This is a genomic window from Dehalobacter sp. DCA (assembly GCF_000305775.1).
Classification (GTDB): domain Bacteria; phylum Bacillota; class Desulfitobacteriia; order Desulfitobacteriales; family Syntrophobotulaceae; genus Dehalobacter; species Dehalobacter alkaniphilus.
This window is the reverse complement of sequence record NC_018866.1, coordinates 459894-517564: the sequence shown is the minus strand read 5'-3', so window position 1 is coordinate 517564 and position 57671 is coordinate 459894. Positions and strand designations below refer to the sequence as shown.

The 57671-nt window shown below is 43.8% G+C and carries 60 protein-coding genes and 1 riboswitch (2 of these 61 cut by a window edge); of the genes, 15 read left to right on the top strand and 45 right to left on the bottom strand.

Translation table 11 applies throughout. From position 1 onward, the window contains the following. Nucleotides 1-4: the end of an asparagine synthase (glutamine-hydrolyzing) gene (gene asnB, locus DHBDCA_RS02555; RefSeq protein WP_015042593.1), read on the top strand. It extends 1838 nt beyond the left edge of the window; the window shows 4 of its 1842 coding nt (coding positions 1839-1842); its start codon lies off the left edge, out of view; it ends in the stop codon at nt 2-4. A gap of 293 nt (nt 5-297) precedes the next feature. On the opposite strand, the gene DHBDCA_RS02550 is transcribed toward asnB, so the two are convergent. Continuing rightward, nucleotides 298-807 carry a hypothetical protein gene (locus tag DHBDCA_RS02550; RefSeq protein ID WP_015042592.1) on the bottom strand — a complete coding sequence of 170 codons (510 nt, stop codon included), beginning with the start codon at nt 805-807 and terminating at the stop codon, nt 298-300. Then, complete coding sequence (locus tag DHBDCA_RS02545) at nt 807-1913, bottom strand: ParM/StbA family protein (protein WP_015042591.1); 1107 nt, start codon at nt 1911-1913, stop codon at nt 807-809. The genes DHBDCA_RS02550 and DHBDCA_RS02545 overlap by 1 nt, the downstream gene beginning before the upstream one ends. Before the next feature lie 226 nt (nt 1914-2139). Between DHBDCA_RS02545 and DHBDCA_RS02540 the strand changes: the two genes are divergently transcribed. From DHBDCA_RS02540 to DHBDCA_RS02530, 3 genes are read left to right on the top strand one after another with little or no spacing between them, the layout of a single operon-like run. Further along, nucleotides 2140-2823: a DUF421 domain-containing protein gene (locus DHBDCA_RS02540; RefSeq protein WP_015042590.1), complete on the top strand. Its 684-nt coding sequence runs from the start codon at nt 2140-2142 to the stop codon at nt 2821-2823. 39 nt (nt 2824-2862) lie between these two features. Further along, nucleotides 2863-3243, top strand: a complete 381-nt coding sequence (locus DHBDCA_RS02535) for a DUF4363 family protein (protein WP_015042589.1) — start codon at nt 2863-2865, stop codon at nt 3241-3243. Between the two features lie 44 nt (nt 3244-3287). Then, complete coding sequence (locus DHBDCA_RS02530; protein WP_015042588.1) at nt 3288-4103, top strand: YihY/virulence factor BrkB family protein; 816 nt, start codon at nt 3288-3290, stop codon at nt 4101-4103. On the opposite strand, the gene DHBDCA_RS02525 is transcribed toward DHBDCA_RS02530, so the two are convergent. From DHBDCA_RS02525 to DHBDCA_RS02500, 6 genes are all read right to left on the bottom strand, one after another. Further along, nucleotides 4096-5349, bottom strand: a complete 1254-nt coding sequence (locus tag DHBDCA_RS02525; protein ID WP_015042587.1) for a diaminopimelate decarboxylase family protein — start codon at nt 5347-5349, stop codon at nt 4096-4098. The genes DHBDCA_RS02530 and DHBDCA_RS02525 overlap by 8 nt on opposite strands. A 166-nt stretch (nt 5350-5515) precedes the next feature. Then, nucleotides 5516-5686: riboswitch (Lysine riboswitch) on the bottom strand. 80 nt (nt 5687-5766) lie between these two features. Beyond that, a complete protein-coding gene (gene scpB / locus DHBDCA_RS02520; RefSeq protein WP_034378088.1) occupies nt 5767-6300 on the bottom strand; it encodes an SMC-Scp complex subunit ScpB in 534 nt (177 codons plus the stop codon). Beyond that, a complete protein-coding gene (locus tag DHBDCA_RS02515; RefSeq protein ID WP_015042584.1) occupies nt 6300-7076 on the bottom strand; it encodes a segregation and condensation protein A in 777 nt (258 codons plus the stop codon). The genes scpB and DHBDCA_RS02515 overlap by 1 nt, the downstream gene beginning before the upstream one ends. Further along, entirely contained in the window at nt 7076-8050 is a 975-nt protein-coding gene (gene trpS, locus DHBDCA_RS02510) for a tryptophan--tRNA ligase (protein WP_015042583.1), read from the bottom strand. The genes DHBDCA_RS02515 and trpS overlap by 1 nt, the downstream gene beginning before the upstream one ends. Nucleotides 8051-8094: 44 nt before the next feature. After that, nucleotides 8095-10698: a CBS domain-containing protein gene (locus DHBDCA_RS02505; RefSeq protein ID WP_015042582.1), complete on the bottom strand. Its 2604-nt coding sequence runs from the start codon at nt 10696-10698 to the stop codon at nt 8095-8097. A gap of 29 nt (nt 10699-10727) precedes the next feature. After that, nucleotides 10728-11075 carry a hypothetical protein gene (locus DHBDCA_RS02500; RefSeq protein ID WP_015042581.1) on the bottom strand — a complete coding sequence of 116 codons (348 nt, stop codon included), beginning with the start codon at nt 11073-11075 and terminating at the stop codon, nt 10728-10730. Between the two features lie 259 nt (nt 11076-11334). Here DHBDCA_RS02500 and DHBDCA_RS02495 point away from each other — a divergent pair, with 259 nt between their 5' ends. Further along, complete coding sequence (locus tag DHBDCA_RS02495; RefSeq protein ID WP_015042580.1) at nt 11335-12615, top strand: ArsB/NhaD family transporter; 1281 nt, start codon at nt 11335-11337, stop codon at nt 12613-12615. A 364-nt stretch (nt 12616-12979) separates the two neighbouring features. Here DHBDCA_RS02495 and DHBDCA_RS02490 read toward each other — a convergent pair whose 3' ends face one another. The 6 genes from DHBDCA_RS02490 to DHBDCA_RS15170 all read right to left on the bottom strand — a co-directional run bounded on the left by DHBDCA_RS02490 (nt 12980) and on the right by DHBDCA_RS15170 (nt 16927). Next, entirely contained in the window at nt 12980-13420 is a 441-nt protein-coding gene (locus DHBDCA_RS02490) for a hypothetical protein (RefSeq protein WP_034378086.1), read from the bottom strand. Between the two features lie 78 nt (nt 13421-13498). Next, complete coding sequence (locus DHBDCA_RS02485) at nt 13499-14263, bottom strand: DUF4367 domain-containing protein (RefSeq protein WP_015042579.1); 765 nt, start codon at nt 14261-14263, stop codon at nt 13499-13501. 1 nt (nt 14264) lies between these two features. Next, complete coding sequence (locus DHBDCA_RS02480; protein ID WP_015042578.1) at nt 14265-14819, bottom strand: RNA polymerase sigma factor; 555 nt, start codon at nt 14817-14819, stop codon at nt 14265-14267. Nucleotides 14820-14988: 169 nt separating this feature from the next. Continuing rightward, a complete protein-coding gene (locus DHBDCA_RS02475) occupies nt 14989-15630 on the bottom strand; it encodes a cell wall-binding repeat-containing protein (protein WP_015042577.1) in 642 nt (213 codons plus the stop codon). 378 nt (nt 15631-16008) lie between these two features. Then, on the bottom strand, nt 16009-16518 hold the full coding sequence (locus tag DHBDCA_RS02470) for a hypothetical protein (RefSeq protein WP_051014015.1): 510 nt from the start codon (nt 16516-16518) through the stop codon (nt 16009-16011). After that, nucleotides 16490-16927, bottom strand: coding sequence for a hypothetical protein (locus tag DHBDCA_RS15170; protein ID WP_144020264.1), 438 nt, complete (start codon nt 16925-16927; stop codon nt 16490-16492). The genes DHBDCA_RS02470 and DHBDCA_RS15170 overlap by 29 nt, the downstream gene beginning before the upstream one ends. A 324-nt stretch (nt 16928-17251) precedes the next feature. On the opposite strand from DHBDCA_RS15170, the gene DHBDCA_RS02465 reads away from it, so the two are divergent. Both DHBDCA_RS02465 and DHBDCA_RS02460 read left to right on the top strand, forming a co-directional pair. Continuing rightward, nucleotides 17252-19579: a M14 family zinc carboxypeptidase gene (locus DHBDCA_RS02465; RefSeq protein ID WP_015042575.1), complete on the top strand. Its 2328-nt coding sequence runs from the start codon at nt 17252-17254 to the stop codon at nt 19577-19579. A 165-nt stretch (nt 19580-19744) separates the two neighbouring features. After that, nucleotides 19745-20992: a DUF5050 domain-containing protein gene (locus DHBDCA_RS02460; RefSeq protein ID WP_015042574.1), complete on the top strand. Its 1248-nt coding sequence runs from the start codon at nt 19745-19747 to the stop codon at nt 20990-20992. 155 nt (nt 20993-21147) lie between these two features. Here the strand turns inward: DHBDCA_RS02460 and DHBDCA_RS02455 are convergent, their stop codons facing one another. Then, nucleotides 21148-21669: a sigma-70 family RNA polymerase sigma factor gene (locus tag DHBDCA_RS02455; protein ID WP_015042573.1), complete on the bottom strand. Its 522-nt coding sequence runs from the start codon at nt 21667-21669 to the stop codon at nt 21148-21150. Between the two features lie 675 nt (nt 21670-22344). On the opposite strand from DHBDCA_RS02455, the gene DHBDCA_RS02450 reads away from it, so the two are divergent. Further along, on the top strand, nt 22345-22938 hold the full coding sequence (locus DHBDCA_RS02450; RefSeq protein WP_015042572.1) for a hypothetical protein: 594 nt from the start codon (nt 22345-22347) through the stop codon (nt 22936-22938). Between the two features lie 246 nt (nt 22939-23184). On the opposite strand, the gene DHBDCA_RS02445 is transcribed toward DHBDCA_RS02450, so the two are convergent. The 6 genes from DHBDCA_RS02445 to DHBDCA_RS02425 form a co-directional block, all read right to left on the bottom strand. Continuing rightward, a complete protein-coding gene (locus DHBDCA_RS02445; RefSeq protein ID WP_015042570.1) occupies nt 23185-23793 on the bottom strand; it encodes an ATP-binding cassette domain-containing protein in 609 nt (202 codons plus the stop codon). Next, on the bottom strand, nt 23790-25772 hold the full coding sequence (locus DHBDCA_RS02440; RefSeq protein WP_015042569.1) for a DUF1430 domain-containing protein: 1983 nt from the start codon (nt 25770-25772) through the stop codon (nt 23790-23792). Before DHBDCA_RS02440 ends, DHBDCA_RS02445 begins: the two co-directional genes overlap by 4 nt. Before the next feature lie 189 nt (nt 25773-25961). Then, nucleotides 25962-27566, bottom strand: a complete 1605-nt coding sequence (locus DHBDCA_RS02435; protein ID WP_015042568.1) for an IS1182 family transposase — start codon at nt 27564-27566, stop codon at nt 25962-25964. Nucleotides 27567-27938: 372 nt separating this feature from the next. Continuing rightward, entirely contained in the window at nt 27939-28319 is a 381-nt protein-coding gene (locus DHBDCA_RS14810) for a mediterrocin family bacteriocin (RefSeq protein WP_081580498.1), read from the bottom strand. Between the two features lie 306 nt (nt 28320-28625). After that, complete coding sequence (locus DHBDCA_RS02430) at nt 28626-29324, bottom strand: LuxR C-terminal-related transcriptional regulator (RefSeq protein ID WP_015042567.1); 699 nt, start codon at nt 29322-29324, stop codon at nt 28626-28628. Nucleotides 29325-29728: 404 nt separating this feature from the next. After that, nucleotides 29729-30883 (bottom strand): transglutaminase-like domain-containing protein, encoded by a 1155-nt coding sequence (locus DHBDCA_RS02425; RefSeq protein ID WP_015042566.1) that lies wholly within the window; start codon nt 30881-30883, stop codon nt 29729-29731. Between the two features lie 295 nt (nt 30884-31178). Between DHBDCA_RS02425 and DHBDCA_RS02420 the strand changes: the two genes are divergently transcribed. Beyond that, nucleotides 31179-32093, top strand: coding sequence for a DUF3102 domain-containing protein (locus DHBDCA_RS02420; RefSeq protein WP_015042565.1), 915 nt, complete (start codon nt 31179-31181; stop codon nt 32091-32093). A gap of 118 nt (nt 32094-32211) precedes the next feature. Here DHBDCA_RS02420 and DHBDCA_RS02415 read toward each other — a convergent pair whose 3' ends face one another. The 3 genes from DHBDCA_RS02415 to DHBDCA_RS02405 all read right to left on the bottom strand — a co-directional run bounded on the left by DHBDCA_RS02415 (nt 32212) and on the right by DHBDCA_RS02405 (nt 34181). After that, nucleotides 32212-32928: a GNAT family N-acetyltransferase gene (locus DHBDCA_RS02415; RefSeq protein ID WP_015042564.1), complete on the bottom strand. Its 717-nt coding sequence runs from the start codon at nt 32926-32928 to the stop codon at nt 32212-32214. Next, complete coding sequence (locus DHBDCA_RS02410) at nt 32925-33392, bottom strand: GNAT family N-acetyltransferase (RefSeq protein ID WP_015042563.1); 468 nt, start codon at nt 33390-33392, stop codon at nt 32925-32927. The genes DHBDCA_RS02415 and DHBDCA_RS02410 overlap by 4 nt, the downstream gene beginning before the upstream one ends. A 516-nt stretch (nt 33393-33908) precedes the next feature. Beyond that, complete coding sequence (locus tag DHBDCA_RS02405) at nt 33909-34181, bottom strand: hypothetical protein (protein ID WP_015042562.1); 273 nt, start codon at nt 34179-34181, stop codon at nt 33909-33911. Nucleotides 34182-34361: 180 nt separating this feature from the next. Here DHBDCA_RS02405 and DHBDCA_RS02400 point away from each other — a divergent pair, with 180 nt between their 5' ends. Then, the gene (locus DHBDCA_RS02400; protein WP_015042561.1) at nt 34362-34850 is read left to right on the top strand and encodes a hypothetical protein; all 489 of its coding nucleotides are present in this window, start codon (nt 34362-34364) and stop codon (nt 34848-34850) included. Between the two features lie 8 nt (nt 34851-34858). Here the strand turns inward: DHBDCA_RS02400 and DHBDCA_RS02395 are convergent, their stop codons facing one another. From DHBDCA_RS02395 to spoVAC, 4 genes are read right to left on the bottom strand one after another with little or no spacing between them, the layout of a single operon-like run. Beyond that, nucleotides 34859-36382 carry a spore germination protein gene (locus DHBDCA_RS02395; protein WP_015042560.1) on the bottom strand — a complete coding sequence of 508 codons (1524 nt, stop codon included), beginning with the start codon at nt 36380-36382 and terminating at the stop codon, nt 34859-34861. A gap of 4 nt (nt 36383-36386) precedes the next feature. Beyond that, nucleotides 36387-36749, bottom strand: a complete 363-nt coding sequence (spoVAE, locus tag DHBDCA_RS02390) for a stage V sporulation protein AE (RefSeq protein WP_015042559.1) — start codon at nt 36747-36749, stop codon at nt 36387-36389. A 13-nt stretch (nt 36750-36762) separates the two neighbouring features. Beyond that, on the bottom strand, nt 36763-37773 hold the full coding sequence (gene spoVAD, locus DHBDCA_RS02385) for a stage V sporulation protein AD (protein WP_015042558.1): 1011 nt from the start codon (nt 37771-37773) through the stop codon (nt 36763-36765). A 22-nt stretch (nt 37774-37795) separates the two neighbouring features. Beyond that, entirely contained in the window at nt 37796-38266 is a 471-nt protein-coding gene (gene spoVAC / locus DHBDCA_RS02380; protein WP_015042557.1) for a stage V sporulation protein AC, read from the bottom strand. Nucleotides 38267-38457: 191 nt separating this feature from the next. On the opposite strand from spoVAC, the gene DHBDCA_RS02375 reads away from it, so the two are divergent. From DHBDCA_RS02375 to sigF, 3 genes are read left to right on the top strand one after another with little or no spacing between them, the layout of a single operon-like run. Further along, a complete protein-coding gene (locus DHBDCA_RS02375) occupies nt 38458-38775 on the top strand; it encodes an STAS domain-containing protein (protein WP_015042556.1) in 318 nt (105 codons plus the stop codon). Between the two features lie 30 nt (nt 38776-38805). Then, a complete protein-coding gene (gene spoIIAB, locus DHBDCA_RS02370) occupies nt 38806-39243 on the top strand; it encodes an anti-sigma F factor (RefSeq protein WP_015042555.1) in 438 nt (145 codons plus the stop codon). 14 nt (nt 39244-39257) lie between these two features. Beyond that, on the top strand, nt 39258-40040 hold the full coding sequence (gene sigF / locus DHBDCA_RS02365; protein WP_015042554.1) for an RNA polymerase sporulation sigma factor SigF: 783 nt from the start codon (nt 39258-39260) through the stop codon (nt 40038-40040). A gap of 95 nt (nt 40041-40135) precedes the next feature. On the opposite strand, the gene DHBDCA_RS02360 is transcribed toward sigF, so the two are convergent. From DHBDCA_RS02360 to DHBDCA_RS02320, 9 genes are all read right to left on the bottom strand, one after another. Further along, nucleotides 40136-41308, bottom strand: a complete 1173-nt coding sequence (locus DHBDCA_RS02360) for a D-alanyl-D-alanine carboxypeptidase family protein (protein ID WP_015042553.1) — start codon at nt 41306-41308, stop codon at nt 40136-40138. Nucleotides 41309-41418: 110 nt separating this feature from the next. Beyond that, entirely contained in the window at nt 41419-41907 is a 489-nt protein-coding gene (locus tag DHBDCA_RS02355; protein WP_015042552.1) for a CoA-binding protein, read from the bottom strand. A 247-nt stretch (nt 41908-42154) separates the two neighbouring features. Continuing rightward, nucleotides 42155-42391 carry a NimC/NimA family protein gene (locus DHBDCA_RS02350; protein ID WP_015042551.1) on the bottom strand — a complete coding sequence of 79 codons (237 nt, stop codon included), beginning with the start codon at nt 42389-42391 and terminating at the stop codon, nt 42155-42157. A gap of 137 nt (nt 42392-42528) precedes the next feature. Then, a complete protein-coding gene (locus DHBDCA_RS02345; RefSeq protein ID WP_021315567.1) occupies nt 42529-43830 on the bottom strand; it encodes a pyrimidine-nucleoside phosphorylase in 1302 nt (433 codons plus the stop codon). 577 nt (nt 43831-44407) lie between these two features. Next, nucleotides 44408-45241 carry a purine-nucleoside phosphorylase gene (locus DHBDCA_RS02340; protein WP_015042548.1) on the bottom strand — a complete coding sequence of 278 codons (834 nt, stop codon included), beginning with the start codon at nt 45239-45241 and terminating at the stop codon, nt 44408-44410. Next, nucleotides 45234-46418, bottom strand: coding sequence for a phosphopentomutase (locus DHBDCA_RS02335; protein ID WP_015042547.1), 1185 nt, complete (start codon nt 46416-46418; stop codon nt 45234-45236). The genes DHBDCA_RS02340 and DHBDCA_RS02335 overlap by 8 nt, the downstream gene beginning before the upstream one ends. Continuing rightward, on the bottom strand, nt 46387-47358 hold the full coding sequence (gene xerD, locus DHBDCA_RS02330; protein ID WP_015042546.1) for a site-specific tyrosine recombinase XerD: 972 nt from the start codon (nt 47356-47358) through the stop codon (nt 46387-46389). Before xerD ends, DHBDCA_RS02335 begins: the two co-directional genes overlap by 32 nt. Before the next feature lie 102 nt (nt 47359-47460). After that, entirely contained in the window at nt 47461-48060 is a 600-nt protein-coding gene (locus tag DHBDCA_RS02325) for a stage II sporulation protein M (protein ID WP_015042545.1), read from the bottom strand. 209 nt (nt 48061-48269) lie between these two features. Beyond that, nucleotides 48270-48794, bottom strand: a complete 525-nt coding sequence (locus DHBDCA_RS02320) for an NUDIX domain-containing protein (protein WP_015042544.1) — start codon at nt 48792-48794, stop codon at nt 48270-48272. A gap of 133 nt (nt 48795-48927) precedes the next feature. Here DHBDCA_RS02320 and DHBDCA_RS02315 point away from each other — a divergent pair, with 133 nt between their 5' ends. Further along, complete coding sequence (locus DHBDCA_RS02315; RefSeq protein WP_015042543.1) at nt 48928-49494, top strand: hypothetical protein; 567 nt, start codon at nt 48928-48930, stop codon at nt 49492-49494. 91 nt (nt 49495-49585) lie between these two features. On the opposite strand, the gene spo0A is transcribed toward DHBDCA_RS02315, so the two are convergent. Both spo0A and spoIVB read right to left on the bottom strand, forming a co-directional pair. After that, nucleotides 49586-50392, bottom strand: coding sequence for a sporulation transcription factor Spo0A (spo0A, locus tag DHBDCA_RS02310; protein ID WP_015042542.1), 807 nt, complete (start codon nt 50390-50392; stop codon nt 49586-49588). A 164-nt stretch (nt 50393-50556) separates the two neighbouring features. Continuing rightward, the gene (gene spoIVB, locus DHBDCA_RS02305) at nt 50557-51717 is read right to left on the bottom strand and encodes a SpoIVB peptidase (RefSeq protein WP_015042541.1); all 1161 of its coding nucleotides are present in this window, start codon (nt 51715-51717) and stop codon (nt 50557-50559) included. Between the two features lie 235 nt (nt 51718-51952). Here spoIVB and DHBDCA_RS02300 point away from each other — a divergent pair, with 235 nt between their 5' ends. Continuing rightward, a complete protein-coding gene (locus DHBDCA_RS02300; RefSeq protein ID WP_015042540.1) occupies nt 51953-52972 on the top strand; it encodes a lysylphosphatidylglycerol synthase transmembrane domain-containing protein in 1020 nt (339 codons plus the stop codon). 100 nt (nt 52973-53072) lie between these two features. On the opposite strand, the gene recN is transcribed toward DHBDCA_RS02300, so the two are convergent. The 6 genes in view from recN to dxs are tightly spaced (at most 59 nt apart) and all read right to left on the bottom strand, a layout consistent with a single transcriptional unit that may run on beyond the window. Beyond that, nucleotides 53073-54743: a DNA repair protein RecN gene (gene recN / locus DHBDCA_RS02295; RefSeq protein ID WP_015042539.1), complete on the bottom strand. Its 1671-nt coding sequence runs from the start codon at nt 54741-54743 to the stop codon at nt 53073-53075. Nucleotides 54744-54794: 51 nt separating this feature from the next. After that, nucleotides 54795-55244, bottom strand: coding sequence for an arginine repressor (gene argR, locus DHBDCA_RS02290; protein WP_015042538.1), 450 nt, complete (start codon nt 55242-55244; stop codon nt 54795-54797). Beyond that, nucleotides 55241-55882, bottom strand: coding sequence for a class I SAM-dependent methyltransferase (locus DHBDCA_RS02285; protein WP_242824949.1), 642 nt, complete (start codon nt 55880-55882; stop codon nt 55241-55243). Before DHBDCA_RS02285 ends, argR begins: the two co-directional genes overlap by 4 nt. Then, nucleotides 55842-56660, bottom strand: coding sequence for an NAD(+)/NADH kinase (locus DHBDCA_RS02280; RefSeq protein WP_015042536.1), 819 nt, complete (start codon nt 56658-56660; stop codon nt 55842-55844). Before DHBDCA_RS02280 ends, DHBDCA_RS02285 begins: the two co-directional genes overlap by 41 nt. 4 nt (nt 56661-56664) lie before the next feature. Beyond that, nucleotides 56665-57483: a TlyA family RNA methyltransferase gene (locus DHBDCA_RS02275; RefSeq protein WP_015042535.1), complete on the bottom strand. Its 819-nt coding sequence runs from the start codon at nt 57481-57483 to the stop codon at nt 56665-56667. A gap of 59 nt (nt 57484-57542) precedes the next feature. Then, nucleotides 57543-57671, bottom strand: the 3' end of a protein-coding gene (dxs, locus tag DHBDCA_RS02270) for a 1-deoxy-D-xylulose-5-phosphate synthase (RefSeq protein WP_015042534.1). The gene runs 1746 nt beyond the window's last position; the window shows 129 of its 1875 coding nt (coding positions 1747-1875); the start codon falls outside the window, past its right edge; its stop codon occupies nt 57543-57545.

Sequence of the window (57671 nt, the reverse complement as noted above, 5' to 3'; positions counted from 1 at the left end):
CTGATCTTCAGAGGAAATTATACAGGCGGTTACATCGAAGAGGCCATAATGCCTAAACGTAGCGCTTTTGCTATTCAGAATTCGCCAAGATTCGGATCCCGTATTCTGCATACGATCGCTTAAATACGCGAAATTTAACGTCATGTAGTCTATCCGCGGCCAAGCGTAGCCCGGATGGCGAAGCGCGGCTATTTGTGCCAGGGAGGGCACAACAGCCGAAGAGCGGTTAGGGTACATGACGCAACCCCAAATATCGTGTTAACAAAATAATTAACTGCCTCGCGGAGAACATTTGCTTTATTCTTCTCCGGAGGCAGTTTGACTTTTTCGGACAAATTCAATAACTTTTTCATCATCCTCTTCACCGATGACATTCGCAAGCAGGAAGTCAAGACCCGGCAGTGAGGTCTTGGGCCTTGCCTCACCGGTCTGCAGCAATTCTTCCACGCGTACAAGATCAAAATCCACCTCGGGTCTGGGATTTCCCCTGCTCTGAGAAATACCGTTCATTAACGGCCGCATGACTTTTTCATCCGCAGCAGCAATCGTGTTGTAGCCCAGCTCCTCTATGGCCACCTCATTCATCAGCGGGCTTTGACCGGCGCTCTTATCAAGCCGCAGAACGTTATTTTGCCTTGCCCAATGATCCTGAGAATTTCTGGACTCGTTGTTTTGGACAATCGCAGTTTTCAGGGCGTTTTTGACAAAAGCAGACCGTTCCTCCGGAGGGATCTGCGAAAGAACCCTCCAGAGCTCAAAATCTTCATTTTCAGAAATATAGAGTACAAGATGACCTGTTGTTTTCATTATTCAACATTTACTTTCCTGGTAAGATTATTGACCAGGTTTGCGGCCATAATCCGGAAACCTGCTGCATTTCCAAACTGAGGATCGTCAATCAGAACCTTATTTTCCAGATTCAGATATTCAAAGATCATCTCCCCAACTTTACCGGCGACAAGAATTGTATGAATCCTGCCGGCCATCGGTTTCAGCGTCTTCATAATTTCCCTGGAAATATCAGCGGCCAGTTGGGCCAGCATCTTCTTCATGACAGGATTAAGGTCAATTGCTCCGTTATTCCACGGATATAATCCTTTATTCACTCTGAAAATTTTATCAAGTTCCTTGTCATCCGTCTCGATCGGGTTGGTATGGTTCATGGTCATTTCTTTGAGTTTTTCAGCTACTCCGGCATAGGCCCATTGCAGCCCCTTCTCAATACTGAATGAATTCGGCGGATCAAGCATAATGCCATCGTAAAATGTGGCAATATCCGTGGTTCTGAAACCAGGATCTATGACAACGACATAACCGCCGAAAAGCTTCGGATTGGTCGGTTTGCCGTCTTCAGTCAGTGTTTCCTTGATGAATACGCCGTAACTTTGAGGCAGCACTCTCGAACGGAGAATGTTCATACTGCGCGTTTGTCCCTTGAATGTGCCGGACAGAAAAGTCACAGAAAAAGAACCCTTTAATTCCGCCTCGTATTTGTCTTTCAGAGAGGCGTAGAATTTGACAGGAACCCCGGTTCCGAGATAGATGTTCGTCTTAGGATAAGGCTGGGCCAAAGCTAAGCCCACGATCAGCAAAGACATCGCTTCTTCGTCCGTAGATTTATCTTCATCCCAACAATAATGAGCTTCTTTGGGATTCAGACTCTCGGCCAGGCTTCCCATAAAATAATGCCGTTCTACGCCGCTGGAATTATTTCTGACAATGACATCAAGAGAAGCGATTTGTTTATCGAGATCCGATCCTTTTTCAAGCTCAGTTCTGCCCAAGGTTGAGAAAATTCTCTCATTACCGTTACAGATGACTGCAGGAAATAATATCTTCGTATCGCCAATATCGAGCTTTATGGCGCCAAAACCAGGATCTGCACCAGCAACCAGTATGTCGTTTTCGAACACGTGCTTTCCTCCTTATTCTACAAAAAATATGAATTTCCAAATTAATTCTATCATTCTATTCATTGTATATCAAAACAAAGTTCTTGGGAAGATTTTAAACACTCCATTTTCTTGATTTTTTTGGTAATCACATGGCATTTTCCTCATAACTTTCAGGAAATTGAGAATAAATTGCCCGGACAGGGAAAAAATTAATAGAGATATTGGCCGAAAGGAGCACACGCCATTGCTGATCGGTATTGTTCGAACGATTATCCTCTATTTGATTATTGTCCTCGTCTTAAGAGTCATGGGCAAAAGACAAATTGGTCAGCTCCAGCCTTTTGAGCTGGTCATCATTCTGATGATTTCCGAACTTGCCGTTATCCCGAGTCAGGATTCCGGTATTCCGCTGGTGGCGGGCTTATTTCCGGTCCTGATCCTGCTTTTGCTTGGCCTGGCCATTTCGGAAATCGCTTTAAAGTATGAAAAAGCCCGCGGAATTATCTGCGGTAAACCGACGATCCTGATCAATAAAGGACAAATCCTCGAAGCCGAGCTTCGGAAACTTCGCTACAACCTCAGTGACCTGCTTGAACAGCTCCGGGCTAAAAATCTGCCTAACATCGCCGATGTTGAATATGCGATTCTAGAAACCAACGGTCAGCTTAGTGTTATCCCCAAAACAGGCAAACGTCCGGTGAATATGCAGGATTTGAAGCTGCAGGTAATCGCTGAAGGTCTGCCTTTAGCCTTGATCATGGACGGTAAGCTCCAGCAAAAGAATCTGGAGAAATCGGGTGTCAATATTCAATGGCTGAATAAGGAACTGACCAAAGCAAATGTTCCGGATATTAAGAAGGTGTTTTTTGCGAGCATCGACTCCCAGCGCAAGCTCTATATTCAGCCAAAAGCAGACCCAAACAAATAATTCCAAATAAATATTCTCTTTAGGGAAGGAGGAGACAGCATGCGTTCGACGCTCACCATTATCTTGGGTTTCGTGATTCTAATCGGATCGACCTTATGGGTGGCCGACAGGATCGATTCTACTTCCGGCGCTGTTCTGGATAATCTGAATCAGGTCGAGCTTCTGATCGCCTCTGATAAATGGGACGAAGCCTCCCTAAAGATACAGCAAACCTATGATCATTGGACCAAACTGCACGATTGGTGGTCCATTTTTCTCAATCACAGTATCCTGAATAATATAGAAATCTCCTACAAACGCCTTTCCCAATACGTTAAGTACAAAGAAAAAAGCCATTCCATGGCTGAATTGAATACCCTGACTTTCCTGTTGCAGGAGGTCCCAAAATCAGAAACACTGAAGTTAAATAACATTTTGTAAAAGTTAAACGATCAGACTTGTTCAAAACTGCGGGGCTAACAAATATGAACTGGCATAGCTTTTTCCGGAAGTATGTTCGGATCATCTCCATCAATGAATTATTTGCGCTTAGCGGACAGGTCGCCTACTACATCATCCTGTCCTTCTTTCCGTTTGTTATTTTTCTTCTGACCCTGGTCGGTTTTCTGAACATTAGCAATGCTGAGTTTTTCAGCAGTTTTAAGTTCCTGCTGCCTGCGGAAACCGTCCAAATGGTTGAAACCATTGTCAATGAGGTCTTCAGCGTTCGCAGCAGCCCTGCTTTGCTTGTCTTAAGCATGATTGGCGCTCTGTGGGCATCGTTGAATGGTATCAATGCCTTGATGAGAGGAGCCGGCAAAGCCTACGGTCTTCAGGAAACCTGGTCGTTTTTTCGTTTAAAACTTTCGGCTTTGCTTTTTTTTGTTATCGTTGCGCTGGCTATTGTTGGTTCATTCCTGGTATTAATCTTCGGTCAAAAACTGGCCAATATTTTTGTCTATCTTTTAGGGCCGGACAATATATTTCCGCTCATCTGGCAGAACCTTCGCCTGCTTATCCAGCTTATTTTTCTGATTATGATCTTCATCCTGCTGAATATCATCGCAACCCACAACAAATATCCGATCCGGAGTTACTTTGCTGGTTCGTTATTTTCCGCAGGCGGATGGATTATTATTTCTCTGGCCTTTGCCTATTACGTGAATCATTTCAACAGCTATACCCTGGCCTACGGAAGCATTGCAGGCATCATCATTCTTCTGTTGTGGCTGTACTGGAGCTGTGTTATACTCCTGCTCGGCAGCGCACTGAATGCTGCGTTAATTGACAGGGCTAATTAAGCCCGGAAAAATCCAGCGTCGCAAAATAATCCTCAATGGTTTCGGCTCTTCTGATCATCTCAACCCGGCCGTCAGTTTTCAGAAGAAGTTCTTTTGATCTGAGCTTGCCGTTATAATTGAATCCCATGGCATGTCCATGGGCACCCGTGTCATGAATCACCACAAGATCCCCGATATCCATTTTGGGCAAAATCCTGTCTACCGCAAATTTATCGTTATTCTCACAAAGCCCTCCGGTCACATCATACTGATGGTCCGGTACCAACTGTTCTTTCCCGACAACCGTGATATGATGATAAGCGCCGTAAATCCCCGGACGCATCAGATCAGCCATGCTGGCATCGAGTCCGATGTAGTTCTTGTAGATTTCTTTTTTATGAAGCACCCTGGCAACCACATAACCGTAAGGTCCTGTAATCATCCGTCCGCACTCCATGGCTACCTTCAACGGGTCCAGTCCTGCCGGAACAAGCAGTTGTTCGTAAACCTGTTTGATCCGTTTCCCGACATATTCCAGATTTACAGGATCCTGACCCAGCCGGTACGGAATTCCGATTCCACCGCCAAGATTAATGATTTCAATCCGGATACCGAGCTTTTCTTTCAGTTCCACCGCCAGTTCAAACATCATCCGGGCCGTCTCGACAAAAAACTCCGGATCAAGTTCATTGGAAATTACCATGGTATGAATACCGAATCTTTTGGCACCGAGACTTCTCACTTTGGCATACGCTTCAAAAAGCTGCTCTCTTGTCAGTCCGTATTTGGCATCTTCGGGTTTTCCGATAATCGTATTGCCCTCGCGCAGCGGACCGGGGTTATAGCGGAAAGAGATCATTTCAGGTATTCCGGCTTCTCTGTCCAGAAAATCGATATGGGTGATATCGTCCAGATTGATGATCGCTCCAAGGTCCCTGGCCTTGCAGAATTCGGCTGCCGGCGTATCATTTGAAGAGAATACAATGTTTTCCCCTTCCAATCCGGCCTTCTCGGCCAAAATAAGTTCTGGAAGAGAACTGCAGTCCGCGCCGGTGCCCTCTTCGGCTAAAATTTTTAAGATATACGGATTAGGCGTCGCCTTTACAGCAAAATATTCTTTAAAGCCTGGATTCCAGGCAAAGGCAGCCTGAAGCCTGCGTACGTTCTCCCGAATTGCTTTTTCATCGTAAATATGAAAAGGCGTTCCATACTCCTGGGCAATTCTTTCAATTTCCTGACTGGAAAAAGGCAGTGATTTATTCGACATGGTCGCATCCTCCTATAAAGGTAAATTGGCGGCAGCCTAAGCTGAAATTCGATGTATCAGAAAGCGCTTACCGTATTTTCAAATACACGAAAAAAGTTTACGGATACTACCCGTAAACCTGAAAAATCCTATTTTACCGGCATTTCAAACGACGGTAATTTGAAAGGTTCCGAATAGCGCTTCATTCCGTTTCAGAATGACAGTTTTATACTCTTTCAGTATAAACCCAGCCCGACTCTTGGCCATCATCCGGCTTCGGCAGTGTTTCCTTTCTTTATTCGTCATCGACTGGCATCTCGGAATAATTACTCTTAAGCACTGCGCCTCTATCCCTAAAAATATTCAATTTGCCCAGTTATTTTAGCACATCCGACAGAAAAAGACAACTTCCGATAAGAATAATTCCTATCTGATCGATTAAGCTTCCTCTTCCTCTTCTGCCGTATGCTCCAGCGGCGGGAGATCCTGAATAGATTTCAGGCCAAAGTGGATAAGAAAATCTTCGGTTGTCCCGTAAAGGATCGGCCGTCCCGGACCATCCTTCCGTCCCAAGTCTTTGACCAGCCCTCTTTCAACCAGCGTGGCCAGCGCCCGGTCGGATTGGACGCCGCGGATGAAATCAATTTCACCGCGGGTAATCGGCTGTTTGTAAGCAATAATCGACAGGACTTCCAGCGCTGCATTCGACAGTATCTGAGAAGGCTGTTTGTACAAGACTTCGATATAACCGGCAAGTTCAGGCTTCGTTCCGATCCGGAAACCCTGTTCCAGCTCAATAAGCACCAAACCGCTCGCGGGATCTTCATATCTGTCCTTTAGTGCCTGCAGAAATTCAGGTACATGATCGGCCGGTATCTCCAGTATCTCTGCAATTTTCGTCATGCTCAGCGGTTCCTTGGCCACAAAAAGCAAAGCTTCCAGGGCAGCAATTTCCGTATCCTGAAACAGCATCATCCCGATTCCTCATTTCGAAAGTCCCAAGCTTTTTCGGTTGGAACCAAAAATATTTCATTGGCCTCCTTGCTTTGCTCCGCCCTGACTTTTCCTTCTTTGAGCAGCTCAAGCAAAGCAATAAAGGCTACCACAATTTCTACTCTCGACCCGTATCTTAGAAGCTGACTAAACTTCAACCCTCTGGGATGCAGGATCATTCTGCGCATGATGTCGCTCGTCATCATCTCCACAGGGATTTCTTCGACCTGCACATACTGGATATCCTCACCTTTTTCAACCCGCTCCAGAACAGCTTGGAACGCCTTGAACAAATCCTCCATGACAATGCCCTGCAACGGGTTCGGCGGCGGGATTCTGGAAAGGATCTCTTCCAGATCGATTTCCCGGAAATACCTGCTGCCCAGTGTTTCGTCCCTCGAACTCAAAAAAGAGGCAATGTTTTTAAAAGCCCTGTAGGTGACAAGCCTTTCCACAAGGTCTTGTTTCATCTCTTCTTCCAGCAGCAGTTCCTCTTCGGTCTTTTGCGGTTTTGGCAGCAGCTGCCGTGATTTCAGATACAACAGATGGGCCGCCAGCACCAGAAATTCCGAAGTCACTTCCATATCCAGCGCTTCTAATCTGCGGACAGTAGCGATAAATTGATCGGCAATGAGCGCGATCGGAATATCATAAATATCAACTTTATGCTCCTGGATCAGATGAAGGAGTAAATCCAGAGGGCCTTGAAAATTGGGAATTTCAACATAAGGTTTATGTTTTAGAGCATCATCCATCAGATCCCCAGCGCTGACCGGACTTCCGCCATGGTTGCTGCAGCGGTAATTCCGGCTTTTTCGGCGCCCTCCTGCAGTACTTTCTCAACCTTCCCGTCTTCATCCCAGAATAATCTTCTTTCCCGGTAGGGGGCAAGCACTTTATCGATGTTTTCAGCCAGATACTTCTTACAGGCGACGCAGCCGATCCTGCCGGCACAGCATTCTTCTTCGACCCGGTTCACATCCGGCGTGTAGATATGATGGAATTTGGAAACCACACAGACTTCCGGATGTCCCGGATCGTCCTTGCGGAGGCGCTCGGGATCCGTGATCATCTGTTTGACCCTGGTATTGATTTCTTCGGTTGAGGCTGTAAGCGAGATTGCGTTGTTATAGCTTTTGCTCATTTTTCGGCCGTCAACACCCGGCAGCAGCGGCACTTTGCCGATAAGGGCCTGCGGCTCGGGAAAAACGTTCCCATACAGGTAATTAAAGCGGCGTCCGACTTCCCGGCAAAGCTCGATATGCGGGATTTGGTCTTCTCCTACCGGGACGGCTTTGGCCTTGTAGACGAGAATATCCGCCGCCTGCAGTAAAGGATAACCGAGAAAACCATACGTATGCAGGTCTTTGCCTTCATTCCCGAGCTGCTGGAGCTGATCCTTATACGTTGGCACTCTTTCCAGCCACGAAATCGGCGTGAACATGGAAAACAAAAGGTGAAGTTCCGCATGTTCCTTGACCTGGGATTGAATGAACACGGCGCTCTTTTCAGGATCAATGCCGACACTCAGCCAGTCCAGAGCCATTTCTCGGATTAAAGCCTTCAGGTCAAGCTTATCTTCATAACCAGTGGTCAGCGCATGCCAGTCGACAATACCAAAATAGCATTCATATTCATCCTGGAGCGCAGCCCAATTCTGTAGAACGCTTAAATGTCCTATGTGCAGCGAACCTGTCGGCCGCATACCGCTAAAAATTCTGTTTCTCAAAGTCATTTCTCCCTTCAGAATTTTACAATTCATAAAGATCTATTTTATATTGGTTTATTATCTATGCAATCAGCTCTGTCATTTTTTTCGAGCAGGATTTTGAGATACCTTTTTTCTTCATCCGGAGTCCGGATTTTTCCTTCGAGCCAGGCCAGCCGAATTTGTTTCAGGATGCTGCCGATTTCCGGTCCTTCCCTGACGCCTGATTGCCGCAGATCTTTTCCGGTTATTTTCATCTGGATTCCCTCGCGCACCAAACGGTATTTTTTCAGAGAATCCGTATAGGCATCATCACTGCCAAGAATATTAAACAACAATAACGGAACTCCTGCAAGTAATTCATCAATGTTTTTCAGATCGGTAAGATCTTCCAGTTTTAAGGCTTGCTTCAGCCGCAGGTATTCCAGTGTAATCCTTTTGAGAGATTTAGGTAAGGTCAGTCTGTCCAAAACAGCGGAAATCTCATTACTGTCCAGATTTTTCAGGCTGATGAGCCATCGTTCGGTCAATGACCTTTGCTCACCGACAGACTCCGCCTCCTCAAAATTCCAGGCATAATCTGCTTTAAACCAGGCTTTGAAAATACCGTTCCGTACTAATTCGCGGCCCATACGCTGAAATTTAGCTTCCTTATAGATCAGGATCAGTTCTTCCGTAAAGCGTTCCGCACTGATTTTGGCAAAAACGTCCTCTTTTAAGGCGATCGGTATCGCATCCGCCGTCACCTTGGCAAGCTTAAACGCATACCGAACTGCAAACTTTATCGCTCTGAGCATCCGGGTAGGATCGTCAATAAAGCTGAGGTTATGCAAGAAACGAATTTCCTTTTGCTGCAGGTCACGAAAACCGCCATAATAATCAATGATATGGCCAAAGCTGTCTTCGTTCAAACATAAAGCCATGGCATTAATGGTGAAATCTCTCCGGAGCAAATCCTCTCTGAGGGTTGACTCCTCCACAACCGGCAAAGCTCCGGGAAAATCATAATCTTCCCGGCGGGTTGAAGCAATGTCCAAATGTGTGCCGTTGCTGAAAATCAGACTGGCTGTACCAAAGGACGCATGCAAGACCAATTTGTCGCAAGCCAGTTTTTTACTCAGAATCCTACCCAGCTCAATCCCTTTGCCTTCGACAACAATATCCAGATCATTGTTCGGCATATTCATCAGTAAATCCCTGACAAAACCGCCAACCAGATAGACCTGGTTCCCCATTTCCGAAGCGGCTTCCCGAATTGCCGCCAGATCATCCTGAATGTACTGGGGAAGCCCTGCAATATGCCGCAGGATTTCTTCCCGTCTGGCTATGCTTCTGTCCCTGGCAAGCTCATTTAAGGTCGGTACGACGCTGCCATAAATGAGCCGCATCACATCGGATCTCGACACAATGCCGGTAAGGATCTCGTTTTCCACCACCGGGATTCTGCCGATATCATGTAAAACCATCAGCTTCTGGACTTCTTCCCAACTTAAATCCGGCTGGACCGTGATCACGTCCCGGGTCATAAACCCCTTCACCGGAGCATGCTGCAGCCCGTGTTTCAAGGCCTTGTCCACGTCCCTGCGCGAGATAATCCCGACAAGTTTTTCAGCCTGGACAACAGGCAGACCGGTATGCCCGTACTTTAAAAGCATCTTGCCTACCTCTTCGATCGAGGTATCCGGGAAAACCGTTTTAACAGGATAACTCATAATGTCGCGTATCGTCGTTGGTTTCTCTGCCCTCAGCTTGATCTCTTCTCGTAACAGCCTGATGATGCTGTCTATATTGCCATTTTTGATTACGGCTGAAGCGGCTTTTTCATGGCCTCCGCCGCCAAAAGCCTGAACAATTTCATTGAGCGGCAGGCTGCTGCCTCCTCTTGCTCTGCCGACAAGATAGACCCGGTCTTCCATCTTCACGACGAGGAAAAAGATCTCCGCATTCTCAAATTCACCGATCCGGTGAGCAAGCAAAGCCAGCCCTGAAAAATACTCCCTGCTTTCGGCATAGGAGATAAAAACCGGCATTTCATTATATTTTTCGATCACGCCGTTATCCAGTAACTGCTGGAATAAGTCCTTTTGCTCCGAGGTAAGCGGTCTCTGCAGATACTCCGCCATAACGGCAAGCTCAGCCCCTTCTTCCACAAGATAGGCGGCTGCCAGCAGATCCCTAGGTGTTGTGTTTGCAAAAAGCAGGCTCCCGGTGTCATCATAAATTCCCAGAGCCATTAACGTCGCATCGAAACTGGTCAGGTTAATGCCTCTTTGCTGAATCTGTTCGACCAGAATCGTTGTACAGGCTCCAACCATTTCAATAATCCGGTTCTGACCATCCGGTTCGACGACAGGATGATGGTCAATGATCTCAATTGGGATGGCCCGAAGTCGGTCCATAAGATTTTTATTACCGATGGACCGTTCGATTTCTTGTGTATCCACGAGAATGATCTTTTCTACCTTGTCCACGTCAATATCTTTGAAGCGGTAGTAGGGCAATTGTTCTTTGGCCAGCGATAAAAATTCCTGTACATAAGAACCGTATTTGCCGTCGATCACCAACACGGCTTCAGGACATAGCTTTTGGGCTGCGGCCATCGCTGCAAGCGCATCAAAATCGAGAAATTGATGTGACAGGATAATGATCATCGCTGATTCTCCATCCATACCCTTTTCGCCTATAAATTCCTAAGTCCTTACTGCTCAGCAGCCTCGTTCATCTCACTCATCATCGCGTCAATCTGATTTTGGGTCAGGCCTTCTTTTTTCAGCCGATAATCAATCGCATCAACCCAAAATCCGCATTTGGCAGCCATTTTTTTGAAGGCTTTCCCATTCACTTTACTTCTCTGGGCACGAGATTCGGCATTGCCCTGAACGATACTGCAAATATACCTGGCTTGGAAACAGGCAGCCTGGTCCATCTCGTTATATGTTTTGTTCAGCTGTTCAATCACACCGGTATAATAGGTTTTGAATTCTTCAAAGGTAATCTCTGTCTCCATTTGAAGGTATTCCTTCAATTTGGCTATTTTTTCGTCCATTGTACCCTCCTGTATCTCCTCTTCAGATAGAAACGATCTTTTTGATCTTGATTTTAATCCCTATCTATCTTAATTCCTATCTATTATATAAGAAAATAAAGAATTTGGAAAATAAAAATATAAAAATATATTGAGACTGTTAGCCGGATACTTGTTGATTAATTTGCCAGGAGTGCCATAATGTATTAGGAAAAAGTTTACTGTCGAAGCCGTACCCTATGTACACCGATTCAGAAAAGACGAAGGAGGCCTTTCGGCAATGGAATTCACACCTGCCATGACACTGTCTGTCATTATCTTTGCAGCTGCCTATCTGCTCATCGTTACTGAAAAGATCGACAGAGTGATCATCGCGCTCGGCGGCGGCGTTCTGATGGCGCTTACGGGGCTATTAGACCATGAAAATCCTTACGAAGCCATCGACTTTAATACACTTGCCCTGCTGATCAGCATGATGGTGATCGTTATGATCACCCAGCGCACCGGTGTGTTCGAATTTCTGGCCATTAAAGTTGTCAAGCTGGCCAAAGGCGAACCCTGGAAAGTGTTGGTGTACCTTTCCTTCATTACAGCGATTGCTTCAGCCTTTCTGGACAATGTAACCACAATTCTGTTGATTCTCCCGATCACGCTGGATGTAACAAGGGAGCTCAAGTTAAAGCCTGTCCCGTTCGTCATCAGCCAGATCTTTGCTTCGAATATCGGCGGCACGGCAACCCTGATCGGCGACCCGCCAAATATCATGATCGGGACGAAAACGGGCTTAAGCTTTATGGATTTTGTTATGAATGTTGCGCCAATCATTGTTCCTATCCTGCTCGTCACCATTGGAGCATTTCTGCTGGTCTATAAAAAATATCTCCATACAAACGAAGAGAACAAAAAAAAGGTTCTGCTGTTCAACGAATACGAAGCACTCAAGGATAAGAAGCTCCTTACGAAATGCCTGATCGTACTGGGCCTGACCATCCTGGGCTTTATCCTGCATAGCATTTTAAATTATCCGTCTTCGGTCGTAGCAATGACCGGTGCAGTCCTTCTTCTGCTGATTTCCAGAGTCAACCCGGAGAGAGTATTTAAAGAAGTCGAGTGGAAAACGATCTTCTTCTTTGCCGGTCTTTTTATGCTGGTGGGCGGTCTGGAACGGGCCGGAGTTTTGGAAGTGCTTGCGAAAAGCATCGTTCAGCAAACCAACGGTGATATGTTTTTACTCGGAATGGCCGTTCTCTGGGTTTCAGCGATCGCTTCAGCCTTTGTTGACAACATCCCGTTTACCGCGACCATGATCCCGCTGATTCAGGAAGTCGGCGTGCTGACCGGAATGGATATTACACCATTATGGTGGGCGCTCTCACTGGGGGCCTGTCTGGGCGGAAACGGCACCATTATCGGTGCAAGCGCCAATGTCGTAGCTTCTGGTATGTCCGAAGAAGCAGGATACAAAATTACCTTCGGCCAGTACTTTAAAGTCTGCTTCCCCGTGATGCTGATCACCGTCGCCATCAGCACGGTTTACCTTGTTCTGCGCTATTTGATTTAGCCCAGAACGCCATGCAAGAATTCTTTCCCTACATGGCGTCGACCCCACCGGTACCTTTATAAATCATTGAAATCCTCATCGGCTTAATTGAACCAATATTTTTTCTTTCTAATAAGATATCCTACTCCTAAAATGACACAGAAACCAACGGCAGCAGCCACTGCAATCGGATTGACTGCCGAAGAAAAAAGCTTCTTATTTGTTAGTAACTACGTCCCTCCCTTGTCTACATAAATACTTTTATCATCAGTGTTATAGGAATCGACCCTTTCGTATTTGTTTTTTAACTGAGAATGTTAATTGGTTGATAAGGATCGGTAGAAAAGAGGAAGATATGTTGGTCTTTTCCACTGATTTTATCAAATTAATATGTTGACGTCGGAGAATATGCGGTCACAGTTTCCAGTAAATTTCCAGATGAATTATAGACTTTAGCAGTAGCAGATACCCGATAGGTCCCGCTGACAACATAATAGTTTTGTAATATTGTCGTGCCAGGCATCCCAACTCCCGATGATGTCCAGGTTTTAATTGCACTCCAGCCACTGCCTGTAGATTTCTGCAATTGTACCGTTAAATCTACACGGTTGGTACCAGAGTATAAGCTAACATCACCCATACAGGCCGCTTTCCCTGATGAATCGATATTAAGACCTACATTTAGTTGTAAAATGTAAGTAAATAAAGGGCTTACCGTTCCTGATCCTTGTGTTCTGATATTATTCTCATCAATAGCAGCATAAGCCGGAACGGCAGAAAAAATGGCCATAAGTACAATTAGACTCATACAGATTATTTTTTTCATCAATAAAAAACCTCCTTTGTAATATCTTCCAACTATGAAAGACAACAAAGAAGGTTTTTTGCAACAAATTTTTACAATTTAATTAATATATTTTACTCCTTCAGCAATCTTTAGCGCAGTATCCTGATCCGTCGATGCGCTGACCGTAAATATACGGCCTTTTATTTCCCATACGATTGTAACCGTCGAGTTTTTCACTGTAAGCGTCCCCTTGTGGCCGTTTATACTAATTTCTTTAAAGACGGATGCGTTTTCCGTGTCCGACTGGACAATACTGCCTTCATTTAATTCCGTATATAAAATAACCATATCCTGCTGATTTCTAAATACAATTTTTTTAAAGGTTTCACTATTGGAAGAGTTATTGACTTTATATCCTTCCGGTATATAAGTTGGAACATAGGCTTTTGTCCAGTTGACAACCGCCCCCCCGTTGCCCGATCCATTACCACTTTCATTTACCTGATAAGATGTATATTTCGGCTGAATATCCATGAAAAAGTTCAATACTTTGACTCTAATCGCTTGTACGCTGGCTACGGTGGTAAACAATAGAATAATAACAATCAGCATAGCTACCGCAGACCTATTTAAGATCCTGAAAGTTTTTTGCCTTAAAGCATAAGCCTTTTTTCTTTTTAAGATATTATCCAATTGAGAGCTGAACTTTTGAACGGCTTCCTCCGATGGAACAAATGCGGGATCATATTTCAGCTTTTCTCTTTCTTCCAGTAAGACTTTTCCTTCTTTTTCCACTGTCTCGTACATAACCAGCCTGAATAAACTATCTTCATATTCCTCATAGAGTTTCTTCTGCATTGATTGCGAACTATTATTCAACATGTTATACCACCTCCTTATGGATCAGTTTTTGGACTTTTCTTCTTGCTCGGGTCAAATACTGCCGGACACTGCCCGGTTTAATTCCCAAAACTTCTGCGAGTTCTTCATTATCCATTTCTAAGATATATTTGAAATATAATAAATCTTTCTCTTTCTCAGGAAGTCTTAAAATAGCTTCCTTCATCTCCGATGCCTCTTCCTGACTAATGATCATACCCTCCACACCGCCTTTAAGGTCGATAACCCTTTCAGCCAGGTCTGTGTCCTCCCCATAATACATATGCTTTTTTTCCACATCGCGATGTTTAATAAAATTAATTGCCACGCTCCTGGAAGTATAGACAACATAAGCAGCTGTTTTGCAACTTTCAAATGTACGCAGTAAGGGAATTTTAACGATAAGTTTGAGAAAAGTATCATCAATCAGGTCTTCTACAATGTTCGTATCATGCGTGATATTATAAACGGTCTTCCGTACGAGGCCGTAATAGTTTCGATATAAGTCCACCATAAAATCCTTATCGTCATCATTTGCCAATGCAGTCATTATCATCATTATTATCAAAACCACTCCTTTGATAACAATAATAACATATTCTGGGTATCAAAAGACAAAGATATGGAAAGAAATATAATATCTAAAGACATCATGAAGTATTTTTGCAACATTTTTTAATCGTTTTTTGATATTGTAATACAGTAAATTATTACTATATATTTTAAGATTATCTGTATTTGTTAAGCTTACTTAAGGCAGCGGAAAGTTCACTAATAAGTTGTAGGCGGTAAATGGTAATAACTATATTTGGCATTGTAGACTTGGTCAAAAATGCTCTGGACAGATAAATAGCCGATCCCGTAAGTGGCTGTACCTGTGCCCGCAGGAGTAGTCGTACTCGTGCTTGCATATTGACGTATAGCTGCCCCAAGCATACTGGTATTGCTTGATGGTTGTTCCTTGCTTGACCTGAAATGCGCGTACAGCTTAGACCTATAGCTTTAAGCTCGTTTTCAACGTTTTCCGAGATGGCTCCCGTACCACCGATAATAACAGCATTCTTGGCCTCAAGTCTTTGAATTTCCTTTTTTGTACTGCTGAGCAAATTCTCTTTGATGTTTAACAAAATCGGGCAATTGTATTTTTGCGATAACGGCGCGGCACAGAGCGCATCAGCAAAGTTTTGACCGGTTGCTATGATTACATATGCAGATTTATCGGGCCAGCCTTTTTGCGAGATCTGGATTGTCGTTTGGTAACGGTCATTTCCGGCAACCCTTTGCAACGGAGAATCGGCATATAACTTTGCTGAAGGGCATAATAACAACGCTAGAATACAGAGAACAGATAACAGAGATAGATTTTTCATAAGAAAACTCCTCGTATCAAATCTAGACTTTATTGACGATCAACTTTCTTTTGTTGGTGAGGTAAAAGATTTGTTACTACATCTTTTATTACATTTATTTTATTATAAAGAGACAACTTAAAGTGCTTTTGCAACACATATTGTGCATTTTTCTGTATTTAAAAGGCCGTCCTGATTAGACGGTCTTTTTGACACGTAATAAGAATTACCAAATAGATTCTAAATTTTATCTCTAATATTTTAGCTTTATCCCTCCCGTAATTGCACATTTTCTTTTCATTGCTCACGGTTTAAGAATCCCCCGTAATTTTAGATTTTAGATAAAGAGGGGATAAAACCCCTCTTTATGTTAGGAAAAACTCACCTGTAATTTGAAACTTATTTGCCTACAGCTGCAGCTTTTGCGGCTGCTTCTTGTTTGGCTAATTCTGCTTGGCCTGCATCGGAGGCTGAATTGAAGACTTCAAATTTTCCTATTACCGTATCGCCATCAGACGCATATAATGGAATCTCTGAATATGCAGGGGCATTTTTCATTTTCTCCATATACGCAACGGCTTCCTGCGGATTCTGAGGTTGATCTTTGTCTAAATCAGCTTTCTTAATATATCCAACTGTTCCATCAGTTCCCTGAGCCTGTATCAAATCTGGAAATTGCACAGATGTGGATGCCATGTTGGCGCCATAGGTTCGTCCATGAGCATTTACTTTGTAGTTAGGAGCAACATTAGAATTATCCGAGTCTGCTATCGTAGATATTGCTCCAAGACTCAAAGAGCCTGCTAAAAGACCTATAGCTAAAGCTATACCGATAGTAAAAATACCAGATTTTTTTAACATATTTTTCAACGCCCCTTCTTTAATTACTTTGTCTTGGTGAGTAAGCACACGGTTCTTCTAAATAACCACTCCCATTGTACATTCTAAAACTTCCACCTGCATAATATGTCCCTTTGACACTTGTATATGGAGAAGTAGCAGTTAACATTACCTGAGGAGAACTATTGTATGCCCAAGGGCTGTACTTAACACATGTCCCTGCGTCATTATACATATAAGCACTAACCCCCATATAACCTGTTGACGCACTTCCATTTGTGCAGGACATTATAGCACTGGCTGAAGCAAAACTAGGAGATGTCGTAATTGTGCAATAACCGTTATAGGCATACCCTCCATAATTCATACCAACGTTTGTTACTGGGCTGGATGCTTGACCTGCATATACCATGGTCGCAACAGAGAGAAATAAACCAAGAAAAAATGATATGAAAGAAACTCTTAACTTTCTAATCATATTATACTCCTTTATAATATTTTCCCTTCGAATACTAATAGACAACATAGATTACTTTTTGCAACACATATTTAGGATTTTTTTACTCCTGAGACTGTCCCTAAAACGGAAACGGCGCCAATTGGTACTTTTAGTATCAATATTATTTTCAACTGGAGCTAACCGACTACCCCCCTTTAAATTTAGACATAAATCAAAAATGCAAAGCAGGCAAGAAAGAATTAAGTTCTAAAATATATTTTTAGAATGGTTGCTAAACCCTTACTATTTTTCTTTTTACTTATTGAATTAGCTAATTCGATGAGTAAAAAGGAGGATACCGTAATGAGTACAAATGTTTATGGAGGCCCAGGAAACAAAGCGTATGCCGTAGTGGGATATCTCGATGCACTCGATCCCTACACTGTCCTATGGGAGGAATACGGATGGAAATTTATTGAATACCCATCGGGATCCAAAAAAAAGAGAGCGTATCTGCCAGGAGGAGCATGGAATCCGTTTCCGAGTTCATTCCAATCAGGGGTTTTAGGAGCTATGAATTCAGCTCAATACGTATATGGTGGTCCCAGCACAACGCTCTATGCTTCAATGGGATCTGTCTCCGCAAATGAAAAAGTAACGGTGCTTATCCCAAATGTATCTGGATTTGCTTTTATAGAATATAGCACCAGTAATGGTTCAAAAAGAGCATATGTCAGTGCCAGTACTTTAACTATGACAAGTACTACAGCTTTAGCAAAAATGAATTACGATACACCAACCTATTCGGAACCTTACCTTTATGGACAACAAATCGGTTCCTTATTTGAAGAAGAATACGTTGTCGTTCTACAGCAAAATAGCCGCATGGCTTATATCGAATACAACACAACGAGTGGGAGAAAACGAGCCTATGTTTTCAACTATAAGCTAACCCGCGTTAATACCACCGAACAAGTACCAAATCTTGAGGTCTCCAACGATTACATTTTCGCTTTCATCAATAATGCCGTGGATGTATACGGAGGACCGAGCTCGGATAATTATGCCGTTATCGGATCCGTAGGTCCCCTTGAGGATATTGGCATGATCCATAAGGAAAACAATTGGATCTATATTCAATATGCCACTACTGGAGGGCCAAAACGGGGATTTATCTCGTCAGCCATGGCAGATCTTGTATTCTTTGTTGGAGAAGGCACCGTTGATGATCTGGAAGACAAGACAAACAGCTATACTGGCTGGGGCGATTTGACGAATGCCGCAACCCCAGTCTATGCTGGCCCGGGTACGAGCTATGCATCAATTGGCAGTTTGGCTGCGAACGAAGGCGTTACGGTTTTTGCAGGTGCGGAAAATTCATTCTACCAGATCGAATATACAACCGCTGCCGGTCCGAAACGCGGTTTTATCCCGGACAATGTATTGCATCATTATAATTTAGGCGGACTTGCTATCGTTAACGGCGGACCAATTGTCGTGTACCACACTCCTGACTTATATCCCACATCGCCTCAATACGGAGCTATTGGTGAAGGCGAATATGTTGTAATTTTAGAGAAGAATGATACACGTTGCTATGTGGAATATAATACGTCGTCAGCTAGAAAACGCGGATACACCACTGCTTCCGGATATACTTATAAAAACATGGGTAACGTCAGCCCGCTCCCCAGCCTGTCAAGCGACACGTATATAGCAAACACAGACATTCCCGTCTATGCTGGACCAAGTAGTGCCTATTTTCAAGTCGGCAGCCTAAATCAATATGAGCCTGCTATCCGATTAGCAGCTAACGTGTTGGGCTATTCCTATATTCAATATACAGGATCTAACACAACAAAACGCGGGTATGTCCTTTCGTCTGGGCTGTCTTCTTATCAAGTCGTTATTCCGGATTTCACCTATGCGAATGTTACGAAAGGTAATTATGGGCAAAGCGGAGCCGGAAGAAATTTGGAATACTATCGAATTGGCTCCGGAAACAAACGTCTGTTTTTGAACTTTGCGATTCATGGGTTTGAAGACAATTTTAACCAAGACGGAGCTGAATTAGTCGATGTCGCAGGCGGCGTAATCCAGATGCTTTCTGATAATATTTCTTCCGTTAATAGTCATGACTGGTCGGTTTTTGTTATTCCATCTGCAAATCCTGATGGTCTGATTGATGGAAATACAAATAACGGTCCCGGTCGGTGCACAACATGGCGGTACGGCAGCACACGGGCTGAATTGGTTCAAGGCGGAGTTGACCTTAATCGAAGCTTTGATATCAACTTTGCTGTCAATACAGATTCACGAAACTATACCGGGCCTTATCCAAACTGGGCAAAGGAATCGGAAGCTCTAAGAGATTTTCTTGTTGCCAACAAATCTGCTTCTTACAGAAACGTTATGATAGATAGCCATGGTTGGCTACAGCAAATTTACACTATTGATGGTAGTCAGGCTTATTTGTCCAGACTCTTTAAATACTTTTTCCCGCAAAATACGCAGATGTCATTAAATGGCGCTAACGGCTATGTATCTATTTATGCATATTCTTTGGGAATGGAAGCTTGTTTGTTTGAATTTCCTACAAATGTAACGCATCCTGCAGATATCCAGGTTTTAGGTTACAAGGCTGCTTTCGTCAATGCTATTATGTCCCTTATTAACGAAGAGCCTTATTGATTGATCGATCTGGGACACTTTGCATAATCAAAGAGAGGGATCCTTCTTTTGGATCCCTCTCTTTGTATTTATTTCAATATTTTGTAATATTTGTTCTGAAGTTATGGTATAATCTCTAACATGATCGTTCGAGCAGCACTATCTTTTATCGATAGGAAGGTTTATATGATTTTTAGGAGAATCCATCACTCTTTTATTACTATTACCTATATTCTAGTGATCCTGTCTTTAGTTCTTGTTGTCTCAGGCTGTCAAAAAACTGGCACGAACCCAGCAAATCTAAATTCCAATACCTCTTCTAATTCAACTGAGAATAACCAGATTTCTTCCGAAGATAATCCCGCGCTGCAAGGTAACGTCCCGTTAAACTCAATCGTTGCTGAAAAAGATAGTCATCGCTATTTTCTTTCACATGACGGAGACAGAGCCGGTTACCTTGTTGATACCAGCCTTTATCGTCAGGGTATTAATGAATCCTCTGCGGTGCGCCTGGCCATTGGTCAGATTGAATATCTCCAAACTGCGGGAGATTATGTTTATTATCTTAAACAAGGAGAAGCTAACGTATATCATTTAATGCAATTATGCCGTATCAATACCAAAACGGCGAATCCGAAAGAAGAAATAGTTAAAGAAGACGTAAACTTATATTCCCTTTATGACCATTGGGCTTTTTATTGGGATAAAAAAGATTCCTCGCTTTATCGCCTGGATTTAGCAACCCATGGGGCTAAACCTCAAAAAATTGCTGAATTCGCGGACTTGGACTCTCTTATCGCACGGGGAGATTTTATACTCGTTATTGAAAGAGAAACTGTAAGAAAACCTCAAAAGATTATTACTACGTCCAAGATATGGGAACTCTCGGCAGACGGGTCAAAAAAAGATCTCCTGATGAGTGAAGATTATTATAAAGTATCACTTATTCAACCGTATCAAGACTCCGTTTATTTTGTGAAAGATTACAGCATCCAACGCATCAATATTACAGGGGGACACAGCGAAAAAGTATATACTCCTGACGGCACTAAAATCCAATCTTTTAAAATTAATAACAATCGGATCTACGCGGAAGAATATTCATCTTCAGAAAAACATATCTATACTTCAATGAATTTAGACGGTACAGACAAGCGTCTTATCTTTATTTATCATAGCCCGGTAGATACCCAAGGATCAGCGGTAAACGGAGCTTTAGATAAAATGAATATCCATGCTTTCGATATTACTCAGGATTACTTAGTTTTGACCGGAAGTTCCTATTATATCGGGGAGATTCTTACAACCCGTATCCCAATCACTGGAGAAGCTGGAGCAAAAAAAGAAGAAGTATTCTTCAATGGAGCATGGAGATCTATTAAAGATTATTTTGAAGAGGCAGACCGCGTACTGACCTCTAAGGGTTTGAAATAAATACCTTTTTGCAACATATATGCTGGGTTTTCTTCACTATCCTTGAGTTTCTTAAAGACAGTCAAGAAAAAAGGCTACTTCCTGTTAGATATAGGCATAGTATCCTTTTTTTCCTTTGCTGATTAAATTTGTTTTTTTATGTATCTTTTCTTATCTTATCCAATTAACCTTTTTAAATTATTAATCGCCTTTCTTTTGGTTTTATTTACCGCCTGATGTGTTACTCTGAGTTTTTCGGCCAAATCATTTTCAGAAAAACCATTAATAAATAACTCTTTTAAAATTTTTTGTTGATTTTCCGGCAATTCTTCAAGTAACATGTTTAATAAAACCATATTTTCAGGGTCAATGTCCATCAATGGATCCTTATAAATATCTTCTTTAAGTTCAACTTCAAAGTTGAGAATTTTACAGTATTTTTTTGATAACTTGATATACTCATTTTTAATCGACACGGTTATATAAGCAATAAATTCCTTTTCATTGTTGCTTTTTTTATAAAACGGGAAATTATTGATAATTTCCAAGAGAGCGATAATCAAATCAGATTCCGCTCCGTCATAATTTAATTTTCTCGAATATTTTTTGATCAAAGGTATGAATCTCCATATAATTTTTTCTTTCGCATCTTTGTTGCCATCCCTGGCACTCTGTGCCAATAAATACAGATCACTCATATCTTCCCTCTCTTGCAAATGATTTCCAGTAATTAAAAAGAGAGAAATATATGATTTAGCAACCCGCAAATAACAAAATTTTAGTAAATTGGTAAAATTATAGTCATTAGATTCACCAACTTTCTATTTTAATTTTATATATTTGACAATTGTTTCCTGGTGAATATAAAGACAATATTTGAATAGTTCTGCAACACCTTAGCCACAATTATTTAACCGATTGGCACCTGCAAATTTATTAAAAACTAAAAGTTATACAAAAATGCCAGTTATCACTGTTCCTAAAAAGGCAACAGCTCCAACTGGCATTTTTGTATTTCCATACAAAGTTTTGCTTAATTTTTTAACTTTTCAAAAAAAAATATCCAGCAGTGAATAATCATTGTCACAAAGTTATGTACAAAAAACAGTAGTATTGCTGCATCAAAAGCAGACAATGCTGCAGGCACTCAATTTCTTGAAAAAATACCCTCATACTATCCTAATATTTTAAAATCTTACCTGGATTAACAAGTTGCTAATATAACAGGCCAAAAGAAGAAATATTCACAGATCAACTAAATTATATTCTTAATTTTATCGAGCCCTAATAAAGCAGGTTTACAAATATCCATATTTCTTCTTTTTACTAATTGAATCATTTGATTCAAAATTTTTAATCAAAGGAGAGATATTATGCCTACTTCAGCAACTATGTCAAGTGCCTCGACAGTCTATCATGGACCCAATTCCAGCAACTATGCCACTGTCGGCAGCGTAAGTTTGAACGAGTCCGTCCAAGTCTATGCTATGGAGAAAAATTGGTTCTTTATTGAGTATTCTACAGGTGCCACTACAAAGAAAAGAGGCTATGTTACGTACAGCAAGATCAACAATGCAGCGACGGTCGCAGCCAGCGTCCCTACTCGGTCCTTTACCGGCTATGCTGATGTCTCGATTCAGAATATTACGGTATGTACAGGCCCGGAAACATCAACTACTTATCCATCTCCTGGTACGGTTTACGCTACGGAAGGCTTCACGCGTTTTAACGAAACCAGCGGAGGCTATACCTATATTGAATACAGCACATCGTTGGGAACCAAACGGGGATATGCCCTGACCAGCCAGCTTGCAGGCAGAAACAGGGGCGTGCTGTCAGACGTCACAGCAGCATCACCTACAGTTTATACCGGCCCGCGCAGCGACTACGTTACCGGAGGAAGTTGTTTACCTGGGAGAATACGTGGTTATCCAGGAAAAGGACTCCTCTTCCTGGTACTACATTGAATTTAACTCAACCTCCGGCAGAAAACGCGGTTATGTCAACCAAAGCTTCATAACGCCATATTCTTCGACCAGCGGAATTGGGGCGCTGAAAACCGTCCAAAAAGATAACTTTCTGAAATCCTTCAAATAATTTAAATTTAACTAAATTAGCTGGCACTCATTGATCACGTCCCGGCCAGTTTTTTCTTTCGCTGTTTCATATTGACTTGTAAATAACGTTACATACGTATACGTTCAAATCGAAATTTATAGTTCGATAACCCTTCGCGCTTTATCTTTAATTTTTTGATCATGTGTCACGATAATGACGGTTTTCCCTTCAGCGTTCAGCGAAAGCAGAATATCCATAATAATTTGAGCGTTTTTGCCGTCCAGTGATCCTGTTGGTTCGTCAGCTAAAATGATGTCGCATTTTTTAAGAAATAAACGGGCCAACGCCACGCGCTGCTGCTCTCCGCCGGACAGTGTATAAACCTTACTATTCAGTTTACTTTCTAGCCCGACTCTTTCCAGCACTTCTTCAATCTTATAATTCGTGCGGCTGTCCCGCCTGATCAACTCAAGGTTCTGTTCAACTGTTTTACTCTCGATCAGCGCAAAATTTTGAAAGAGAAAACCGACGACAGAGCGGAAATATGCCAATTTTTGCTTATTCGTCGTGTACTCCATTCCGTTAATTCTCAAACTTCCGGCGTCAATGGGCTCTATTAAGCCAATAATGTTTAATAATGTGGTCTTTCCCGTTCCGCTGGCACCGGAAAAGCAGACGAATTCCTGATCCTTGATGAGAAAATTATAGTCTTGAAATAGAGTCAGATCCTCAAACTTTTTGGTGATATTAATTCCTTCAATCATAATACCCTTCCTTTTAGAATGGCAGGTACATTGGCTTTTTCCACTGTACTTGCCTTCTTAGCAATAAATATTAACTCAACCGCCAGCAAAATGAGCCCTCCCCAGATGAGATCGGCACCTTCGGCAATCCCTAAAAGCTCTCTAAATAAAAACGCCAGGATGATGCTCACCAGAAAAACGACTAACGTGATAAGTATCAACCTCTTATTTCTGGCAAAGAGTGAGTATCCAAGTACTTTTTTCAGCGCCAGTTCCATTGCGTTGAACTGATACTCCAGTTTGATAATAAAACTGATCAGCGCGATTTCCAGAGCCAGCAAAAAGATCGATAAAATAACGACTAATTTCACATTGCGTAAGATAATCGCCCAATTGTGTTCATAGATATCCAGGGCATTGGATTTGACCCTGATTTGATCAGACAGCTGATACTCCGCGATGAACTGATTGAAGTCCTGTTCGGGGATATTGTACATCGTATCATAGGCATAGTACATATCGTTACCTGCCTGATATTCATCAATTTTTTGAAGCGTATTATTGAAAATTATGATCGGGTTCGCCATTGGTCGGCTTACGTACTTGTTCGGCTGATTATGAATGCCCACAAAACTCATGTCGCCGTCATATACTTTGGTTTTAACGCTTGAAAGAATTTTTTCTCCAAAAAAAGCAGTGATCATTTCTTTCGCAATAAGACATTCCTGAGAATCCTCCGATATGCCGGACGGGATCAGGATATAATAATCGTCGTCGGCGCTTTTGACCGTCGCTGTCAAGGCATTGCTTACTCTTGATATTTCTTCAAAGGCGTTTCTATTGATTAAGATAACAGGGTACGGGCTGCTGAAATTAGCTGTCAAATCGTTGTATTGCAAGGAATATTTTTGAAACCGTTTATAGAATTCTTGATTCATCATGCTTTCATCTGATATTGTTTTACCTAAGTGATTATTCACCCTGTAATTCAATTGATAGTAACTATAATCCTTATGTTCGGAGAAAAAATCATGCTGCTTATACATCAGATACCCTTGAGCTAGGATGGAGAAATTGCTGGACAAGACAATGAGGGTGAGTATGGTGGTTATGGTTTTCAGGATATAGTTGGCTGTAAGCAGTCCGCCGCCGGAGCGTCTGACGGCGATATCTTTTTTAAAGTTAACGCGCAAAATTGCCGCATTGATCAGGGTATTCACAATTATTAACACCAGAAAGGACAGGGCAAGGGCTTTAATTTTAAAAAGTACATTGGAATTGGATAATAGGCTTAATATGAACGGCAAGCTAAGGAAGGCACTGACCAGGATACCGATATCAGCCAAAGCATTTTTGCCAAAAACAGTTCGGACATCCTCCCCAAGGGTTATCCGCACCGTGATCTCCTTCTTCAGGCTGATGATTTCATAAATCGTCAGCAGCAAGATCAAGCCAAAAACGATAGACCAAACCGCCAATAGATTCAGCCAAGTCTCTTTATCGGAACTGAACAATTTAGGGAGTCCGCCTCCGTATTTACCTACCAGGCTCGCTTTAAATAAGCGCATGGCTATCAGTTGGGATTGATCGCCGATGTAATAACAATCTTTGAACTTTTCCATCGTCTTAATCTTACTGAAATCCGCATATCTAACTTGTGTTTCTCCCATAAAAAGGCTGTTATGCTTTCCTTCAAGAATACCTTTGATTTGTAATGTTTTCAAAGCGTTGGGCGTGCCGAATACCGTGATCTCTTTTGCGTAGGCCGAGATAATCGTACTGTCCACAAAGAAGAAATCGACATCATACTCCTTTCCTGCATCGAGAAAATCCTGGATGACTTCTTTTTCCCCGATAGCAGCTTCTCGATTCACAAAATCAAATCCCGACTGGTAATAGGATTCTTGAAAGCCGTCCAGATAAAGAATGAACAATTCCCCATTAAAAATAAAGCCTATAGTGATTAACAAGTATATGACGATCACTTTTATTTTCTTCATAATACAGAAAACCCTTCTCTATTAATTGTGGCAAATACGGGGCTAAAGAATGCCTCCATATCGTCATATCGTAACCAAACCTTTAAACTCACTTATATTATATCGAAAGTACATGGGGGCGTAACGAAACTTTAGGTTTCGGTTGCGCCCCCTCACTTTTTATGGTGAATTTTTTTAAAATTTAGTTTCCTATCCAGTGATCAACGCCATTTTTCTCATATTATGAGCGATGCAATGTAATCCCCACTCAATTTTAACCTTTTCTAGCCCTTTTAACAGGAATCTTCGCATACCGTGATTCCCTTTAATGTCTCCAAAGACGCTTTCAACCTCGACCGGCCTCAAGCTCCTCATGCGCAAACCTTCTTCTGAACACAAATTCCTGCGGGCCTGTTCTTTATAGGCATTCAGTTTGCGATTGACATATATTCTTCTGTTAGCGTATGGATCGGATGACTTCACGCACTGGTTCCGATGAGGACACCCGGAACAATTCAGGCATTCATAGATTCGGATCAAACTCCTATAGCCATTGTCACTTTTTTGGTGCCGCTCGTATAAGAAAATGAGTGTTCTCCCATAACCGCAGATATATTCATCATTTTCATGGTCATAGGTGAAGTTCTGTGGTTTCGTTATGTCTTCTTTCCATTTCTTACTGGCTTCTTTGTGGAAGGTATTATATTTGACATAAGACACAAGCTTTTTCTCCTGCAGATAGTCGTAATTTTCTTCGCTGCCATAGCCGGCATCGGCAATAATATTCTTTGGTAATTCCCCATGCAGGAGCGTTTTTAATTCTTCCAGGTGATCCTTCATACAGCTGGTATCGCCCGGTCTCTGATGAACACTGTAACCGACCACAAACTGGTTCTCCGTCCCGATCTGGACATTGTAACCTGGCTTTAACTGACCGTTTTTCATATGGTCTTCTTTCATTCGCATAAAGGTGGCATCGTGATCTGTCTTGGAGTAACTGTTTCTTTCTTCCAGGATCAGTTCTTGCTGTTCATATTTCTGCATTCTTGGCAGATAATCTTTCGTAAGGGTGTTTCTTGTTTTCTTTAACTTTTTGGTTTCAGCATCTACTGTCTCTTCTTCCGATTTCTTAGCCAGTCTCTCGTCAATTTTCCTTACGGCTTCTTCAATAGCCTCTGAGTCAATGGGCTTGCCATTGCCTAGCTCTTCTAAATCACTGTCGCCGTATTCCGCATTTTCTTCTTCATTGATCTGATCGATTTCTTTAAATAATTCCCGGCATTTCTCCCTTAACGCTTCTTTATAGCGCTTCGTGGATTTGCCCCATACCCAACTGTATTTATTGGCATTGGCCTCAATTTTTGTCCCGTCTAAAAAATAATTTTCCAGCTTGATGTATTTTTCTTTGACTAAGAGTTCAATAACTTCAGCAAATACTTCTAGAATAACCTCTTTCATCCGTTCACTCCGGAAGCGGTTAACTGACATGAAATCCGGCTGATTGCCGCCGCACAGCCACATATACATAATATTTTCACGGGCCGCTTTTGCTATCCGGCGGCATGAAAAAACCCTGTCCGTATACGCATAAACCAATAACTTGGTCATCATGACAGGGTGAAAGCTGGAACGGCCGCCTCCAGGATATTTGGCAAACAAGGGTTCGAGATTCATGCGATCGATAGCACGATTCACAACTCGGACGACATGGTTTTGAGGAATCAGGCTGTCGATGCTTAACGGCAGTGTTTGTTGTTCCTGCACATAAGGTTTAAATACTTTCTTGGTATGTACTTTCTGCCCTTTCTTAGACATTCAAATACCTCCAAATATGGCAATATTTATATCCATAGACATTATACCACATTCACGTCAAAATATCTCCCTATATCTGCTGATTTCTTCAAATATTGCAGACTTGCACAGATTCACAAGCGGACGTTAGTGGCAGCAGCGTTAAAAAACAGAAATCCGCAGCGTTAAAACATGCCAACGGTTAACTTGCAGTAAACAGCGGGGTTTTGGCATGTTAGCGAGGGTTTCTGTTTTTAGCTGCGAGAACGGGGGAGCGGTGGACTGTGCGAGTCTGCACTACCCCAAAAAGAAAAGACGCCATTTTTTTAAATTGACGTCTTTCGCTTGGGGCTAAGTTGTGATACAGCCCCATGTATTATTCAAATATTAAGCTTATTGTGCAATACTATAATAATTCACTGTGGTTCCGGAATGTTGTACTTCAAGATTCGAGTCTTCTCTTGCAACTACCATGGGTCCATTATGAGTCCCACTTCCGTTTTTAATTCTAGCGCAATGTATGCTTCCATCACTATAAGAATACGCAACATCTTCATTAATCAAGAAAGTATTAAATCCATAATCCAGTCTTTCCGTAGATCCTAAATAGGACTTTGTTGCATAATCCGTCCAAGCAGTAATGAAATAACTTGATCCTGATCTACTCGCATTTACAAGAGTCGATTCTGCATATGATGCAACAGGAAGTGCAAGGGATAAACACAGAGATAAAGCAAGTAATACGGTTAATTTTTTTCTACTTTTTGTTTTCATGTGAACACCAATCCTTTCATCCTCTTTTTATAGTATCTGATGAGAGATCCTTTTAACGTAGACGGAGATCTTATATGGGCCATAGCCTGTCCACCTCCCTTTGTGACATAAACCTTTGGGAAGTAACATTAATCTCATAATTTCAGAGTTAATTTCTAAACAGGTCTTTTTTTCACTTTAATTGGCTTGCATTTTGATTTGAGATTAATGTTATTACAATTTACATTTTGTAATAATTTCCACATAATGTAAACCGTATTTACTACAGGTAATCCTTAACAAAACTCTATTTCAGATTGCCGAATATTACATTATTCCACGCCTTATTTCTTTATAATTCAATACTGCTTCCAACCGAGATTTAACTCCAAGCATTTCCAAAATGTTGCTAACATGATACTCCACCGTACGTTTAGAAATTCCCAAACTTGCGGCAATTTCCTTATTTCTTAAACCTTTTGTAATTAGAACGAGGATTTCAGATTCCCTCTCTGTCAGAACTTCTTGCCAATCCTTCACATTTAAAGAAGCATCATGAAACAAAAATGGATCGGGATCATTCATTCTACTCCGTAAATGTGCAGCAATTGGTTTTAAATAAACCGAAAGGTTTTGGGATTGATACACCTCTCCCTTAATTGCTTTTCTGATGGCTGTAACTATTTCGTTTTTTGTACAGTCTTTTAAGAGAAATCCTGCTAACCCTTGAACAAAAGATACTTCTATAAATTCCTCTGGGCTTTGTCCGGTAAGGATAATAATCTTTGTGTCAGGAAATTCTTTATTAATCCCGTCCATTATGTCGACACTGCAAACATCTGACAAATTGATATCCAACAACACAACATCCGGATAAGCTTTTTTTGCTATTTTAAGACAATCCGCTGTATTTAGTGCGATACCCACAACTTCAATATCTGATTCCTGCAATAATAGCGAGGCCATCCGTTCAGCAAAAAGTGTCTGCCCATCTGCAATCAAAACCTTGATTTTGGGACGTTTCACTATTGTATCCTCCTAAAGAACCGTAAATAAACTCAAAAAATAATGTATTAGAATTGTGTTTTTTATTCACTTTATTTAATAGACAAGCTAAGGCAACTTTTGCAACACTTTCTGTAGAATAAATATCCCCATTCGTCAATAATTACTTACTGCGCTTTCTCTGTAAAATCCAAAATTTGTTGTAATCATTTTACAAATATGGTCTTTAATAATGTAAAAAAGATGACTCCTGAATTCAGAAATCATCTGATGATTGACTGATTGTTACTTTCCGGCCTGTTAATTCAGTTGTCGTTGGTATAATGCCTACAGTTACTCAACATCCTTTTGATTCCGGTCAGTATAACCGGTTGCGTTCCGGCGAGAACGGGGTTTGAGGCAGCACTCACACACTTCACACGTAGTTACCACTCCCCTTGCACTTCCGCATCCCGATGGTCAACACTGAAATCCGGTTTGTCAAAATAATTGTTTACCGTTCCGAAAGTAGCGTCAACATTAGCCCACCTGTCCTCTTCCGGTAGATAAACCTGATTCCAGGCATGATCGCCCCAGCTTGATCCGCTGTATCCCAGACCGGTAACCAGTCGGACCTTCAGGTCGACCGCCCGGCACATGGAGACATAGAGACACGCGTAATCGAAACAGACACCTCTGCGGGTATTGAATGCCATGACCGAACCCGAATTCATTCCGCTTAAATCTTTACTGAGCTGAGCGGCTTTCTGCTCATCATAGGTTATATTCCGGGTGATCCATTGGTAGATGAAATAGGCTTTTTGACGGTTGTTCTGCGCATCACCTGCCACCCGGCGTGCGACGGCGTCGATTTGCGGATCTGATTGAACGGCTTCATCCAGGGTTACCCCATTAAAATAGGTAATTACCCACCCCTTACTCTTCGTGGGGTCGGAAACCGCATTTTGCCTGAAATAGTCATTGACCAGCACCGGTATCTTTTGTGCAAGATTGGAGTTCAGGACGGGAGAAACGGCATTTTTGTAGATAAACTGATAACCGCCCGAATCATTCATCATCCGGGTCAAAGGCTGGGAAGGAAAATAATAGGCATAGAAATTCAGTAGCAGCACGGAAATAAAGACCATTACGGCAGCCCGGGGTAGCTGGACCAAAGCCCCAATTATACGTCTCAACCCGCTGCCGGCGAGAATTAACAGCTTATACAAACCATTAGCCAGAGGACTTAATACAGCATTATAAACCGGACGGGTAATAAATCCGATCAGACCGCTGAGCAGCGAAGCGATCAGCGGGACGGCGACCATGTATATCAGTACATCCTTACCGGCCAGCAGTACCCGGATCTGATCGGGAATCTCATGATAGATCCGGGTAAATATGCCGTAATTATGCTGGAAGAAAATCCCCCGGGTCAGATAAATCGCAAGAAAAAGCACCAATATAAACGCTAAGCCATCGCCCAATGACCGTAAGGATAATTGGATTTTTTTACGGGAAAATTCCGTAAAAGCCCCTATGAGTATGGGCAGCGCAAATATTGCAATCAAAATCAGTGTCAGAAAGTCTGCGTTAAACATGAAATACTCCTTCAACATTGCTTAGATTCCAAATTTTGATAAAACATTTTGCTTTCCTGCCTGGTTATATGATTATTCTTCCCATGGGCTGCATCATGTAGTCTTTTAAAAATCAGCCAAATTAACGGCGGCCACAAGGCCGCCGTTAATTATTATTTTACTTCAATAACCGAAGAATTTGTACGCGCATACAAATTCTTCAAATTCAGAGATTTTGCCGTATGGAAGATTCACATCAAAAGGCTTGTCAACATATCATACGGGGAAAGGGAATAACCGGGGAGGACCGTTAATCATGAAGGTAAACCATATCACAGATATAAGTGTAAGAACACCGGATATTATCGCTGGTGAAATAGTGGCAATCAAAGAGCAAACAAAAAAAATCCTGCTCGTCAGCGCCGTGGAAATTGGACGTCGTCTTATGGAGGCCAAGGAAAAGATCCCTTATGGCGAATTTGTCGCATGGTTGGAGAATGCCGTGGAGTATTCGGAGAGCACGGCCTATAAACTCATGCGCATAGCTGAAGCGTACGGGCCCGATCTGTCCGGCACCGCCGACTCGGGCACCACCGCCCCCGGCGTCAGCGAGAAAATAGAGCCGTTTGCTAAGCTGGGCTATACCCAGGCGTTCCTCCTCCTGGGGATCCCGGCAGAGGAACGTGAGGAATTCATTACCCAATTTGATCTTGAGAACATGGCCGTCCGCGAGCTGCAGCAGGCGGTCAATGACAGGAAACAGGCCCTCGCTGAGAAAGAAGCGCTGCAGAAAGACCGTGACGCCCAAAAGAGCACCATCTCCAAATTATCCAATGAGCTTGGCCAGGCGAAAAAAGAAGCCACGGATAACCTGCAAGCCGTATGGGCCGAGCAGGGAAATGTTTTGAAGCTGCAGCGGAAGCTTGACGTACTTGAAAATGAAAATGCGACGGCCAAGCGCATCACCGAGATAGAACTTGAAAGTAAGATCTTAAAGCTCAACCTGTCCATGACCCAGGCAGACGCCCGCTTCGTTCTGATAGCCAAAGGATTCGACGAACTGTTTATCGCTATGAGCGAAATGGCCGCAGCGGACCCGAATGCTTTCAAGCTTTATTTAATTCATACCAACCAGTTTATATCAAAAATGTCGAAGAAGTTAAAGCGAATTGAGAAAGCTGTTCCCGCTGCTCCCGAAGTTCCGGCAACTCCTAAAGCTCCCGCCCCATGAGCGCTCTTAAGAAAGCTGTCGGTCGGTGGGATTGTCCCCCGATTGGCAGCTTTATTTCTTAAAACAACAGCACACTGTTAGACGGCGATGTTTTTTATCTTGCCTAAAGAAAAATATCCTACTTTATTAGAAGATACATATAATAGCCAATAAATTCTCTTGTTAAGGAGTATAAATCACGTAGTTCAAAGGTTCTTGCATGAGCAGAATAAACCTTATTAATACCAACCTTGTGCATTGCTAATGTTGTTCGGGTTATATGGTAGTACTGGGTAATAACCATTGCACTTTGAAAATTATTCCGATTCATAATAACCTTAGAATTCTTAGCGGTCATAAATGTATCAACACCATGGCTGTCTTCAATGATCACATTTTCAGGTATTCCTGCTTTTACCAAGTAATTTTTCATTACTTTGGCTTCGTCAAACCCTTCCTTACCTGTGCCTCCACTGACAATGATATATTGAAAGTATTTGTCTTTATAGAGTTCTGCGGCTTTATCTAATCTACCCTGCAATCTTTGTGACGGAGTTCCATCCAATTCAACCTTATTTCCTAAAACGATCCCAACATCACACTGACCCAGGTTATCGGCTAATCCATCAATCGTGATCAAAATAGTATGTGACAGAAACCATAGTAGACCGGCAATTATTATTACTTTAAAAAACCTCTTCAGCATCACTTTATAGCAGCCTTCTCCCTGCCCGATTTCCAGTGCTTCTTTCAGCAACCTTGTACCGTACCCTTTATTGCGATAACCCTCGTGCGTAACGACATTTTCGATCAATCCATACGGCTTTGCTCCCCTTGTCAGATTATTAACAATCACAAGGACACCATCATCTTCATGGGTACAAATGTTATTCCATCCTTCGTAGTTTGTTGTCCTGTTACTTCAAACCCAAGTTTTTTATATATTTCAACTGCATATGGCGACGAATTTACACTTATCTCGCCAATCTCTGATTTTTTCTGAACACACTTCTTTAAAGCTTCTGAAAAAAGGGCTTTGGCAATTCCCCTGCCGTGATATGCTTTATTAACAAAAAGCAGGCTGATATGACTATGGTCCCTCATCGCTATGACACCTACAAGTTCTTCGCCGTCAAAACAGCCTGATATAAAAAATCTTCCGCCTTCCAGTAATATTTTAAGTTCTTTCGGCTGTATGAATTTTCTAAATGTATCAATCCCCTCCTGAGAATAGCCAGGCGCGACATATTGTGAAAAAACAATCCATATAAGGCTTGAAGCCTCGGCTAAATTATCGGTTTTTAATTCTCTGTACTCCATACGATCCTCCTGTTTAATCCTTTATTGCATAAAACCCTTCCATACTGATATTTCATTGACATGGTCAGGTATATTATTCAAAGTATCTTGTAAGCAAGCCGCGTTGTTTCTGATTTCCATCTCTGTTTCTTTAACCTGCTTCCTTATTAATAATTGGTTAAATAACCCAAGGTTATAACTGGAAATTTATTTCTAATATAACATGGTGCGTGACCAACTTCCATGTTTTTTATAATCATTTGGTTTGTTTATAAAAATTTTCTATCTTTAACCCAAATCTTACTCAATAATACAAAAAAGATGCTTTTGAATCTGGCATCTCCTTGACGGCAGGCCATATTTCTAAAAAGCATCTATAATAATAAATTAACTCTCAAATCAGTAACTGTAAGCAATCCCGGATTGAAAGCATTAGTGGTAATCTGTTTTCATATAAATCGCCTTTCATTGCAGTACGTAGACAGGCACAGGCAAGCCCTGATCATTAGGGCTTCGTACTATATTACTTTTCCCCGTCTAATTCCCGTCTAACTCACGGTTAATTCTCTCCTCTATCTCCTGATCGGTCAGATCATATTCGTCCATCAATTCCCTGGCTCTCTGTCTTTGTTCATAATAATAGGTACGTTTTCTCCGCCTGAGTTCTGAGATATCACTGTCCCCCCCACCAGTCCAGTCACCGTTCCGCCGGCCTCTGATCGCTTTAAAGAAAAAATAAGACAGTGACGCGGTGACGACCAGCATCAAAAGCGCCATCAGCGGACTTCCAAAACCAAAACCTATGATCACAATTAATTACCCCCCATATATTGCCATTTATGTAGCACAATGGTATTTTATTTCGTATAATACCTTAGCATTATTAACTTTTTATATTCTTTCTTAATCATAACTAATCATATCATATTTTTGTTGAGTTTTAATGCCTCCAAATCAGGTATCCGGTACGAATAAATTTAGGAGATCAACATGAGCAATATGTTGTTTACCAACCATATGTCTTTGGTCCCAGCTGCAAACGATCCGCGTTATTTTTCTATGGCCAGAGAGAATTACGGTAATCCCCGGACAGTTTCATACCCGTATTCCCGCACAGGACAGACAGGACAGCCAAGGGCCGTACTTCCGACGGCATTTTTACCTGGTACCGTTCTACCGGCTGCAAATCTGCCTGGTACACTCCTGCCGGGACCGGTTCTGCGAAGTCCTGTTCTCCCCTCTTCTATTCTTCCAGGTTCTTATCAAAACGGCTATCCGGTGCCTGCCGCCCAACAGGTGACTGTCTCTGCAAATAATCTGAATAAGATCCTAATCGCCATTTTACTTCTTGTTTCCCTGGACTTGGTGTTTGTACGGCCGGGCCGCTCTTTGCCATCCGTGGCCGTCGCCGCTCTTTGCCGTCCATGGCATCGCGGCACTAGGCCATCCGTGGCCGTCGCCGAGCCTTGTCTTTCGTGACCATCCGTCTAGGGATTTGTTCTTTCTTTAGGCTGTTTTTCCTTCGTTTGTTTATCCTTAGGCTGCCTGATTCGGTCCTTCGGTTTGAAGATGCTCGGTCTAAGGTTGTTAATCGGGACCGGATTACGTATCAGGATTGTGGACAGCGCCTTGATATCCATTGGAATTAACGGCCAGAGATACGGTACACCAAAGGAATTGGTCCGCAGCAGAACAAATAAAACAAGCAAGACGCCTGCTCCAAATCCCCAGAAATTAAACAGCCCGGCAGCCAGGACAAGGAATAGGCGGACAAGCCTGTTCGCCTGAGCCAGTTCATAACTTGGTGTCGCAAATGTCCCGACTGCCGCAATGGCGGTATACATCACAACCTCCGGTGTAAACAGCCCAACCTGTATAGCCACATCACCCATCATGAACACCGCGATTAAACCCAGGGCTGTAGCCAGAGGCGAAGGGGTATGAATCGCCGCCATCCTCAGCATATCGATTGACAATTCTCCCATTAGCACCTGAAACAACAAAGGAATTCTAGCCGGTTTTTGCACTCCAATAAACTGAAGTCCTTCGGGAAGCAGCTGAGGATTCAAAGCTGCAGCGAGCCAAAGCGGGGTAAGAAATACGGACAGAAATATCGCGATAAACCTGACCCACCGCAAATACATACCCACAACCGGTTCTTGGCGGTATTCTTCCGCATGCTGGACATGATGCCAGAACGTACAAGGTGCGATAATAATACTTGGAGAAGTGTCGACCATCACAATAACATTGCCTTCAAGCAGATGTATTGCTGCTACATCAGGCCTTTCTGTGTACCTGACTCTTGGAAACGGATTCCAGAATTTACTGCCGAGGATGAACTCTTCAACCGTTTTTTCCGCCATGGGTATACCGTCAATTTTTATATTTTTAATTTCTTTTTCAATATACTCCACCATTTTGGGATTCGTTATATCTTCAATATAAGCAATGCAAACATCCGTCTTGGAGCGGCTGCCTGCTTTCACGAGCTTCATCCGCAGGCCTGGATCACGCAGCCGGCGGCGGATTAAAATTGTATTAAAAACCAGTGTCTCCGTGAACCCATCGCGTGAACCCCTTGTTACTCGCTCAATATCCGGTTCCTGTGGCATGCGGCCCGGATAAGTCCTTAGATCTACAATGATAGCCTGCGTTCTTCCCTCAATCAGTATCGCCATTGTTCCGGATAACAGAAAGTAGATGACTTCATCCATGGCTTCGACTTCCGAAACCTGCAGGTCAACTATTTTGGACTTTACAAGCTTGTCTACCGCATTCACGGCGAGTTCCACACGTTCGATCTTCGAAAGCACTTCCAGAATCATATTGCTGGCAGGTCTGCTGATCATTCCATTGACGGAATAGATTGCAATCTTTTTGCCGCCGATGTTCATTTCCCGAAGTACAATGTCAAAGCTTTCAGGTACGCCGAGTTTTTGATTCAAATAAGTGACGTTTTCCTGATAGTTTTTGGAAATGCTCATTGTCGTTTCTGCTGTTGAGCTCATATCATCAACCTTTCGGATTAAATACAATTGCTGTCAGATAGCCGAACAAAACCGCAACGGCAATTCCTGTTGCACCGGTCTGAACACCGCCGGCCAGAACCCCAAGTATGCCACCGCTTTGTGCTCCTTCGATCGCACCTTTGACCAGCGTATATCCAAAACCGGAAAGCGGCACGGTTGCACCGGCACCTCCGATTTTGACCAGAGGTTCATAAAGCCCTAGTCCGCCAAGAATAACTCCGCCGGTCACGTACCCGACCAGCACATGTGCCGGCGTGATTTTGGCTTTCGTCAGGTCCATCAGCAGCTGTCCGCCGACGCACAGAAGTCCGCCAACCAGAAAAGCAGGTAGAATGTTATTCAGCATCAAAAGACCTCCCTTAACTCATTTCAATCGACACGGCATGACCAATGGCCGGCATGGATTCACCCTGTTGAGATGATACAGAACTATGAAGGCTTCCGCTTCCGACAAATAAGATTTTTTGCAGTTCACGACTTTTCAATTTATTCAGGAGATGCCCTGTCAGCACGACCGCGGAACAGCCGCACCCGCTCCCGCCGGCATGCGTATCCTGTTTGCTGCTGTAAATCATCACCCCGCAATCCGCGAAGTTATTGGACAGCTGCAGGCCGCTTCGTTTCAAAACCTCAAGCAAAAGTTGAAGACCTACCATCCCAAGATCTCCGGTAATAATCATGTCATAGTAATCCGGCTGACGGCTGAGGTCCTGAAAATGATTCAGGATGGTGTCGGCAACAGCAGGCGCCATGGCCGCACCCATATTATTGGTATCGGTCTCACCGTAGTCTAAGACCCGGCCAATCGTTGCACTTGTGATTTTAGGGCCTTCTCCTTGATCAGCCAGAAGGATGCTGCCTGCTCCGGTTACCGTCCACTGGGCATACATTGCTCTCTGGTTGCCCTGCTCATTTGGAAAACGGTATTGTCTCTCTGCCGTCTCATGATGACTGGATGCACTGCAAAGTACTTTAGACGCGAACCCACCGTCGATCAGCATTGCACCAAGGGCCGTGGAAAGCGCCATCGTCGAGCAGGCGCCATAGAGGCCGATAAACGGAAGACCGATTTGTCTGGCAGCATAGTTCGACGAAATAATCTGGTTCAGCAGATCCCCCGCCAGGTTATAATCCACAGAATCCAACAGGACATTTGCTTTGGCTGCAGCTTTCGTCATGGAAGTCTCCAGCATTTTCATCTCCGTTTTCTCCCATGTCTTTTCATGCGCATAACTGTCTTTTAAGACCATGTCAAAAGTATCTTTTAGCGGCCCCTGTCCTTCCTTAGGTCCGACAACGTTATACCCGGCCAGAATAACCGGCGGCTGACCAAATACAACCGTCTGGTTGCCTACTCTTTTGAAATTCAAAATGTTTTTCTCCTTTCGGTAATTATCTGATCCATAAATAGATCAAGCCGACAATGATTGAACTTGTAATCCCATAAACCAAAACTGGTCCGGCAATCGTAAAGAGCTTCCCGCCTACACCGAACACATAGCCTTCTCTCTTATATTCAAGTGCCGGTGAAACCATCGAATTCGCAAAACCGGTCACGGGAATGATCCCTCCGGCTCCCCCGTATTTGACAATCGTGTCATAAACACCGAGACCGGTCAAAATAGCCCCTATTATTATCAGCGTTGCTGTTCCGGCTGTCTGAGCAGCTGTCTTAGCCAGCCCGAGGTAATTCATGTAAAAATTGACAATCATCTGACCAAAGCTGCAGATGATTCCGCCAACAACAAATGCTGACAGTACATTTTTCAAAACCGTTGGTTTTGGCGAAAACTTTTCTGTTAATTGTTTATATTCCTCCTGGGTCACCGCAACGGATGGAGGACGGAGTTTTGATTCCGACAATGATTTTCACCCCTTTTTTTGATTAATAATTCCCGATTTTTCGCTAAGAAATTCAGGTATTGTCAATTGTTTTATTTGTTTATCAACTTTATACCAGAATCAGTCAATAATTTCAGAACCAAGCACGAAGGAAATATTTGGGTGATGTCGAAGATAGATTTAACGACTTGTAATATAGGAGCGTGGCATCAATGAATAAAAGAATTGAACGACAAACCCTGCATTTATATCTTGAGGGCGAACTAGATATGAAGAATGCCAGTGAGCTAAAAAGCGTGATTGATCTGGATATAGAGAAAAAAGGAGTCAGGACGGTGATCCTGCATCTGGATGATCTCCATTTCATTGACAGTTCCGGTCTAGGGGTTATTTTGGGACGATATAAAAAACTGCTTCCTCTCGAAGGAAAACTTAAAATTGCCAATGCTCCGCCGCATATTTACCGGATCATGGAACTGTCGGGGCTTCCCAAAATTATAGAATTTTTACCAAAAGAACCTGCCGTATAAATGAATTTAGAGTTGAAAGGAGAATAATCAATGGAAGTCAATAAAATAATCCTGACATTCTCGAGTCTGCCGCAGAATGTAACAATCGCCCGCATGTTGGCCTCTTCGCTTGGAGCCCAAATGGATTTGGCCTTAAGCGAGCTTGAAGAACTGAAGGTCGCTGTCTCTGAAGCCGTTTCCAACGCAATTATCCATGGTTACAGCAATGCACCTGATCAGTTTGTCACGTTAGAGCTGGAGGCAGATGAAACGAAAATTTCCATACAAGTAACCGATAACGGCTGCGGTATCCCCGATGTGAATCAGGCCATGCAAGCTTCTTATTCTACGGACCCTGACAGAATGGGACTTGGTTTTATCTTTATGCAGTCCTTCATGGATGAACTGCGGGTTGAATCTGAAGTTAACAAAGGAACCAAAGTATTGATGGTGAAATACTTAAGCCACAACCGTCCGTCCTCTCATTAAGAGGGGGTGTGAAGATGATTCAACGACTTTCAGATATGAACCTGCCCCGTTTTCCCCTGCTCTCCGACCAAGAATTGATGGAGCTTTTACACAAAGCCCAAAATGGCGACATCGATGCCCGGGAGCGTTTGGTCAATTGTAATCTGAAGCTCATTTTTAATATGATCCAGCGTTTTTCCCACAGGGGATATGATCTGGAGGATCTCTTTCAGATTGGCACCATTGGTCTCATCAAAGCCATCGATAAATTTGATTTCTCGTACGGTGTTAAATTTTCCACGTACGCCGTACCGATGATCATTGGAGAAATCCGAAGATTTTTGAGAGATGACCATCCTATTAAAGTCCCACGTTCTTATAAAGAGCTGGTTTACAAAATCAACCGTTCCCGGGAAAAGCTTTCCTCGGAATTAAATAGAGAACCCACGCTGAACGAGATTGCCGAAGATATCGGCACCCCGAGCGAAGATATCATACTCGCCATCGAAGCAGTGCAAAGCCCGTCGTCGATACATGATACGCTTTATCAGGACGATTCTGATCCTATTTATGTTATTGATCAAATTCCGCTGGAGAAGGATACCGATCCGGGATGGTTTGAAAAAATTGCCCTGCAGGAAGTTCTCGATAAACTGCCCGGAAGGGAAAAAGAGGTTCTGTATCAGCGATTCTTTGAGGACAGAACGCAAAATGAAATTGCTAAAGTCATGAACCTCTCCCAAGTCCAGATTTCCAGGATCGAACGCGCGGCCTTACTCCATTTAAAGCAGATTCTGAACGACAGTCCTTACGAGTAGATCGCTTTGTAAATCCCGTTAACAACAAAGATAAAGTGGCTTTGCTCGGATTAGTCTGAAGATAATGGAAGCAACGTTACTTTGGAATCGCGCTACTAGTTGGCATAGATCGGCGGGGTCATACTGTAGGACTGCCGGACCGTACGCTTGAACATCTCCAGCAGTCCTGCTTTTCCAACTGCTTCTCCAGCTACAAGCTTTATGCTGTCTGCTTCTTTCTGACCGCAATAAATGATCATCTCTCCGAGCTGCTGTCCCTTGGCAATTGGTGCGGATACCGGGTTTGCAAAATACCTGGTTTCAATCCGGCATTCTTTCTCCTTCCCTTTTTCAACACACAAGCCGACAGCTTCCTGACTGACAAGGTCAACTGTTTGCAGCTTCCCTTTATGAACAATGACTTCTCCCTGCTTGGAACCGGCAGGGGCAAATTCTTTATAAACATAATTGGCAAAACCATAATTGTACATCTTCATAGACTCCTGAAAATGGCCTCTGACCTGCGGGACTCCCATGACAACACAGATCAGTCTCAGGCCATCTCTTTTTACGGTTGAGGCCAAGCAGTATTTTGCTTCCTGCGTCCAGCCGGTCTTAAATCCATCGGTTCCCTCATACCACCATAAAAGTTTATTGGTGTTCCACAATTTAAAATCCCCGTTGCGCAGTTCATATTCCTTCATGGATGTCAGCTGTGATACCAGCTGGTATTTGAGTGCTTCCCTGCCTAAAATCGCCAAATCATAGGCACTCGTGTAATGCCCTTCAGCCGGCAGTCCGTATGCATTGGCAAAATGGGTATTCTTAAGTCCTAATTCCTTGGCCTTTCTGTTCATCGAATCCACGAATTCCTCATGGGTTCCGAAGATATGTTCCGCAACAGCCACGCAGGCATCATTTGCCGACCCTACTGCGATCGAGATCAAAAGTTCTTTCAGGGTGAACTTCTCTCCTGGTTCAAGATATATTTGCGATCCGCCGAGAGAAGCGGCATTCTCACTCGCCGTCACCGTGTCGGTCAGTTTGACTTTGCCCTCTTCGACAGCTTCTGCTGCCAGCAGCATTGTCATCAGCTTCGTAACGCTTGCCGGAGGCAGTTCCTTGTGAGCATTCTTTTCATAAAGAATTTTGCCCGTTGCCGCATCCATAAGAATGGCACTTTCAGCAGATGTCTCAATATTTGCAGCCTTTACCGGCGCCGCAATCCATCCGAGCAAACATGCCGCGGCCAGAACCACTGTCAGCATCCGTAAACAAAATTTAGGCATACTAAAACCTCCCAAGCTAAATTGTGTTTGTTGTTTTAGTATGCCCTTATAAAATTAAATCATGTTATGTTTCCAATATTCTTCAGATTGGATTAACTCCTCAGATTGAATTAACTCCTCTGATACTTTCCCGGTACTTTACTAACCTTCCAGCCGTGCCAATAACAAGGATTCAGATACGCAAATGGTCTTGGATAGATTTTATGTTTCAAAACGCAACCGCGAACCACTTCGATTTCATTCTCCACACACGCTGCGTCAAGTTCAGGCGTCCAATTCTGTTCCTGAAACCAGATTGCTTTGGCCTCGCATTCCACAGTTTTCCTGACAATGTCCTGAATCAGCTCCGCCCTAAGGCACGGAACCACAACATCAACTCTGCCCTGAAGTGCGCTTAAATCCGGATAAACCCTGCTCCCTTCAAATGTTTTTAGATCCGGAGCAACCAGGTAGACCCTGCAGCCAAAGTACTTAAGACAATGGGCTGCTTTCCAAGCATGCTTATGCTTCAGAAAACGGTCAGAACTGGCATAGACAGCATACCGCATACTTGTATCCAGACTGCCGGAAAACGCATAGATCGTCTTGGCTTCTTTCATCGGTTTCACTCCAGTCAGCGTCAGTATCGGGTTAGACCCCACGCATGAGCGTAATGTTTACAAATGTTTGATCAACAGGTATGTAAAGAACCGTTAAATAGCTGTATTTAAGAATAGTCTATGAGATGAGCATCTAAAAATTGCCTGAAGACACAAAAAGACCTGAACCTTTTGCAGTTCAAGTCTTTATTTCGTCTAAGTCTTGTTTCGTTTAAGTCATATTAGTTTTTAGGTGATATTGGATTTCTCAGAACGTGATCTCCAGCGGGTCTGCGGTAAAGGAATAAATCGCTGCTGTGGCTTGCGTAAAGTACAGAACCTCACAAAGGCCGTCATCGCACTTGTACATATTTCTTAAACTCGGATTGGTTTCGAACATCGCTTCACGTGCTTCAGGGCGCGGATCAACGGCAACTTCCCCGACGAGACGGATCCATTTGTCTCCAACCATTCCGGAAATTTCAACTTTCGGGTTCTTAAGCAATTGTGCAAAGACATTTTTTTGATTATTGGTTCTCTTAGTAAGATCGGCCAGGAATTTATTCCGGTATTAGAGCAGTTTGAGATTTTCGGCAATAAGTTCATCGCCCAGATGTCCGAATATAAAATATAACGGTCTTTTTAGCGGATCACTGTCGAAACCGTCGGTTTAAGCAGTGGCCTTTCTTCGCCAATTGTAATCGCCTCTGCAGCCTTTACTAATCCAAGCGAACTTTTTTCGGCAGAAGAAGTATACAGCATGCATAATGGCTCACCGGCTTGCACTGCGTCACCGGCCTTTTTCAACAGATAAACGCCTGCTCCAAGGTCAATTTCACTGTCTTTGTTTTCCCGGCCGGCTCCAAGAACCATGGCCAGAAGTCCAATCTTCCGGGCATCAATATGCTGAATATAACCTGCTCTTTCGGCTTTATAAATGATTTTTTCTGAAGCCAGGGGCAGGTTTTTGGCATGCAGCACGGCCGTATCGCCTCCCTGGGCTTGAATAAACGCCAAAAACTTCTCCCAGGCCCTGCCGCTCTGCAGTGTATCTTTCAGTATCTCTGCAGCTTCCGTGATTGTAGCGGCTTTCTTCCCGAGTACAAGCATCCAGCTTGCCAGTTCCAAACACACTTCCATTAAATCATCAGGTCCGTTCCCCTGCAGACACTCAATCGCCTCGAGAACTTCAATACCATTGCCGACGGCCCTCCCGAGCGGCTGATCCATACTGCTCAGTACCGCCACCATATCTCTGCCCAGATTTTTACCGATCCCGGCCATGATTTCCGCCAGTGTTTCAGCTTCTTCCAAAGTCGCCATAAAGGCACCCGAGCCGTATTTTACATCCAGCACAATTCCGTGGGCGCCCGCAGCAATTTTTTTGCTCATGATCGAAGAAGCGATCATCGGAATCGAATCGATGGTTGCCGTAACATCCCGTAAGGCATAGAGTTTTTTATCTGCTGGAACCATCCTTCCGGTCTGAGCGATAACCGCTAAGCCGATCCTGCCGACCTGCTGCAGGAATTCCCGCTCCCCTAACTCGACCCGGAATCCGGGAATAGCGGAAAGCTTGTCGATGGTTCCCCCGGTGTGTCCGAGTCCTCTACCGGACATCTTGGCAACCGGAACGCCGCAGGCCGCCACCAGCGGAGCAACAACCAGCGTAGTCTTGTCCCCGACACCTCCGGAACTATGCTTATCGACAAATACTTTCCCCGGAAGGGACAGTTCAAGCTGGTCTCCGCTCTCCGCCATCGCCATGGTCAGCTCCGATGTCTCCTGGACCGTCATCCCCTTAAAATAGACCGCCATCGCCCAGGCCGAGACCTGGTAGTCCGGTATGATTCCCTGAACATAACCCTGAACGATAAACCTGATCTCCTCCCGCGTCAGCGGATAGCCGCTCTTCTTCTTTTCAATCAGCTCAACCATTCTCATCATATTTATCCGCCACTTTCTATTAACAATAGTTTTGCTTGGGTTGGTCAGGGTGCCACAGCTTCGCTTTTCGGCAGATAGCGCCCTCCTGGCGCTAACAGCCGCGCTGCGCTGTCCGTGCTCCGCTTTTCGCGGAGCTGTGGCACCCTGACTAATTATAAGTCCAAGTCTATTCTGCATGTCATGATGTAAGAAGCGTTTTACCATGGCATTGTTGCAAGCATTTCAATACGAAAGCGACAGCCCTACATCCACAGATGAACAAGGCTCACAGTTAATAGATGAGGCTTCCAGCTAAAGAAATGGGGTTATCATTGGATCAACAATCATCTGCGATTATCTGCGCTGAAATAAAACCCTCAGACCAGTCTGCGTGCCACGGCTCCGCGAAAAGCGGAGCAAGGATTGCGTAGCGCGGCAATTTGCGCCATGGAGGGCGCAACTGCCGAAGAGCGGTGCTGTGGCACGCAGACCAGCCCCAAAGTTGCCTTTCAGCAGGCAGACCGATACCAAATCAAAATGATAAAAAGACTTGCTCAATTCGTAAGGAATAACACGCAAATCGGACTGGACATCGTTAGTCCAGCAACGCGATTAGCTGCCTCATGTACCGCAGAAACGTCTCCTCAATTCGATCCGCCGTCGCCAGAACCTCCTGATGGTCAAGCTTTTGCTCCAAGATCCCGGCGGCCATGTTGGTCACACATGAAATGCCGAGCACTTTCATCCCGCCATGATTCGCAACAATGACTTCCGGTACGGTGGACATCCCAACAAGATCGGCTCCAATCGTTCTTAAATAACGAATCTCTGAAGGCGTCTCATAGCTCGGCCCGCTGAGCGCCGCATAGACTCCCTGCCGGGGATTCAAGCCGTACTCCGTCATCAGGGAGAGCGCCAGCCCTCTCCATTTGCCGTCATAGGCTTCACTGAGATCCGGAAAACGCGGTCCAAGATTGCTGAGATTCGCTCCGCGCAGCGGATTGCTTCCAGTCAGATTGATATGGTCTTTGATCACGATCAGATCACCGGGGCGGTAATCCGGATGGATGCCGCCGGCGGCATTGGTCACGACCAAACCTTTCATCCCGATCGTTTGCATCAGACGGACCGGGAAAGTCACTTCATGCATCTCATAACCTTCGTAATAATGGAAACGTCCCTGGAGAACCATGACATTTCTATCCCCCAGTGTTCCGACAATCAGCCTGCCGGAATGCCCTGTAACGGTAGACACAGGAAAATGCGGGATCTCACTGTACGGAATAACGACCGCATCTTCCACAAGTTCGGCCAGCTTGCCAAGACCTGAGCCCAGAATTATTCCTAGTTCAGGAATATATGGGATTTTCTTGAGCAGAAAATTTTGGGCGTCATTCAGCCATGTCGTCATGACTTGTTCATTAATCATGCTGCTTCTCTCCTTTTAATTCCGTATAAAAACTGGTTCCGTTTTCAAGCGGCTGTACCCCCAAATATTCGGCAATGGTCGCTCCAAGATCTGCAAAGCAGGCTCTCTGTCCAAGATTCACTCCCTGCTTCAGCTTCGGCCCGTATACAAGCAGCGGAACGTATTCCCGGGAATGATCTGTGCTTGCTGTCGTCGGATCACAGCCATGGTCGGCCGTAATAAACAGGATATCATCCTGCCTGAGAATGCCGGTAATTTCCGGGATTCTGGCATCAAAGGCCTCAAGGGCTTCGGCATAACCCCTGACATTATTGCGGTGTCCATAAACCATATCAAAATCAACAAGGTTTGTAAAAATCAAGCCGGGGTCGTCCCGCCGCAGATATTCAATGGTCTTGCTGATTCCATCGTCATTTCCGCGGGAGCTGACATGCTCACTGACTCCTTTGCCATTAAAGATATCGTTGATTTTGCCGACTGCTAACACCTTCTGCCCGGCTTCAGCAATCCTGTCCAGCAGTGTTCTGGCAGGAGGGTCAACTGCAAAATCATGCCTGTTGGTCGTTCTTTGATAATTGCCTGCTTCACCGAGAAAAGGACGCGCAATAACGCGGGCAACCCGTAATTCACCCTGCAGCATTTCCCGGGCAATTCTGCATATTTCCATCAGTTCGCTTAGCGGGATGACCTCTTCATGCGCTGCAATCTGGAATACTGAATCGGCCGAGGTATAAACGATTGGTTTTCCTGTCCTGACATGTTCTGCCCCGAGGCGCTGCATAATTTCCGTGCCGGATACCACCTCATTGCCTAAAGTCAGCCGGCCGATTCGTTCTTCAAACCTTCTGATAAAATCATCTGGAAAGCCGGTCGGAAAAGTTGGAAAGGCCTGATCCAGAATGATACCGGTCATTTCCCAATGGCCGGTGATGGTATCCTTGCCTTTTGATCTTTCAGCCATGAACCCGTAATTTGCGGCAGGATTGCTTTGGGGAGAAACAAAAGGAATTTCGCGTGCGTTTCCAAGACCCATACGCTCAAGATTCGGGATTCTCAATCCGCCTGCCTGCTTGGATATATTCGCAAGTGTATTGCTTCCTTCATCGCCATATTGGGCTGCATCCGGCATTGCTCCGATGCCAACACTATCCATTACGATCAGTATCGCCCGAACCATCTGTATTTCCTCCTTTTTTAGCCCGCGGATGTGATTTGCGGAAAACATCCAGCAGGCGTTTTCTTGTTAAATGCGTATAGATCTGAGTGGTTGATATATCGGCATGTCCGAGCATTTCTTGAACCGAACGCAAATCAGCGCCATTATCAAGCAAATGCGTTGCAAAACTATGTCTCAACAGATGCGGATAGACACTTGATCCCAGGTTGTTTTCCGCTGCCCATTTTTTCAGGATTAGCCAGACACCCTGCCGCGTCAGCGGTTTGCCGCGTGAATTAAGAAAAAGGATATTCCTGGCTTCTGCTGTTGGTTTCGGGTTGCGGGCGAGCAGCATTTGCCTTGTGGAATCAATGTATGCCTTTAAGATAAGGATACCGGGCTCACCCAAAGGTACGATTCTTTCTTTATTCCCTTTGCCCCGGCAGCGAATATATCCTAAATGATAGGAAATATCGTTCAGGCTGAGTCCAATCAGCTCTGAGACCCTGAGCCCGCTTCCATAGAGCACCTCGACAATCGCCCGGTCTCTGCTGCTGAGATCATTTTGACTATCGTTCTGGTCAATTGCCCTGGTCAGATTGATTTCCGACAAGACGTGGGGGAGCTTTTGTTCGAGTTTAGGGGCCGCCAGAAAAACCGTTGGATCGTCATTTCTTTTGTCTTCCTGAAGCAGATACCCGTAAAATCCCCTTAAAGCTGCCGTATACCTGGCCAGTGTTCTTGCAGATTTTCCCTGCTTCTTTTCGTCCAGAATGAAAGTGATCAGGTCTGAGGTACTGCACTGCAAAACTGTCCTGCCATTTTCCTGAACAAAAAGCACAAATTTATAGAGGTCCCTGCTGTAATTGGAACAGGTATTTACGGAAAGCCCTCTTTCAACACGCAGATGGTACAGATAATCTTCTAACAGATCATCCCTTAATTTGCTATTTTTAGACATAAAATATCCTCCCCGCAGTTCATTTCTACGCAAGGAGGAATTATCCTTTTCTTTAGGGATTATCGTTCACATTTAATTTAAAAAATAAGGCTCGTACCCTGTCTATAAACCAAAAAGGCGGGCTCCCAGTATGGTGAAATATCCCTGTATCACCCCGGTGGCTAAAGCCGCGATGGAGATCAATAACGCCATGCCACAGTAGTGGAGAAAGTTATTCTTCAGAAAATCGCCCCGCATCCTGCCCTGCAGCAGAAGAAACGAAAAAACAGTCGCTAGACCGGCTCCGAGCAGAAGACACGGAACCGCCAGAAAAGATGGAAAAAGAACCGTAAACAGGACCAAGCCCAAGCCCATCATTTTTTTCAGCTGAATAATAAACACAACGGTAAAACCGAAGATAAATCCTCTCGTAAAGACGATCAGGTACACCAGCGGAGCTCCAATCACCGTCAAGCCGAGGACCCATATCCCTGCCATCATAATAAAGTTATCCCTGGCCAGCTGCTGAAGGAATGACGTGTCGATGGCGGTTGGTTGTTCTCCGAGCAGGCTGTTGAAAAAACCGGTTAGTTCTTTCGCTTTTTCTATGCCCAATGAACCGACCCCAACTGCTCCGAAAACACCTCCTGCCAGAAATACGCAGCAGAGCGTCAGATAGATAACCCAGTACTGCTTGATATGATCGTACAGCATTTTCTTCATCGTTCTACCTCCCCGAAGACTTGTCCTCAAGAAAATCATATTCAGGAAGGCAGAAGACTATGTCAACTCGTACAACATTCTCAAATTAGTTACACAAATGGTTACTCCAGAGTTAGGTCTGCAGACCAGACCCAAATATGCCTACTCATTTAAAGAATGATGTACAGTGACCCTAAAATCCGTGTAAAACACTGAGGAAATTTTTTTCTTTATAGAGCCAGAAGCAGACCAATAGCAGTTTTGGCATCAAAGAACCCGCTACTCCCTGCCATTTGCAGGGCCTGTTCCCTCGGAACAGCTACGACATTCAGAAACTCATCCTCATCACAGTCCAGAGGAGACCAGCTCAGATGCTGTGCCCGGTAGATATGGATAATTTCATCGGTAAAACCCGGTGATGTATAAAAGGAGCCAAGATAGTTCAGTTCTCCTTCATAACCTGTTTCCTCTCTTAATTCTCTTAAGGCGCAGGTTTCCGGATCTTCACCCGGATCCATTTTACCGGCTGGAATTTCCAGCGTTTCTTTGGCCAGCGCATAGCGGTACTGGCGAACCATCAAGATCTTGCCTTCGTGTTCAGGCACGATGGCTACAGCACCCGGATGCCTTACAATTTCCCGAATAGACGTTTTTCCATTCGGTAGTTCAACGGTATCCTGATGGACACTGATGAACTTTCCGGAATATACGGTCTGTTCGGCAATACATTTTTCTGTCAGGCCGATTTTGTCCATGCTAAACCTCCTGTATTCCATAAAATCTGTGGATTGCACTCTTCATGATGGTTTTTTGTACCGGCTTCCGGCATATTATTGTCTTCCTCCATACTAAGATAGAATAGATCTGTTTGGTCTGGGGGGCGTAAATATGTCGACTGAATCTCATCATAACACCTATCAGCTGCTGGTAACGATAACAACCTTTATCTTTGCTGTTACCTCCATGATTACCGTCTATATTTCCCTGACAGCCTGGAAGGAAGAACGGGAAGCAGTCAGACCCTACCTTACCTTTACGCAATCTCCTTCTGTGGAGATCCTCAATAAAAAAGATCTGACATTCAGTTTTCATTTCACCAACGTCGGTGCGCATCCGGCAGCTTCACTCCATTGTCAGGCCATCTTTGCAGACATTGATTTAAATGCCGAACCGCTCCAGGTTGATCAGATCTCCCTCGCCAATTATGTTTCTCCTGATTCCACTGTGGATTTAGTTGTCACCGTCGATATTCAGACCCAGGGAATGGATACCGGACAGGTCAATCAGCATTATATTATTTTAAATCTAAAATATTTTGATCCGGTATTTGAAAAACAATATGAACAAATTATCTATTTACGATGGGCCGGTATCTCCAAAGGTCAGCTTCAGCCAATTTATCATGCTTCTAGGGAAGACAAGGATCAGATCATCCAATACCTTGGCAAAACCTAGACCGCCATTCAATACGTATATAGTTGAACAATTTAAAACACCTCAGAATTTATTCGAAATAAAATTCTGAGGTGCTGAGCTCAGCAGGCAATCAATTATCAGCAATTCTCAATTTATCTGCGACCATAGCGATAAATTCGGAATTTGTCGGTTTCCCGCGGTCAACATTAATCGTATAGCCAAAAAATTTGTTCATGAAATCAATATTTCCTCTGTCCCAGGCTAGTTCAATCGCATGGCGGATTGCCCTTTCCACTCTGCTGGGAGTCGTCCCATAATTTTTGGCGATCATGGGATACAATTCTTTGGTCACAGCACCAAGCAGAGAAACATCTTTGATCACGGAGACAATAGCGTCTCTCAGATACTGATAGCCCTTAACATGCGCGGGTACTCCCATCTGCTGGATCATCTTGGTAACTTCAACTTCAATCATCTTGGAATTCTTGGCGTTAACCTGGATAACACTGCTCATATTCGAAGATAACATCGCATTTGAAATATTGTTAAACGAAGGAGCGGCTTCATAAACCCCGACCAGCTGCCGTATTCTTTTCCCTAACGTTTCCAAATCAAACGGTTTCAATATGTAATAGTCAGCCCCCAGCTGAACTGCCCGCTGTGTCATATTTTCCTGGCCAAAAGAAGTTAAAATGATCACTTTGGGCCTTTTGATCGTGTTTATTAGTTTTTCCATGACGCCTAATCCGTCAAGATGAGGCATAATTATATCCAGGACCACGACATCAGGTTCCTCTTTTTTGATCATATCCAGTGCGTCGTTTCCGTTATAAGCTACACCCGAAAGCACCATGTCCTTTTGATTGCTTATATATTCCTTTAATACTTCAATAAAATCGCGGTTATCGTCAGCCAACAAAACTTTTATTGTTTCCATCGAACTATCCTCCAGTTTCCAAAGATACGCCAAAAAAACATATAAATCCAATCCTGTTACTCTTCGACAAGAATTTACCAATTCCTTCTGATCTATTGGAAAAATATATATATTCAGTATGAAGTATCATTTTATAAAATATAATAAGAAAATATAATAAGCATTCATGTATTGAAGAAACCGCCCTCGCGGGCGGCTGCTGCTTTACTCGTTATACCTGATTCGTCTATCATTTTCTCAATAAATATTCCGTATCCCCGGGTAGAATCATTGACAAATACATGCGTAACGGCGCCAACAATTTTGCCATTTTGAATAATCGGGCTGCCGCTCATACCTTGGACGATCCCTCCCGTTTTTTCCAGCAATTCCGGATCGGTGATCCTGATAATCATGTTTTTGTTGTCAGTCCGGTACTGCATAATTTTTTCTATTTTAATGTCAAATTCTTCGATGGTATTGTCTTTTAAAACCGTATAGATTTTAGCCGGCCCAACCTCAACCTCGGATTTCCAGGCTATAGGGACAATGGTACTGAAATACGGATTCCGGACTTCACCTTCATAAATACCAAATATCCCGCTGGCTGAATTCTTGGCAATTTTACCGGTGAAATTTGACTGAAGCATAAACGTACCAATTTTTTCTCCGGGGTCTCCTCTTTGACCTTTTTCAATGGCGTAGATTGTGGATTCAACGATTTTGCCGTCACTTAATTCAATTTGGTCATTGGTATCAATATCCGTGATGACGTGTCCCAAAGCCCCGAATATTTTCGTATCGGGTTCAGTAAACGTCAGAGTTCCCACTCCTGCAGCCTCATCCCTGATAAACAGCCCTATCCGATATCTTTGGGTTTCTGAGCAGAATACCGGCTGAATCTTTTTTTCCAGAATTTTTTCTTTGTGTTTGATCTCAAGTACAATGGTTTTGTTTTCTTTGCATTTTTTATCGATTTCCTGTGCTACCTGAAAATCATTCGTTGCTGTGATGCCATTAATTTTTAAAATGATGTCCCCGACTTCTATTCCAGAATCCTTTGCAGGATAAGACTGTTTGCCTTCCTTGTTCGTGATCGGAGCATATCCTACGACCAAGACTCCTTTGGTCTGTAAGGTCACTCCAATGGATTGTCCGCCTGGAACAACGGATGGCCGTACTTTATTGACTTCCTTGCCTGCTGAAAAAAAATCGAGATAATTGATTACCGGGTAAAAACGACTGGTTTCTGTTTTCTGATAGAATCCTGCAATTTGTTGAATACTAAGGGTAAAAACGAGGAGAATTCCTATTCGGAAAATAATACGGGTTAGTTTTTTATGCAAACCGTTTTTTCCCTTCAGTTTTTCACCCTCCTCACGTATTTTTTTCTCTGCAGAGATACTACAATAAAATTTTTTATTGCAGTATTAGATTTCCCTTATAAAAAGGTTTCATCCTGTGAAATGTTTTCTAGGATTTCTTAAATTTATGGCGAAATAAAAAAATGACAAAAGCTAGCACTCTTGTCATTTGTTGGGTTATAATAGGCTTCATAATAGTCATAAAAGGAAACAAACGATGAAAAAAATATTTGTAAATTATTTTTTTACAGCCCTGGTCATTGCCGTGACCGTCTGGATATTGATTTCCAGTTCGAAATTTAGTATTATACCTCACCTGATCGCCATAACTGATGGAGGGCTGTTATTCCTGGCATTTGTCTGCATGGTCCTTTTTTGGTTTTTTGATGCGTTAATTATTAAAGTGATTGTTGAGATCTCTGATCAAGGTATCCGTTTTTGGCAGTATATGAAAATAGCGCTGATTGGACAGTATTATAGTTCCATTACTCCTTTTTCTGGCGGAGGACAGCCTGTCGCGCAGGTCTATACGATGAAAAATGACTATAAAATCCCGCTGGGGCTGGCTACATCAGTCACGATCAATAAATTTACGATCTATCATATTATTGTGACTGCCTTCGCCTTGGTTATGGCTATTTTTAAGTATGATTTTATCTTTGAGCAGGGTGCTGTCAGCAAAACCTTCATTGCTATAGGTTTTATGATCAATATCATATCGACGCTGGCTCTTCTTTTGCTCTGTTACAACAGTTTGATTGTGAAAAAGGTCTGCCTTCTGATCTTAAGATTGCTTCATAAAATCAAACTGGCCAAGAATATGAATGATCAAATCTTTTCCAGTCATATTGAGGAATACAGAAGTTCTCTGCGCTTGTTCCTGAGAGACCGCAAAGCTCTGCTTCTAACCTGTCTCTATACGTTGATTCAAGTCATCGTGTACTTTTGCGTAACCTATTTTGTCTATCTGTCATTTGGTTTAAGAGACGCGTCCCTGTTTGATATTCTTGCTGTGCAGTCTTTGCATTACATGGCGATTAATTACATTCCGACGCCTGGAAATGCCGGAGCATCTGAGGGAGGATTTTACCTGATATTCGGGCTGGTTTTTCCTTCCGGTGTTATGATCTATGCGATCATGCTCTGGAGATTCATCGTCTATTATTTAAATTTGTTCGTGGGCGGGATTGTCGTACTGATCGATTACCTGTATAAACAAAGCTTAAAGAAGTCGTAAAGGAAGCCCGTATTAAAAAAGTACCCTGCTGTCGCTTTTGTATGCGAAATAACAGGGTACTTTTTTTATTACATTTTAATTCATTTTTTGGCCTGTTAATTTATTTTTTGGCCTGCTGCCATAATTCCTCCGCAAGGCTTAGCGCGACGCTTTCACCGCCAAGCATTCGGGCCATTTCCTGGACCCTTTCACTTTCGCCAAGCCGATTGACTTTGGTCTGTGTCCGGTCTTCCACAACGACTTTATCAATGCCAAAATGGCTGTCGGCAAATGCCGCGATAGGCGCCGAGTGGGTAATGCAGAGCACTTGTCTGTTCTCAGATATTTTTTCAAGCTTTTCAGCGACCTTCATGATCGTTCTGCCGCCGACTCCGCTGTCCACTTCATCGAAAACAAACGTATCCACAGTTTCCACTTTCGATAATAAGCTTTTGAAAGCCAGCATGATCCTGGCCATTTCTCCGCCTGAAGCCACTTTGGCCAAAGGCTTGGGAGGTTCTCCGACATTCGCGGAAAAATAAAATTCGATCTGTTCCGCACCTTCGGGCGACGGTTCAGTGACTGGTGAGAATATGATTTCGATTCTGGCCTCGTTTAACCCCAAATCGAGCAATTCGTCTGCCAGGCCCTTTTCAATTCGTTCAGCCTGAATCCCGCGGTTCAGGCTGAGTTCCTCCGCCAGATTATTATACGTTGTCAGCGCTTCTTTCTTTTCGCGCCGGATATTTTCCTTTTCATCCTGAAGATGGGCAATTTCTTCAAGTTCTTCTCCCATTTCAACCCGTCTTTCCAAAACAGCTTCAATCGTATACGCATATTTTCTGAGCTTACCGAGATCAATCAGGCGGGTTTCAATTTCGTCAAGCCTTCCTGGTTCAAAATCCAGCCTGTCTTTATAGGACCGCAGTTTGGTCACATAATCTTCAAGACTGAAATAGATCTCTTCAAGGTTCTTATGCAGCTCTTCAATCTCAGGATCAAGCGCCGAGAGTTCCCCCATTTTTTCTGTGGCTGACCCAATCATATCAAAAGCAGAATCAGAGGTTTCTTTGGTTCCGGCATATAGTTCATCATAGGCTTCATTGACAAGACTGACGATCTTCTCGGCATTCAGCAGAAACTTTTTCTCCTGTTCCAGAGATTCCTCTTCACCGGAAACCGGTGCAATCCGGTCAATTTCCTCAATCTGGTAACGCAGTATTTCTTCCCTTTTCTCCCTGTCCCGCTCCGAACGCAGGAGTTCTCTTTCTCTGGACATGGTGTTCCGGTAATTGACAGCCGCGTCCCTGACTTGTTTCAGCAGTTTTAAATGCTCCTCGCCGCCGAAACTGTCTAAGAGCTCCCTTTGGGTTTCGGCCTGCAGCAGTGACTGGTGCTCCATCTGATCGTGAATGTCTACGAGTCCTTCACAGAATGTCCGGTACAGGGATAACGGGACGGTTCTGCCCTGAACACGGCAGACATTCCGGCCGGAATCATTGATTTCCCGATACAGATACAGCAGATCATCTTCGAGCGGATATCCTTCGTCCTGCAACATTTCAGTCAATTTCAGCGGCAGATTGGAAAAAATCCCTTCCACACACGCTTTGTCCTTGCCATGCCGCAGAAATTCATTGCTGGCTCTTCCGCCCAGAAGCAAACCCAACGCATCGACCAGCATGGATTTTCCGGCTCCTGTCTCCCCTGTAAAAACAGACAAGCCTTTATCAAAAACCAAATGGACATCTTCCATCAGTGCAAAATCTTTGATGCGAAGTTCTACGAGCATAGGTCTCCTCCTCTTTGCATACTCAGTCAATCCATGATTTTAAGGCATGGCTCAGCTCAGTTCGGTTAGTCTTTCCAGAATGATTTCTGTTTGTTCTTTAGGTTTGATCAGAAGAAAGATGGTATCATCGCCGGCTACAGTGCCGATCACTTCTTTCCAGCCGATATTGTCAAGCAGCAACGCCATCGCCTGCGCATTCCCCGGTATGGTCTTGATCACAATGATGTTTCCGCTGCTGTCGAACGAGATCACGACTTCCTTGAACATTCGTTTCAATCTTTCCTGATACCCGGGAGGATGCGCTTCAGCCTGAATGGCATAACGGTATTCATCGTCCGAGCCGGATATCTTGATCAGACCCATCTCCTTGATATCCCGCGAAACAGTGGCCTGTGTGACATTAAAGCCCTCTTCGAGCAGCCTTTGCGCTAATTCTTCCTGCGTTTTAACCGGTTCATTGGTAATCAGTTCCTGGATTTTTTTCTGACGGCGGCTTTTCATGAATGATCACCTCTGTTCTTCTGAATTGTTAGCCAATATGGAGATGTCTCACCTTGATTTAGATACATTCCCTGCAGGACATGAAAATCCTTCTTGGACAGTTCTGCTGCATAGGCATTCAGTGTATTTGCTTCTTCCAAGCTGCGGCTGTGTCCGCGATAGACGGTCAACATGATGACCCCTTTGGCAACCAGCAGCTTCAACGTATCATTTACCGCCCGAAGCGTTGTCTCCGGCTCGGTAATGATTGTCTGACTGCTCCCGGGCAAATATCCGAGATTGAAAACGGCAGCTCTGATTCCTTGCGGAACAAGGCACCCAATCTCTGTGTGACTCTCCCGGAATAAGGCGACCCTGTCGAGCATCTTATGCGCTGTGAGCAGTTCCCGGGTTGATTGGATAGCTTCTTCCTGAATATCAAACGCAAACACCCGGCCTTCAGGACCCACGCATTCCGCCAGAAAAAGGGTGTCCTTGCCGCGTCCTGCCGTAGCATCAATCACCTGATCTCCCGGCTGGATAAGGTGCTGCAGATACATTTTTAACATTGTCTGCGTATTTTCGATCCCCTTCGGATTAAAGACACCGTTCATGCCCTCATGATTCATGCCAGCGGTCCCGGAGTTTCTCCCGGACAACCTTCGGGAAGCTCCTTCCTCCAAGCCGGATAAATCTTGCTTTAATCGGAGCCGTCTCAATCCGGACCGCATCTCCGGAATTCATGGTCGTCAGATACTTCCCGTCGACGGTCACCCGGCATTTATTGCCTCTGGTCAGACTGATATCTATTTTTTCCTTGTTTGATATGACCATGGGCCGGGACGAAAGCGCATGGGCAGCCAGCGGCGTGATCAACATGGCCTGAACATCCGGGCTCACAACAGGTCCGCCGGCTGAAAGTGAATAGGCGGTCGAACCTGTCGGGGTTGCAATAATCAAGCCGTCCGAAGGCGGACTCGCAATCGGTTCACCGGAAAGCTTGACCTGAAGCGTTATCAGCGTCTCTTCACTGTCCCGGATAAAAACGACATCATTCAGAACCATATCCTGCTGTTTTTGACCGTCTTTGAAATATGAAGTAATCATCATGAGTCTCTCATCGACCGTATATTCATTGCGCAGCACCTTTTTTAAGGCAGAATAGATTTCGCCGCGTTCAACCTCGCATAAAAAACCAAGCCGGCCGTAATTCACGCCGAGAACCGGGATGTTGAACCGGGCGGCTTCTCTGGCAGCTTTCAAGACTGTGCCGTCTCCGCCAAGGGAAAGTACAAAGTCAACATCTTCCGTAATCTCCTGGTCCCATTCCGGTACAGTTTCCCATCCCTGACTGTTGAACCAATTGATCAGCTGAGGGGTGATGCTCTCTTTCGTAATTTTAGAATGGTTAATCCATATCCCTACCTTGTTTCCCATCCGTTCACTCCGTTCCTGCCTGAGCCTTCAGAACAAGCTCAGTCAGACAAGGATTCCAGTCGAATACCGCTGCCTCTTGCTCATTTCCGTTGTGGAGCCAGGCTAAAAATTCTATATTTCCTTCGGGACCGCGAATTGGCGAAAAATCCAGTCCCTTGACCTGAAATCCCTGTTTTTGAGCTTCAGACAGGACGTTTTGCAGAACCCCCCGGTGAACTTGCGGGTCTCTGACAACACCGTTTTTGCCGACATTCTCGGGTCCGGCCTCAAATTGCGGTTTGATGAGGACCAGCGCCTGTCCGCTTTCTTTCAAAATCGCTGTCATCGAGGGAAAAATCTTGGTCAGGGAAATAAATGAAACATCACATACGATCCAGTCCACTTTTTCCGGAAGACTGTCCGCAGTCAGGTAACGCGCATTGGTTCTTTCCAGGCAGACCACTCTTTCGTCACTGCGCAGCCTCCAAGCCAGCTGACCGTAGCCAACATCGACCGCATAGACCCTGGAAGCCCCATTCTGCAGTGCGCAATCTGTAAATCCGCCGGTAGACGCCCCGATATCGGCAATGACCTTATCCTTCAGATCCAGCTGAAATACGTCCATCGCCTTGGCCAGTTTCAGACCTCCGCGCGAAACGTAAGGATGGATCTCTCCCTTGACAATCAGACCCGTATCTTCTTCCAGCATGATGCCTGGTTTGTCAAGACGAAGATTGTCCTTATAGACTTTTCCGGCCATAATTAAAGCTTTAGCTTTTTCTCTGCTTTCAACCAATCCTTTTTGGACTAGAAGAAGATCGAGTCGGGATTTATTTTTGGCCACGATATGCCCATCCTTGCTCTAGTAGATAGATATCTATTTTCATCATTAAGATCTATTCATTAAAATCTATTCTTCATCAGTTCTCTGGAAACACTGACAATATGCTCAATCGTAATGCCGCAGTCTTGATGGAGAAGCGAAATTGCACCGTGTTCAACATAATCATCATATCCTATCCGTTCGACTGC

Excerpts from the sequence above, each read along its gene's own strand:
- DHBDCA_RS02550 (WP_015042592.1), bottom strand. The coding sequence starts at position 807 with ATGAAAACAACAGGTCATCTTGTACTCTATATTTCTGAAAATGAAGAT.
- DHBDCA_RS02535 (WP_015042589.1), top strand. The coding sequence starts at position 2,863 with ATGCGTTCGACGCTCACCATTATCTTGGGTTTCGTGATTCTAATCGGA.
- DHBDCA_RS02530 (WP_015042588.1), top strand. The coding sequence starts at position 3,288 with ATGAACTGGCATAGCTTTTTCCGGAAGTATGTTCGGATCATCTCCATC.
- DHBDCA_RS02525 (WP_015042587.1), bottom strand. The coding sequence starts at position 5,349 with ATGTCGAATAAATCACTGCCTTTTTCCAGTCAGGAAATTGAAAGAATT.
- scpB (WP_034378088.1), bottom strand. The coding sequence starts at position 6,300 with ATGCTGTTTCAGGATACGGAAATTGCTGCCCTGGAAGCTTTGCTTTTT.
- DHBDCA_RS02515 (WP_015042584.1), bottom strand. The coding sequence starts at position 7,076 with ATGGATGATGCTCTAAAACATAAACCTTATGTTGAAATTCCCAATTTT.
- DHBDCA_RS02505 (WP_015042582.1), bottom strand. The coding sequence starts at position 10,698 with ATGGATGGAGAATCAGCGATGATCATTATCCTGTCACATCAATTTCTC.
- DHBDCA_RS02500 (WP_015042581.1), bottom strand. The coding sequence starts at position 11,075 with ATGGACGAAAAAATAGCCAAATTGAAGGAATACCTTCAAATGGAGACA.
- DHBDCA_RS02495 (WP_015042580.1), top strand. The coding sequence starts at position 11,335 with ATGGAATTCACACCTGCCATGACACTGTCTGTCATTATCTTTGCAGCT.
- DHBDCA_RS02490 (WP_034378086.1), bottom strand. The coding sequence starts at position 13,420 with ATGAAAAAAATAATCTGTATGAGTCTAATTGTACTTATGGCCATTTTT.
- DHBDCA_RS02485 (WP_015042579.1), bottom strand. The coding sequence starts at position 14,263 with ATGTTGAATAATAGTTCGCAATCAATGCAGAAGAAACTCTATGAGGAA.
- DHBDCA_RS02480 (WP_015042578.1), bottom strand. The coding sequence starts at position 14,819 with ATGATGATAATGACTGCATTGGCAAATGATGACGATAAGGATTTTATG.
- DHBDCA_RS02475 (WP_015042577.1), bottom strand. The coding sequence starts at position 15,630 with ATGAAAAATCTATCTCTGTTATCTGTTCTCTGTATTCTAGCGTTGTTA.
- DHBDCA_RS15170 (WP_144020264.1), bottom strand. The coding sequence starts at position 16,927 with ATGATTAGAAAGTTAAGAGTTTCTTTCATATCATTTTTTCTTGGTTTA.
- DHBDCA_RS02465 (WP_015042575.1), top strand. The coding sequence starts at position 17,252 with ATGAGTACAAATGTTTATGGAGGCCCAGGAAACAAAGCGTATGCCGTA.
- DHBDCA_RS02460 (WP_015042574.1), top strand. The coding sequence starts at position 19,745 with ATGATTTTTAGGAGAATCCATCACTCTTTTATTACTATTACCTATATT.
- DHBDCA_RS02455 (WP_015042573.1), bottom strand. The coding sequence starts at position 21,669 with ATGAGTGATCTGTATTTATTGGCACAGAGTGCCAGGGATGGCAACAAA.
- DHBDCA_RS02450 (WP_015042572.1), top strand. The coding sequence starts at position 22,345 with ATGCCTACTTCAGCAACTATGTCAAGTGCCTCGACAGTCTATCATGGA.
- DHBDCA_RS02445 (WP_015042570.1), bottom strand. The coding sequence starts at position 23,793 with ATGATTGAAGGAATTAATATCACCAAAAAGTTTGAGGATCTGACTCTA.
- DHBDCA_RS02440 (WP_015042569.1), bottom strand. The coding sequence starts at position 25,772 with ATGAAGAAAATAAAAGTGATCGTCATATACTTGTTAATCACTATAGGC.
- DHBDCA_RS02435 (WP_015042568.1), bottom strand. The coding sequence starts at position 27,566 with ATGTCTAAGAAAGGGCAGAAAGTACATACCAAGAAAGTATTTAAACCT.
- DHBDCA_RS14810 (WP_081580498.1), bottom strand. The coding sequence starts at position 28,319 with ATGAAAACAAAAAGTAGAAAAAAATTAACCGTATTACTTGCTTTATCT.
- DHBDCA_RS02425 (WP_015042566.1), bottom strand. The coding sequence starts at position 30,883 with ATGTTTAACGCAGACTTTCTGACACTGATTTTGATTGCAATATTTGCG.
- DHBDCA_RS02420 (WP_015042565.1), top strand. The coding sequence starts at position 31,179 with ATGAAGGTAAACCATATCACAGATATAAGTGTAAGAACACCGGATATT.
- DHBDCA_RS02410 (WP_015042563.1), bottom strand. The coding sequence starts at position 33,392 with ATGGAGTACAGAGAATTAAAAACCGATAATTTAGCCGAGGCTTCAAGC.
- DHBDCA_RS02400 (WP_015042561.1), top strand. The coding sequence starts at position 34,362 with ATGAGCAATATGTTGTTTACCAACCATATGTCTTTGGTCCCAGCTGCA.
- DHBDCA_RS02395 (WP_015042560.1), bottom strand. The coding sequence starts at position 36,382 with ATGAGCTCAACAGCAGAAACGACAATGAGCATTTCCAAAAACTATCAG.
- spoVAE (WP_015042559.1), bottom strand. The coding sequence starts at position 36,749 with ATGCTGAATAACATTCTACCTGCTTTTCTGGTTGGCGGACTTCTGTGC.
- DHBDCA_RS02375 (WP_015042556.1), top strand. The coding sequence starts at position 38,458 with ATGAATAAAAGAATTGAACGACAAACCCTGCATTTATATCTTGAGGGC.
- spoIIAB (WP_015042555.1), top strand. The coding sequence starts at position 38,806 with ATGGAAGTCAATAAAATAATCCTGACATTCTCGAGTCTGCCGCAGAAT.
- sigF (WP_015042554.1), top strand. The coding sequence starts at position 39,258 with ATGATTCAACGACTTTCAGATATGAACCTGCCCCGTTTTCCCCTGCTC.
- DHBDCA_RS02360 (WP_015042553.1), bottom strand. The coding sequence starts at position 41,308 with ATGCCTAAATTTTGTTTACGGATGCTGACAGTGGTTCTGGCCGCGGCA.
- DHBDCA_RS02355 (WP_015042552.1), bottom strand. The coding sequence starts at position 41,907 with ATGAAAGAAGCCAAGACGATCTATGCGTTTTCCGGCAGTCTGGATACA.
- DHBDCA_RS02345 (WP_021315567.1), bottom strand. The coding sequence starts at position 43,830 with ATGAGAATGGTTGAGCTGATTGAAAAGAAGAAGAGCGGCTATCCGCTG.
- DHBDCA_RS02340 (WP_015042548.1), bottom strand. The coding sequence starts at position 45,241 with ATGATTAATGAACAAGTCATGACGACATGGCTGAATGACGCCCAAAAT.
- DHBDCA_RS02335 (WP_015042547.1), bottom strand. The coding sequence starts at position 46,418 with ATGGTTCGGGCGATACTGATCGTAATGGATAGTGTTGGCATCGGAGCA.
- xerD (WP_015042546.1), bottom strand. The coding sequence starts at position 47,358 with ATGTCTAAAAATAGCAAATTAAGGGATGATCTGTTAGAAGATTATCTG.
- DHBDCA_RS02325 (WP_015042545.1), bottom strand. The coding sequence starts at position 48,060 with ATGAAGAAAATGCTGTACGATCATATCAAGCAGTACTGGGTTATCTAT.
- DHBDCA_RS02320 (WP_015042544.1), bottom strand. The coding sequence starts at position 48,794 with ATGGACAAAATCGGCCTGACAGAAAAATGTATTGCCGAACAGACCGTA.
- DHBDCA_RS02315 (WP_015042543.1), top strand. The coding sequence starts at position 48,928 with ATGTCGACTGAATCTCATCATAACACCTATCAGCTGCTGGTAACGATA.
- spo0A (WP_015042542.1), bottom strand. The coding sequence starts at position 50,392 with ATGGAAACAATAAAAGTTTTGTTGGCTGACGATAACCGCGATTTTATT.
- DHBDCA_RS02300 (WP_015042540.1), top strand. The coding sequence starts at position 51,953 with ATGAAAAAAATATTTGTAAATTATTTTTTTACAGCCCTGGTCATTGCC.
- recN (WP_015042539.1), bottom strand. The coding sequence starts at position 54,743 with ATGCTCGTAGAACTTCGCATCAAAGATTTTGCACTGATGGAAGATGTC.
- argR (WP_015042538.1), bottom strand. The coding sequence starts at position 55,244 with ATGAAAAGCCGCCGTCAGAAAAAAATCCAGGAACTGATTACCAATGAA.
- DHBDCA_RS02280 (WP_015042536.1), bottom strand. The coding sequence starts at position 56,660 with ATGGGAAACAAGGTAGGGATATGGATTAACCATTCTAAAATTACGAAA.